General features: G+C 45.4%; 55 protein-coding genes, 1 tRNA gene and 2 pseudogenes (1 of these 58 running past the window's edge). 28 read left to right on the plus strand and 30 right to left on the minus strand.

What is annotated here, in order from left to right; all coding sequences use genetic code 11:
- Window positions 1-314: 314 nt before the first annotated feature.
- The 6 genes from RLO19_RS23580 to RLO19_RS23605 all read right to left on the minus strand — a co-directional run bounded on the left by RLO19_RS23580 (window position 315) and on the right by RLO19_RS23605 (window position 2,178).
- Window positions 315-437, minus strand: coding sequence for a hypothetical protein (locus RLO19_RS23580; protein ID WP_446359908.1), 123 nt, complete (start codon window positions 435-437; stop codon window positions 315-317).
- Between the two features lie 275 nt (window positions 438-712).
- Window positions 713-835 (minus strand): hypothetical protein, encoded by a 123-nt coding sequence (locus RLO19_RS23585; RefSeq protein WP_446359840.1) that lies wholly within the window; start codon window positions 833-835, stop codon window positions 713-715.
- On the minus strand, window positions 829-972 hold the full coding sequence (locus RLO19_RS23590) for a hypothetical protein (protein WP_446359841.1): 144 nt from the start codon (window positions 970-972) through the stop codon (window positions 829-831). The genes RLO19_RS23585 and RLO19_RS23590 overlap by 7 nt, the downstream gene beginning before the upstream one ends.
- A 3-nt stretch (window positions 973-975) precedes the next feature.
- Window positions 976-1,305 carry a DUF433 domain-containing protein gene (locus RLO19_RS23595; RefSeq protein ID WP_446359842.1) on the minus strand — a complete coding sequence of 110 codons (330 nt, stop codon included), beginning with the start codon at window positions 1,303-1,305 and terminating at the stop codon, window positions 976-978.
- A 69-nt stretch (window positions 1,306-1,374) separates the two neighbouring features.
- Window positions 1,375-1,509, minus strand: coding sequence for a hypothetical protein (locus RLO19_RS23600; protein ID WP_446359843.1), 135 nt, complete (start codon window positions 1,507-1,509; stop codon window positions 1,375-1,377).
- 90 nt (window positions 1,510-1,599) lie between these two features.
- A complete protein-coding gene (locus tag RLO19_RS23605) occupies window positions 1,600-2,178 on the minus strand; it encodes a Uma2 family endonuclease (RefSeq protein WP_446359844.1) in 579 nt (192 codons plus the stop codon).
- A 203-nt stretch (window positions 2,179-2,381) separates the two neighbouring features.
- Between RLO19_RS23605 and RLO19_RS23610 the strand changes: the two genes are divergently transcribed.
- The 4 genes from RLO19_RS23610 to RLO19_RS23625 all read left to right on the plus strand — a co-directional run bounded on the left by RLO19_RS23610 (window position 2,382) and on the right by RLO19_RS23625 (window position 7,686).
- A complete protein-coding gene (locus tag RLO19_RS23610) occupies window positions 2,382-2,642 on the plus strand; it encodes a DUF2281 domain-containing protein (protein ID WP_446359845.1) in 261 nt (86 codons plus the stop codon).
- A gap of 176 nt (window positions 2,643-2,818) precedes the next feature.
- Window positions 2,819-6,094 carry an efflux RND transporter permease subunit gene (locus RLO19_RS23615; RefSeq protein ID WP_446359846.1) on the plus strand — a complete coding sequence of 1,092 codons (3,276 nt, stop codon included), beginning with the start codon at window positions 2,819-2,821 and terminating at the stop codon, window positions 6,092-6,094.
- A 92-nt stretch (window positions 6,095-6,186) separates the two neighbouring features.
- Window positions 6,187-6,864 carry an alpha/beta fold hydrolase gene (locus RLO19_RS23620; RefSeq protein ID WP_446359903.1) on the plus strand — a complete coding sequence of 226 codons (678 nt, stop codon included), beginning with the start codon at window positions 6,187-6,189 and terminating at the stop codon, window positions 6,862-6,864.
- Between the two features lie 303 nt (window positions 6,865-7,167).
- Window positions 7,168-7,686: a ribbon-helix-helix domain-containing protein gene (locus RLO19_RS23625; protein WP_446359847.1), complete on the plus strand. Its 519-nt coding sequence runs from the start codon at window positions 7,168-7,170 to the stop codon at window positions 7,684-7,686.
- 66 nt (window positions 7,687-7,752) lie between these two features.
- Here the strand turns inward: RLO19_RS23625 and RLO19_RS23630 are convergent, their stop codons facing one another.
- Together RLO19_RS23630 and RLO19_RS23635 are read right to left on the minus strand one after the other, a co-directional pair.
- A complete protein-coding gene (locus tag RLO19_RS23630; RefSeq protein WP_446359848.1) occupies window positions 7,753-10,920 on the minus strand; it encodes a HEAT repeat domain-containing protein in 3,168 nt (1,055 codons plus the stop codon).
- A 49-nt stretch (window positions 10,921-10,969) separates the two neighbouring features.
- Window positions 10,970-11,866 carry a 5'-methylthioadenosine/S-adenosylhomocysteine nucleosidase family protein gene (locus tag RLO19_RS23635; RefSeq protein WP_446359849.1) on the minus strand — a complete coding sequence of 299 codons (897 nt, stop codon included), beginning with the start codon at window positions 11,864-11,866 and terminating at the stop codon, window positions 10,970-10,972.
- Window positions 11,867-11,985: 119 nt separating this feature from the next.
- Here RLO19_RS23635 and RLO19_RS23640 point away from each other — a divergent pair, with 119 nt between their 5' ends.
- Window positions 11,986-12,828, plus strand: a complete 843-nt coding sequence (locus RLO19_RS23640) for a DUF5919 domain-containing protein (protein ID WP_446359850.1) — start codon at window positions 11,986-11,988, stop codon at window positions 12,826-12,828.
- A gap of 137 nt (window positions 12,829-12,965) precedes the next feature.
- Here RLO19_RS23640 and RLO19_RS23645 read toward each other — a convergent pair whose 3' ends face one another.
- The 3 genes and pseudogenes from RLO19_RS23645 to RLO19_RS23655 all read right to left on the minus strand — a co-directional run.
- Entirely contained in the window at window positions 12,966-14,408 is a 1,443-nt protein-coding gene (locus RLO19_RS23645; protein ID WP_446359851.1) for a DUF4335 domain-containing protein, read from the minus strand.
- Between the two features lie 67 nt (window positions 14,409-14,475).
- Window positions 14,476-15,099, minus strand: coding sequence for a DUF3038 domain-containing protein (locus RLO19_RS23650; protein ID WP_446359852.1), 624 nt, complete (start codon window positions 15,097-15,099; stop codon window positions 14,476-14,478).
- A gap of 31 nt (window positions 15,100-15,130) precedes the next feature.
- Window positions 15,131-15,970 (minus strand): annotated as a pseudogene (locus tag RLO19_RS23655) (RNA-guided endonuclease InsQ/TnpB family protein); the annotation flags it as partial.
- Window positions 15,971-16,164: 194 nt separating this feature from the next.
- Here RLO19_RS23655 and RLO19_RS23660 point away from each other — a divergent pair.
- From RLO19_RS23660 to RLO19_RS23685, 6 genes are all read left to right on the plus strand, one after another.
- Window positions 16,165-16,683 (plus strand): adenine phosphoribosyltransferase, encoded by a 519-nt coding sequence (locus tag RLO19_RS23660; protein ID WP_446337360.1) that lies wholly within the window; start codon window positions 16,165-16,167, stop codon window positions 16,681-16,683.
- Between the two features lie 351 nt (window positions 16,684-17,034).
- Window positions 17,035-18,159, plus strand: a complete 1,125-nt coding sequence (locus tag RLO19_RS23665; RefSeq protein WP_446359853.1) for an RRXRR domain-containing protein — start codon at window positions 17,035-17,037, stop codon at window positions 18,157-18,159.
- 54 nt (window positions 18,160-18,213) lie between these two features.
- The gene (locus RLO19_RS23670; RefSeq protein ID WP_446359854.1) at window positions 18,214-19,278 is read left to right on the plus strand and encodes an ABC transporter permease; all 1,065 of its coding nucleotides are present in this window, start codon (window positions 18,214-18,216) and stop codon (window positions 19,276-19,278) included.
- A gap of 139 nt (window positions 19,279-19,417) precedes the next feature.
- A complete protein-coding gene (locus RLO19_RS23675; RefSeq protein ID WP_446337335.1) occupies window positions 19,418-19,714 on the plus strand; it encodes a hypothetical protein in 297 nt (98 codons plus the stop codon).
- A gap of 426 nt (window positions 19,715-20,140) precedes the next feature.
- Window positions 20,141-22,012, plus strand: coding sequence for an alpha/beta hydrolase (locus RLO19_RS23680; protein WP_446359855.1), 1,872 nt, complete (start codon window positions 20,141-20,143; stop codon window positions 22,010-22,012).
- A 279-nt stretch (window positions 22,013-22,291) separates the two neighbouring features.
- Window positions 22,292-22,364: transfer RNA gene (locus tag RLO19_RS23685), tRNA-Phe, on the plus strand.
- A gap of 140 nt (window positions 22,365-22,504) precedes the next feature.
- On the opposite strand, the gene RLO19_RS23690 is transcribed toward RLO19_RS23685, so the two are convergent.
- From RLO19_RS23690 to RLO19_RS23710, 5 genes and pseudogenes are all read right to left on the minus strand, one after another.
- Window positions 22,505-23,581: a tyrosine-type recombinase/integrase gene (locus RLO19_RS23690; RefSeq protein ID WP_446359856.1), complete on the minus strand. Its 1,077-nt coding sequence runs from the start codon at window positions 23,579-23,581 to the stop codon at window positions 22,505-22,507.
- The gene (locus tag RLO19_RS23695; RefSeq protein WP_446359904.1) at window positions 23,571-26,408 is read right to left on the minus strand and encodes an AAA family ATPase; all 2,838 of its coding nucleotides are present in this window, start codon (window positions 26,406-26,408) and stop codon (window positions 23,571-23,573) included. Before RLO19_RS23695 ends, RLO19_RS23690 begins: the two co-directional genes overlap by 11 nt.
- A pseudogene (locus RLO19_RS23700) lies at window positions 26,396-26,786 on the minus strand (DnaB-like helicase N-terminal domain-containing protein); the annotation flags it as partial. The gene RLO19_RS23695 and the pseudogene RLO19_RS23700, both read right to left, overlap by 13 nt.
- Before the next feature lie 51 nt (window positions 26,787-26,837).
- Entirely contained in the window at window positions 26,838-27,305 is a 468-nt protein-coding gene (locus RLO19_RS23705; protein ID WP_446359857.1) for a hypothetical protein, read from the minus strand.
- Window positions 27,292-27,597 carry a hypothetical protein gene (locus RLO19_RS23710; RefSeq protein ID WP_446359858.1) on the minus strand — a complete coding sequence of 102 codons (306 nt, stop codon included), beginning with the start codon at window positions 27,595-27,597 and terminating at the stop codon, window positions 27,292-27,294. Before RLO19_RS23710 ends, RLO19_RS23705 begins: the two co-directional genes overlap by 14 nt.
- Window positions 27,598-28,623: 1,026 nt before the next feature.
- Between RLO19_RS23710 and RLO19_RS23715 the strand changes: the two genes are divergently transcribed.
- From RLO19_RS23715 to RLO19_RS23730, 4 genes are read left to right on the plus strand one after another with little or no spacing between them, the layout of a single operon-like run.
- Window positions 28,624-28,875, plus strand: coding sequence for a hypothetical protein (locus RLO19_RS23715; protein ID WP_446359859.1), 252 nt, complete (start codon window positions 28,624-28,626; stop codon window positions 28,873-28,875).
- Window positions 28,865-29,266 carry a hypothetical protein gene (locus RLO19_RS23720; protein ID WP_446359860.1) on the plus strand — a complete coding sequence of 134 codons (402 nt, stop codon included), beginning with the start codon at window positions 28,865-28,867 and terminating at the stop codon, window positions 29,264-29,266. Before RLO19_RS23715 ends, RLO19_RS23720 begins: the two co-directional genes overlap by 11 nt.
- 13 nt (window positions 29,267-29,279) lie before the next feature.
- Window positions 29,280-29,903: an ArsR family transcriptional regulator gene (locus tag RLO19_RS23725; RefSeq protein WP_446359861.1), complete on the plus strand. Its 624-nt coding sequence runs from the start codon at window positions 29,280-29,282 to the stop codon at window positions 29,901-29,903.
- A gap of 18 nt (window positions 29,904-29,921) precedes the next feature.
- A complete protein-coding gene (locus RLO19_RS23730; RefSeq protein ID WP_446359862.1) occupies window positions 29,922-30,272 on the plus strand; it encodes an HNH endonuclease in 351 nt (116 codons plus the stop codon).
- Here the strand turns inward: RLO19_RS23730 and RLO19_RS23735 are convergent.
- On the minus strand, window positions 30,227-30,511 hold the full coding sequence (locus RLO19_RS23735; RefSeq protein ID WP_446359863.1) for a hypothetical protein: 285 nt from the start codon (window positions 30,509-30,511) through the stop codon (window positions 30,227-30,229). The two genes, RLO19_RS23730 and RLO19_RS23735, sit on opposite strands and share 46 nt — an antisense overlap.
- Before the next feature lie 98 nt (window positions 30,512-30,609).
- Here RLO19_RS23735 and RLO19_RS23740 point away from each other — a divergent pair, with 98 nt between their 5' ends.
- Complete coding sequence (locus tag RLO19_RS23740) at window positions 30,610-30,867, plus strand: hypothetical protein (RefSeq protein ID WP_446359864.1); 258 nt, start codon at window positions 30,610-30,612, stop codon at window positions 30,865-30,867.
- A gap of 362 nt (window positions 30,868-31,229) precedes the next feature.
- Here the strand turns inward: RLO19_RS23740 and RLO19_RS23745 are convergent, their stop codons facing one another.
- The 10 genes from RLO19_RS23745 to RLO19_RS23790 form a co-directional block, all read right to left on the minus strand.
- Window positions 31,230-31,505, minus strand: a complete 276-nt coding sequence (locus tag RLO19_RS23745) for a hypothetical protein (RefSeq protein WP_446359865.1) — start codon at window positions 31,503-31,505, stop codon at window positions 31,230-31,232.
- On the minus strand, window positions 31,506-31,886 hold the full coding sequence (locus tag RLO19_RS23750; RefSeq protein WP_446359866.1) for an FHA domain-containing protein: 381 nt from the start codon (window positions 31,884-31,886) through the stop codon (window positions 31,506-31,508).
- A gap of 3 nt (window positions 31,887-31,889) precedes the next feature.
- Window positions 31,890-32,621: a hypothetical protein gene (locus RLO19_RS23755; protein ID WP_446359867.1), complete on the minus strand. Its 732-nt coding sequence runs from the start codon at window positions 32,619-32,621 to the stop codon at window positions 31,890-31,892.
- Between the two features lie 5 nt (window positions 32,622-32,626).
- Complete coding sequence (locus tag RLO19_RS23760; protein WP_446359868.1) at window positions 32,627-33,151, minus strand: hypothetical protein; 525 nt, start codon at window positions 33,149-33,151, stop codon at window positions 32,627-32,629.
- Window positions 33,148-33,378, minus strand: coding sequence for a hypothetical protein (locus tag RLO19_RS23765; RefSeq protein ID WP_446359869.1), 231 nt, complete (start codon window positions 33,376-33,378; stop codon window positions 33,148-33,150). Before RLO19_RS23765 ends, RLO19_RS23760 begins: the two co-directional genes overlap by 4 nt.
- A complete protein-coding gene (locus RLO19_RS23770; RefSeq protein WP_446359870.1) occupies window positions 33,378-33,968 on the minus strand; it encodes a hypothetical protein in 591 nt (196 codons plus the stop codon). The genes RLO19_RS23765 and RLO19_RS23770 overlap by 1 nt, the downstream gene beginning before the upstream one ends.
- 98 nt (window positions 33,969-34,066) lie before the next feature.
- Window positions 34,067-34,891 (minus strand): hypothetical protein, encoded by an 825-nt coding sequence (locus RLO19_RS23775; RefSeq protein ID WP_446359871.1) that lies wholly within the window; start codon window positions 34,889-34,891, stop codon window positions 34,067-34,069.
- 3 nt (window positions 34,892-34,894) lie between these two features.
- A complete protein-coding gene (locus RLO19_RS23780) occupies window positions 34,895-36,478 on the minus strand; it encodes a hypothetical protein (RefSeq protein WP_446359872.1) in 1,584 nt (527 codons plus the stop codon).
- 2 nt (window positions 36,479-36,480) lie between these two features.
- Window positions 36,481-36,810 carry a hypothetical protein gene (locus tag RLO19_RS23785; RefSeq protein WP_446359873.1) on the minus strand — a complete coding sequence of 110 codons (330 nt, stop codon included), beginning with the start codon at window positions 36,808-36,810 and terminating at the stop codon, window positions 36,481-36,483.
- Window positions 36,811-36,815: 5 nt separating this feature from the next.
- Window positions 36,816-37,379 carry a hypothetical protein gene (locus RLO19_RS23790; protein WP_446359874.1) on the minus strand — a complete coding sequence of 188 codons (564 nt, stop codon included), beginning with the start codon at window positions 37,377-37,379 and terminating at the stop codon, window positions 36,816-36,818.
- Window positions 37,380-37,582: 203 nt separating this feature from the next.
- Here RLO19_RS23790 and RLO19_RS23795 point away from each other — a divergent pair, with 203 nt between their 5' ends.
- From RLO19_RS23795 to RLO19_RS23815, 5 genes are all read left to right on the plus strand, one after another.
- On the plus strand, window positions 37,583-37,948 hold the full coding sequence (locus tag RLO19_RS23795) for a hypothetical protein (RefSeq protein WP_446359875.1): 366 nt from the start codon (window positions 37,583-37,585) through the stop codon (window positions 37,946-37,948).
- A 97-nt stretch (window positions 37,949-38,045) separates the two neighbouring features.
- Window positions 38,046-38,321 carry an HNH endonuclease gene (locus RLO19_RS23800; RefSeq protein ID WP_446359905.1) on the plus strand — a complete coding sequence of 92 codons (276 nt, stop codon included), beginning with the start codon at window positions 38,046-38,048 and terminating at the stop codon, window positions 38,319-38,321.
- Window positions 38,322-38,400: 79 nt separating this feature from the next.
- Complete coding sequence (locus RLO19_RS23805; RefSeq protein ID WP_446359876.1) at window positions 38,401-38,754, plus strand: YtxH domain-containing protein; 354 nt, start codon at window positions 38,401-38,403, stop codon at window positions 38,752-38,754.
- An 11-nt stretch (window positions 38,755-38,765) separates the two neighbouring features.
- Window positions 38,766-39,317: a DUF948 domain-containing protein gene (locus RLO19_RS23810; RefSeq protein ID WP_446359877.1), complete on the plus strand. Its 552-nt coding sequence runs from the start codon at window positions 38,766-38,768 to the stop codon at window positions 39,315-39,317.
- Between the two features lie 177 nt (window positions 39,318-39,494).
- On the plus strand, window positions 39,495-40,295 hold the full coding sequence (locus RLO19_RS23815; RefSeq protein WP_446337340.1) for a TPM domain-containing protein: 801 nt from the start codon (window positions 39,495-39,497) through the stop codon (window positions 40,293-40,295).
- Between the two features lie 83 nt (window positions 40,296-40,378).
- Here the strand turns inward: RLO19_RS23815 and pgeF are convergent, their stop codons facing one another.
- Window positions 40,379-41,176 (minus strand): peptidoglycan editing factor PgeF, encoded by a 798-nt coding sequence (gene pgeF, locus RLO19_RS23820; protein WP_446359878.1) that lies wholly within the window; start codon window positions 41,174-41,176, stop codon window positions 40,379-40,381.
- Window positions 41,177-41,239: 63 nt separating this feature from the next.
- Here pgeF and RLO19_RS23825 point away from each other — a divergent pair, with 63 nt between their 5' ends.
- Both RLO19_RS23825 and RLO19_RS23830 read left to right on the plus strand, forming a co-directional pair.
- Entirely contained in the window at window positions 41,240-42,100 is an 861-nt protein-coding gene (locus tag RLO19_RS23825) for a biotin--[acetyl-CoA-carboxylase] ligase (RefSeq protein ID WP_446359879.1), read from the plus strand.
- Between the two features lie 182 nt (window positions 42,101-42,282).
- Window positions 42,283-43,785, plus strand: a complete 1,503-nt coding sequence (locus RLO19_RS23830; protein WP_446359880.1) for a M23 family metallopeptidase — start codon at window positions 42,283-42,285, stop codon at window positions 43,783-43,785.
- Window positions 43,786-43,860: 75 nt separating this feature from the next.
- On the opposite strand, the gene ilvN is transcribed toward RLO19_RS23830, so the two are convergent.
- The gene (gene ilvN / locus RLO19_RS23835; RefSeq protein ID WP_446359881.1) at window positions 43,861-44,379 is read right to left on the minus strand and encodes an acetolactate synthase small subunit; all 519 of its coding nucleotides are present in this window, start codon (window positions 44,377-44,379) and stop codon (window positions 43,861-43,863) included.
- A gap of 277 nt (window positions 44,380-44,656) precedes the next feature.
- Here ilvN and RLO19_RS23840 point away from each other — a divergent pair, with 277 nt between their 5' ends.
- Window positions 44,657-47,410 carry a valine--tRNA ligase gene (locus RLO19_RS23840; RefSeq protein ID WP_446359906.1) on the plus strand — a complete coding sequence of 918 codons (2,754 nt, stop codon included), beginning with the start codon at window positions 44,657-44,659 and terminating at the stop codon, window positions 47,408-47,410.
- A gap of 74 nt (window positions 47,411-47,484) precedes the next feature.
- Window positions 47,485-48,045 (plus strand): hypothetical protein, encoded by a 561-nt coding sequence (locus RLO19_RS23845; RefSeq protein ID WP_446359882.1) that lies wholly within the window; start codon window positions 47,485-47,487, stop codon window positions 48,043-48,045.
- A gap of 234 nt (window positions 48,046-48,279) precedes the next feature.
- On the opposite strand, the gene RLO19_RS23850 is transcribed toward RLO19_RS23845, so the two are convergent.
- Window positions 48,280-49,248 carry a cation diffusion facilitator family transporter gene (locus tag RLO19_RS23850; RefSeq protein ID WP_446359883.1) on the minus strand — a complete coding sequence of 323 codons (969 nt, stop codon included), beginning with the start codon at window positions 49,246-49,248 and terminating at the stop codon, window positions 48,280-48,282.
- A 208-nt stretch (window positions 49,249-49,456) separates the two neighbouring features.
- On the opposite strand from RLO19_RS23850, the gene RLO19_RS23855 reads away from it, so the two are divergent.
- The 3 genes from RLO19_RS23855 to RLO19_RS23865 all read left to right on the plus strand — a co-directional run.
- Window positions 49,457-49,786, plus strand: a complete 330-nt coding sequence (locus RLO19_RS23855) for a hypothetical protein (RefSeq protein ID WP_446359909.1) — start codon at window positions 49,457-49,459, stop codon at window positions 49,784-49,786.
- Between the two features lie 15 nt (window positions 49,787-49,801).
- On the plus strand, window positions 49,802-50,104 hold the full coding sequence (locus tag RLO19_RS23860; protein ID WP_446359884.1) for a response regulator: 303 nt from the start codon (window positions 49,802-49,804) through the stop codon (window positions 50,102-50,104).
- Window positions 50,105-50,259: 155 nt separating this feature from the next.
- Window positions 50,260-57,671 carry the 5' portion of a PAS domain S-box protein gene (locus tag RLO19_RS23865; protein WP_446359885.1) on the plus strand. The gene runs 190 nt beyond the window's last position, so 7,412 of the gene's 7,602 nt are visible here — the first part of the coding sequence; its start codon is at window positions 50,260-50,262; its stop codon lies beyond the right edge, outside the window.

Genomic DNA, 57,671 nt, shown 5'->3' on the forward strand with positions numbered 1-57,671 from the left:
CCAAGCTTTTACCTGAGTTAATCAGGAAGTTACCGGATGCCCTACGGTACTTATTAACTATTTAGTTTTTACAAAAAGTGCTATTCCGACTGAGAAAATCGGCATTGTACGAATTTTGGCTCGTTTGAAATCCTAGCAAGATCAATTACACCATTTTTGTATTTTTCAGAAGGTTTTTATATGTACAGAGTTATTACCTACAAACTCTGTTTTCTCATGTTATTATTATACCTATAATTAGCAATAAAAGCAACTAAAGTTGCTAGGCTAAACGCCTCGCTCGGTTTCATCCCTCGGATAAATCGCGAGGGCTTTCACCATTGCTTATCCTGTAAAATACCCTCACGCCCCACTTTTGCCACCGTTGCTTCTACATCTAATTCTGTGGGGATTCCTTCTCGCACTGGGCGACGCAAATAACGCCAGCATTGCTTCATCCACCCCCAACGGCAAACTATGTCGCTGCCGCAGGCTGTTAAAAATATCCAGCAGTGGTAATTGATTGGGGTTCATGGTTCAAGTTTCATGTTCAGAAAGGGAAAGTTCGTGTTCAGAAGGGGAAAATTTGTGTTCAGAAGGGGAAAGTTCGTGTTCAGAAAGGGAAGTTTTCTGTTCGGAAGGGAAAAGTTTGTGTTCAGAAGGGAAAAGTTTGTGTTCAGAAGGGAAAGTTCCGTATTCCAAGCTTCAGCCTTTATTGTTTAACGTTGAATTGTCAGCATTCAACCTCTTGGCTTAAATACCGTCGATGATCCTCCCATTTCTTCAGCAACACTTCTGGGAACGGCAATTTCCCCTCAAGCTGCTGCAATACCTCATCTTGGTTCAATTTCACCAAAGCTTACCAATTCCTGCACCATATTGGGAATAATTAAAGGTATATTCCGTCTGTTCAGCTTGCTCCCGATTGGCGATGACGTGATTGTTCGTCATCAATAAATCCGGTGCAATCATAAAACCTGTACCCGCACCCATTGGCTAGACAACCTCATTATTGGCGCGAATCGCTGTAGCAATTTCTTCGGGATGAGCATCTGCATACGCCCAAGCATTGACCAGATCAGCCGCACTGATGTGAGGATAGTCTTGTAGAAGTTGGGCTTCACTGATGCCAATCTGTTGGGCTTCAACTAATAACCAAACAGCAATTCGGGTTCCGGCAATACAGGCTTCTCCACCACAAATACCAGGAGTTTTACTGATTCCTTTTCCGCCCGTTCTCAGGGTTTTGGTCAGACTCTGAATGATGTCTGCTTTGTCAGCAGGGGATAGGCGAAGAAGCTGATGTTCCAGTTCCTGACGAGTCATAGAGTACAGGGATGATTAAAAATTATCTTTATTGTAGCGATCGCGCTCTGCTTCCAGTAATCCCAGCCATCACGCAACTTGGGGTAAACTTTCTAACGCCCCTGCAACTAAGCGTCTGCGATCGCGCACATTGGCAAAGTCAGGTAAATTCTGAACAATGCGGGTGAGTTGTAGGAAGTCTGGCTGAGATAGCTGAACTGTCACAGTTACTACTCATACGGCAAGAAGACTGTTCTATTCTGGCTTAGGGTAATATTTAGTTATTACAGCTAGCATAATCCATCAGGTGTGCGTTTATTCGTCTATTTCAAAGACGATACCTTCATAGAGCAATTCAATCGGAAATTCAAATTCAATGCTGGGTAGAGTGATAGTATCTCCCGCCTGATAAGGATAGTAAAGCCACATTCTTCCCTCTCCGCGAGAATAACGTTCGACAGAGATTGTTTCCGAGTCAATCAAGATATACTCTTGCAAACTGGGAATTGTTAGGTAGTAAGTGAATTTTTCCCCTCTATCCTTAGCACTTGTACCAGGAGAGAGAACTTCTACAATGAGTTTTGGCTTTTGAATAAACTTGCGAGCGTTAAGGTCTTGAGGGTCGCAACTGACGATAACATCAGGATAGTAGTAAATGCTCTTAGGACTCACTTGCACCTTCACATCTGAGACATTCACCCGACAACCTCTGGAACGCAGATGAGGATACAAGGCTCTGTAGAGATTCAGAGCAATATCGTTATGAGGAATCGTACCGCCTGTCATGGCAAAGACTTCACCCTTGACATATTCATAGCGAATCTCTTGCTGAGATTCCCATTCCAGATAGTCCTCAAAGCTCATTTTCGGCGGTTGTTGGGGAGTGGCTATCATAACCCAGATTGTTCAAGATTGCTTTGATTGTAGCAGTAGGGGCATAGGATGACCCTAGGCAACCTCTCGCCCATTTCCTTGAAATCCTGCCATAAGTCCTCCAATTCTGACCGACGGCTGCTGCTTGACGCCTCCAGAATAACGGTTGCTACTCCTATAATGGTCAAAGACTAGCACGGGGAAATTTTGGAGAGGGAATTCTGATGACGATTCGCGAAACCACCATTGCCAAATTGCAACAATTACCGGAGCCACTCTTACACCAAATCAGCGACTTTATCGACTTTTTGAGGTATAAGCAACAACACAGCACAGCTACAGATAAGCCTAACAGTGATGTGAAGAAAGCATGGCTACAATGGTTTGAGTCGGTCGTTCAGCTAGAGGTTTCTCCTCATCAACCAGCCAGTAACTATCAACAACTTTTTCTGACTAAGTATCGAAAACAGGGAGTCATAACTTAACCAGATACGATTAATAATAAATGAAAGAAAACCATCCTTTGAGTAAAATCCCGGTCAACACCCTCTCACCTTTCCACCCCCAACCTCTCAAATAAATCCGTGAAATCAGTGTCATTCCCCTCTCACCTCCCCACCCCAATCTCTCAAATAAATCCGTGAAATCAGTGTTTTGACAAATGACAAATGACAAACTCAGTATTAGTGCGATCGCGATTCGCCGCCATATCGGTACCCTCGTCTTAACCCTAGCCGTTATTGTACTAGGAATATTTTTCATTCTCCAGATTCAGGTCGATTTATTACCCTCGATTACCTATCCCCGTATTGGTGTCCGTTTAGGGGCGCCAGGTATCTCACCAGAGGTGGCGGTTGAGGAAATTACTAAACCCTTAGAAGAAGGATTAAGCGCGACTGAGGGCGTTGTCCAAGTCTTCTCCCAAACTCGCGAGGGACGAATTAGTTTAGACTTGTTTTTTCGACCAGGGGGTGATATTGACCAAGCACTGAATGATGCAACAGCAGCATATAACCGCGCTCAGTCTAATTTACCCGATATTATTGAGGAACCGCGTTTATTTAAATTTGACCCCTCTCAATTACCTGTTTATGAATTGGCGCTGAAATCTCCATCCCTAAAGGACGTAGATTTGCGCGTATTTGCGGATGAAGAACTCAGCCGTGAACTGAGTGTTGTTCCCGGAGTCGCCTCCGTGGATGTGTCTGGCGGGGTAACGGAAGAGGTTAGAGTTTTGATTGATCCGAATCGTTTACAGCGATTAGGATTAGGATTAACCAATGTCCTAGATGCCCTAGATGAGCGCAATCAAGATGTGGCGGGGGGACGGATACGGGGGGAAGAGTCAGAACCCTTGACGCGAACGATGGGACGTTTCCAAGATGCGGAAGAACTGCGGAATTTGTCCTTTGAAATAGAAGATACAGACGCAACAAATCATTCTCGTCGTGTCTATCTGCGCGATTTTGCTGAGGTTATTGATGGAACGGAAGACCAACGGGTATTTGTCTTTCTGAATGGAGAACCAGCGGTTAAACTTAGTATTCAGAAGCAACCGGACGCGAATACGATCGAAGTTGTGAATGGGGTAAAAAAACGCATTGAACAGCTACGGGAATCTGGTTTAATTAAAGAGGATATTGAATTATTAGCTACCTTGGATGAGTCAATTTTCATCCAGAATTCTATTGCCAATGTGGCGAGTTCGGGGTTAGTGGGAGCCACGTTAGCGGCGTTTGCGGTGCTGTTGTTTTTGGGTTCATTGCGGCAAACCTTAATTATTGTAATTGCGATTCCCCTAGCCACCCTAGCCGCTGTGATTTTAATGCAGTTATTTGGCTTATCCCTGAACGTGTTTAGTTTAGGGGGATTGGCGTTAGGAGTGGGGATTGTCGTGGATAACGCGATCGTTATGCTAGAAACGATCGCGGCTGGGGTGTCTGATAATCCAGGTGTAGGGGCGGGTTTGACCGATACCATGGTAGACAAAACCCATAACGGAACAAAACCCGCCCCGTCTCAATCCATCATTTCCCAAGCCGAACGGTGTTCCCAAGAGGTAGAATCAGCGCTGATTGCTTCCACCAGTACTAATTTAGTCGCTGTCCTACCCTTTTTGCTCATTGGTGGGTTTTTCTCCCTCCTGTTTAGTGAATTAATTTTAACCATTAGTTTTGCTGTCGCCGCCTCTTTGGTTGTCGCGCTGACAGTTGTACCAATGCTTTCGTCTCGCCTCTTGGCAATCTCTTGGTCAAGTGGCTTAAACCGATTTTGGCTATTGCAAGCCTTTAATCGTCGGTTTGAAGCTGCAACCCTGGGTTATCAAGGGTTCCTGGCGCGGGTGCTGCGGTATCGCCTTCTGGTAATCGCCCTAGCTGTTTTAATTCTAGGTGGGGGAAGTTTAGCCTTAGCTAGTCAAATTCCCCAAGAAATTCTGCCCCGAATTGATACCGGACAAGCCCGAATGTTTGCCCAATTTCCACCAGGAACTACCCTGAATCAGAATCGACAAGTGATGATGGCGGTGGATGATATTCTCTTGGCGCAGCCAGAAACCGACTATGCATTTACCACATCTGGCGGGTTTTTGTTTGGGGGAAATACATCAGAAAACCTGTTACGCGGGACGAGTACAATTGCGCTGAAATCTGATAGTAATGTCGAGACATTTATTGAACGAGTAAATCAGGAATTGCAGACGTTAAATTTAGTCCAAACTCGTCTGCGCCTGAGTCCCGGTGAAGTGCGGGGGATTATTTTAAGTAATTCGCCGGTTCGCGGGGCGGATTTAGATATTGGATTGCAAGGGACAAATACCCAGCAATTAGAAGCAGCAGGGCGTCAAGTGTTAAAGGCGTTAGATGAGCGCGTTACCTTAGCAGCGTTTCGCCCCGATGCAGATGATCGCCAACCTGAAATACAGATTCGTCCTGATTGGGAACGAGTCGCCCAATTGGGTTTAACTGCACAGGAAATTGGCGATACAATTCAAACCGCGATCGCAGGTTCGGTATCGACTCAGTTACAACGGGGCGATCGCTTGGTCGATGTGCGGGTACAGCTTGATCAAGCGGGAATTCAGCGCGTGTCTCAGATCAAAGAGTTACCCCTATTTACCAATAATAATCGCCAAATTTATCTAGGTGATGTAGCGGCTATTGATCAAGGACAAGCGCCGGGTGAAATTCAGCGGATAAATCAGCGCCAAGTGTTCTTAATAGCAGGGACATTAAATGAAGGTGCAACCTTGAGTGAGGCGATAGCGGAAACTGATGCGGTGTTAGCCGAATTAGATTTACCAGATGGGGTTTCTATCTTACCTAGTTCCGCCAGTGAAACCAATCAGCAACTCCAAAATTCTCTGAAAATGCTGGGAGGATTAGCCGCGTTTATGGTGTTTGTGGTGATGGCGGTGCAGTATAATTCCCTGATTGACCCCTTGGTGATTATGCTGACTGTACCCCTCGCCTTAGCCGGGGGAATTTTGGGACTCTATATCACCCAAACCGCCATGGGTGCAACGGTTCTAGTGGGGGCGGTACTCCTGGTAGGGATTGTGGTGAATAACGCGATCGTTATGGTAGAGTTTGCCAATCAAATTTATGAGCGAGAAAAGGTTGACCGCAAAACCGCGATTTTGCAAGCCGCGCCTCAACGTTTACGACCCATTTTAATGACCACAATTACCACCGTTTTAGGCTTGTTTCCCCTGGCGCTGGGGATTGGGCAAGGGTCAGAGTTTTTACAACCGTTAGGTGTGGTAGTATTTTCGGGATTGTCCCTAGCAACGGGATTGACGCTATTTATTATTCCCTGTTTCTATACACTGCTTCATGATAGTTTTGGGGATAATAATAGGAAAAAAAGAATGAAGGGAAGAACCGAGAAGAAGGTAGAGGTAACAGAGAACATAGGTAAGACTAGAGCATCAGTGTAGTAATAGCCGTTAGAAGTAGAGACGTTCCGCTGGAACATCTCCAATTGTCGGGAGTTGATTCTAGGATGACTTAAAGCTAAAGGAAAACAATGATGAGTACAATTAAGAATGTTGTATTGGTTCACGGTTTTTGGGCAGATGGATCTAGTTATCGTGAGATAATTTCGACGTTGTTGGCAGAAGGCTATAACGTTATTGCGGTTCAAAACCCCCTCACTTCCCTGGCTGATGATGTTGCTGCAACGAAGCGTGCTTTGGCTCGTATCGAAGGTCAATGTATTCTGGTTGGTCATTCCTGGGGTGGTATGGTTATTACCGAAGTTGGCAATGATGAACGAGTGTCTGGTTTGGTCTATATTGCCGCCCTTGCTCCTGATGCTGGCGAATCAATGATAGATTTGATGAGTAAATATGGATCTCCGTCGCCGCATTTTCAAGAGCAAGAGGGCTTTATTTGGATTTCCCAAGAAGGCGTACAAACAATTCTTGCGGGTGACCTTTCGGCAGAACAAACATCATTAATCTATGGGACTCAAACGGCTCCATCTGCATCGCTACCGGAAGAAAAGGCAGATGCGCCAGCATGGAAAAATAAACCAAGCTGGTATATTATTGCGAATAATGATCAGGCTGTTCCACCTGATTTGCAGCGTGATTTGTCTAAACGAATGCAGGCAACAACAGTTGCTTTAGAATCAAGCCATTTTGCCATAATTTCTCACGCAAAAGAAGTTTCGGAGGTGATCAGAGAAGCCGCAGTAAATAGCTAATTAGGTTAGTGGAAATAAACTATATTAACTTCTGTAAATAACCCCTTTTCTCCTTACCAATGACGTAGCTTGCTTCTCAAGGGAAGCGAGTATGACGATAGTGTAGTAATAGCCGTTAGACGTAGAGGCGTTCCGTTGGAACCTCTGCCAATTGTCGGTAGTTTTCTACTGTATTGTACATATAATAATAAATTTACATTGTGGTGGAACATAAACCGCCAAGATGAGTTATTGTCTAATCAAGGCGGTAATCGCAGATAAAGTGTCCCCATCTATCATGGGAAGTCAAATGGAGATCTTGAGGTGATGAATATAATCCTAACGCCAGAAGCAGAACAATTGATTAAAGAAAAGCTTAAAAGCGGTCAATATCAAACGGCTTATGAAGTAATTGTTGAAGCTTTACAATTATTAGAGAAGCGAGATCAACAGTATGAAGTGTGGTTAGAAGAAATTACTCGCAAAGTAGAAGTTAGTTTTAAACAGCTTGCGCTTGACGAAGAGACGGATAGGGCGGTTGTGATTGCTAGACTGCGGGAGCAAGTTACGAGTGAAGATTTAGATGCCCTAGTCATTGAGAAACTGAAGGGGCTAGCTCAAAAACACCAGCGCTCACTGCAAGCCGAGTTAACGCACATTATAGAAGCCGCCATTCAATCCCACATACTTAACCAAACTAATGCGAAAGCAACTCCTAAAACACCCGAAGAGTTGGGCTGGTCTCCTAGTTTTTTTGAGAGGACAGCAGGAAAGTGGCAAGGGGAACCACTGACACGAGGGGAACAAGGAGAATATGAGCAGCGGCTTTGGGAACTTTTGTGATTTAACTGACAAAGATTACAAGTTAGCTTCAAAAAACTAACTAACCGAAAACGCCTTGTCCCATAATTACTTTGGGGACTCTATTTTAGTCGGTTCTCCAATTTCACCACTACCAAAATTATCTATCATGAAATCTTTAAAAGATTCAGCACGATCAATGGTAGCGAAAGAAGCAACTTGTATAGATAGATTACCTGTTTCTTCCCTGGTCTTTTCCCGAGCATCTTGACAAAAACTTGAAGTGACCTTAGTCAAATTATTCTCGCTGTAATCAATGTAAACAGGATAAAAATTTACAGGATATACATTTGGATCTTTTGGCAAAGGATCACCACATACATCTTTTGGAAAAAATTCCTTATAAAATGGATTTTCTATTTGACCTGGATTCACTGGTAAATTTTCTGATGGTTTTCTTGAGTTATTTGGTTGCTCTGGAGAAGTTGGAGCTTGCACTATATCAGGCTCAGACAGATTTGACTTTATAGTCGTTGCTACAACTATTATCAAGATCAGTAAGCTTCCACCCCCTACGGCAAGTAACCAAGGAAGGATTTCTGCCCACCGTAAAGCAGATTTCAAAAGACTTGAAATAGTTTTTACTTCATTATCTGAAACATGACTCCACTTCCGAAGAACAAAAGTCATCATATCCCGACGTAATTGGTAATGCCAAAACGCTTTAGGCAATAGGTTGCTGATAGCTGGGCGATAGCGTTCTGCATTCTTTGTTGCCAACCATGGCACTAACTTGTTGAGATACAAACCAGATTTAGGTTGACTAACAATAACAGCATCAATTAAACTCTCTCTTGATTCCAATTCTTGCTTTGATTGTCGGTCTTGTATCTCCTTAATTTTTTTCTCTTCTTCTTGATCTATCACCTGATAAAATTCAATTTCCGCGTCTTCTGCAACTTGTTGAGCCACAGGTTTTGAATTATCCTTTAGCCAACGAAACATTGCCTCTTCTACAGCAGTTCGAGGACGCTGATTGAGATCCATCCAAATCGAGTAGCGATGACCGTTGATTTCAATCTCATCATCCCCATTTGAAAGGTTTTCACGCTGTTTTAGATAAGTTTCAGCTAGTATATAGACGATTTCTTTAAGCTCATTGGATTTAACCTCAGCAACTAAATCCTGTAACAGCTCTTCGATTTGCTCAAAGTATCGGATAGTTAGTAATTTAATGGCAATTAAAACAACTTGACGGACAAAAGAATATTGCTCGCGTTGAATGATATTTTCTAAGCGGTGAAACGCTTGGTCAGGGGTAAATGTACTAATTCCTTCGTCATACCGAATTTGCCCATAAGTTAATGCTACAGTTCCTAGCAAACAATTATATCGTGTAATTTTTATACCAGTAAAATTTATGGATCTACTTGTTGAGCATTCGCTGATCCACAACTCTAGCGTTCTCAGAACTTCTTCAGGATTTAGTTGGTAAGTGAATGCTAAACTCCTGCTAATTGCTGGAATTAAGTCTAGTTTCAGTGTAAGGTCATGAAGCATATCGCGCAATTGGACAAGATGTAACGATGCCACTCTAGGTAAAGTATGGGAACCAAAGCGATCGCGGACTAAATTATTTGGATCTTCTGATAGCTTTTTGAGTAAGTCATACAGTTTTGGGTGAAGTTGATTAGGGGGGTCGTATAGAGCCGCGTAACTAACTGTTAGAGCAATAGTAGCTCGAATATAGTCTTGTGGCTCCTTCGTTGTTTTCTCATCCTGATTAGTCAGGATACTTTTTAATTGGCTAATTAAACGTTGATCATTTTGCCAATTGTGAAGCGTTTCAAATAGTTCCTGTTCACGGTTATAGTTTGGGTCACGCCAGCGTGCCATTGCGTAGGCAGCTACTGCTTGAACTTCTAGTTCTTCATCTGCAGCTAAATGGCGTAAGGTGTCTTGTATAGCAGTAGGAGAAATCCAACCAATATCGCTTAGAGCTTCACCTAAGACAAGGCGAATTTGCTCACATCTTGCTGAGGTTCCATATAATTCCTGTTCAAAAGACCTATTAGCTACCGAATTCTGAACTAGAGTTTCTATTGTAGCTAGTGCAGCAAGAATTTGCCTGCGATGACTAGACCAGGCTAATTTAAACAACATTCGGCGTTGTTGGGGAAAGCAACCTTCAACTTTTGCTCGATCAGTCTCTGTGTTTATCGGATTTAAATTGAAAAAATTGCGGAGATTATCTAAATCGCAGTAATCAAGAGCGCGTAAGGATGGATCACGCTTCTGCCAAATGTTTTCTACAATTTCTTCTAGCGCGGCAAAGAACTGATCATCAAGCAAACCTGTAAAAAAGTTTAATCCCAAAGCTAGCAATTGTTCGCGAGAATCCAAGATTTGATAGAACCAATTATTTAATGCACTTTCGTTATTTTTAACTTCTTTGATCAATTCAATAACTTTTGTTTCCTGGGGCAATTTCTGGTTTTCATCAAACTCTTTAGCCAGAAGTTGTACAAAACGAGCGATTTTGTCTGGAGTCTGTAACTGTTGAGCAACTGTGTGGACTGTCAAATTTCCAATACGTTGATCTTCAGGTTCAATATTTTCATTCAGCAATACCTGCTTTAAAGATCCAGCCGTATTATTCAGCGCCTGAACAAGAGCCTTAACTAAATTGTTTTGATCATAGAGTTCTGCACCTGACAAGGTTTGCCAGAATTCAGTTGCCTCTGGAGATAGCTTCCAACTTTCAATAGGTGTATCTGTGGTTATTATGACATAATGCTGTCTCAAAACAGCCATCTTATGAATTCTGGATAAATCATAGCCAATATTTTGAGGTGAAACCTGGTTTAAAATAAAAATTGTGGTTTCTTCAGCTTTTTGGAGTTTCACATCAATACTTTGTGGAGCAGAACTGCGCTGCCACTCTAAGATAGGTATTTTTTCATATCCACTGTTGCTAATATGCCATGCAAAGTACCTCGCTAAACTAGGCTTGTCGATATCATTTCCCCCACCGAATACCACCAGTCGTTTTTCTTGAATAGCTCCGAAAAATTTTTGAATGATACCCTGACTAGGGCTAACAAAATTAGGAGACTCAAATTGTTCTAGGCTTGGCTCGAAAAAGTCGGGCTTTTGTAAATAAGTATTTTGAGTAGTATTCCCTATATTAAAAGTGCTGCTATGACTGTCAATGACTTCAACATTTCCGAAAGAAGCTCCTCTCTGTTCATATAAAAAGGTAGATTTATCACTCATGATTTTAGCTTCCTTAATTTAATTTGGGAGAGAGCTTGACTTTTCTTTCTCAATTTTGAGTAGTGTTTCCTATGCTGAAGGTGCTACCATGACTGTCAGTAACTTTCACATCTCTGAAAGATGCTCCTTTCTGAACCTTCTCACTAGCTGAGCAAATTTTCCTTTCCGACTCAGATGGTTGCCTTTCCTCTGTCAGCTTATTAATATCGAGCTTCGCTAAGATTTGGAAGGCAAAAGCACTAGCGTGTCGTGCAGCAATTTTTTGAAATCCAGCATCATCGGCATTGCTCTTATCCTCAATCAGATCTGAGATACCACGAATAATTAACGCATTGATTTCCGGGTTGGCGCGGAGAGCTTTAAGAACACCGTGGCTCTCCATCTCTACTGCTAGCGCATCACCATAATTTTGACGTAGCTGCTGGTAAACTTCAGAATGGGTTGAAGCCACTACTTTGTCACCTGCGGCTATAGCTCCAACCCAAGCTTCCGGTTCCAAGTCCGAACTAGAACCTTGAATCCTCTCTAACCATTCTTCCTTTCTAGCCTCAGCCTTAGCTCGCTGTTCCAAAGGATAGCTAACTTGGCTAACATTAGGTCTTGGCTGGAAAGTTTCGACAACTTTTCCCGACTCGTACCCATAAACTTTCGTTGCGGCTACCACATCACCAAGTTTGACATCCTTGAGTCCACCTGCTACCCCAACGAATAGGATAACGTTCGGCTGGAAATAATCGATGGCTCGTTTAGTTTCTACAGCCGCCTCAGCAATGCCTGCACCCATTTCCACAATTCCAACTTGCCATGAGCCACCATTGGATGAGAAGTTTCCTCGTTCGTAGATGGTTCCTTCCGGGTGCGTCTCTTCCTGGAGATCGCTCAAGTGAGCGCGAACTGCTTTATATTCGACAGGAATAGCCGTGAGAATAACAGCGCAAGGCATCATGACAATCTAACTGTGGAGAGGGTACTAATGAAATTGTCTATGAATCCCATGTTATCCCCAAGTTATCCCAAACGGGAACTGGTTTGTTTAACGAAATATTAAGCAGAGGCAGAAAAATCATGATTAGAACCTCCCAAGATGAGTTTAAAGCATCCCTAGAACGTATCCTGAAGCGATACCAGGGTGCGATCGCGATTATTCTCTTTATCATCGGTTTAGGGTTGCGTATACTTGCCATAGACAAAACTGATGCTTTCTGGAAAATCACCGGAGATTTAGGGACGTTCTTAGCGGCTGCTATAGCCATTCCCTTTATTTACGAAAGCTCGATCAGAGCAGTAGACCGTCAAATCTTCCTCAGTGATTTGGAAAATACTCTAGAAAAAAAGCTGACCACAACTCAAACTAGCTCACCTAGAGTTTATGAAATTGGGAGACTACCTTTGCAACAAAAGGTGGCGTTTCTCCAAGAAGCGAAACGAGAGGTGGTTCAAATCGGCGTCGCTTTAAGTAGTTTCTCTAGTTATTTTGAGCAGAGACCCGTCTCAGAGTTCAAACAGCCGGTAATGGAATTACTCCAAAGAGGCGTAAATTTTAAAATGTTAATTCTCGATCCTGACAGTGAAATAGCTAAAAACTATGCTAATGATAGAGGAGAGCCAAACTTAGTAGACAAAATACGTCAGTCTCTCATCACTTTAAGCCGCCTGAGAGATGAGTTTAGGGCAGCGAGTTTGCCCGGTAGTTTTGAACTTTATCTTTATTCCCACTTTCCCTATGGCAATGTAATTATGGTTGATCCAGAAGAGGAAGGTGGATGTGCATTTATATCTCATTATCTGCACGGAACCAAAAGAGCAGATACACCTGTTTTTGAAGTATACAAGTCATCCAACCCCATACTTTTTGAAAAATACTGCTATTTTTTGATAAAAATTTTGGGAGATAGTAGAAATTTATAATTGTTATAACCCGCGAAGGCGGGTTTGGTCTGTGTAGCTGCGGTTTAAACCGCCCAGCTTGATTCTGTAACTAATGACAATTTGGCAACACTCCCGCGATCGCACTTAAGGCTGGTGGGCATTGCCCACCCTACTCATCAGAATCCCCGTAAAGGACTAACTTCCAGCACACCATTCGGTTTAAACACCACCTGAAACTGAGCTAGGGGTTTGTCGGGAACAAATCCGGTTTCCTTACTGCCAATACCAGCCGCTTCTGGGTCAGCTAATTCTGCCAACGGTGTTTCTTCTACATAATCCCAAGCTGGTTGATTGGTCGGTTCGTAGTCCGCGATCGTGCCATCTTCAGTGACAGCCACTCGGTAATTTAAAGGTCTTCGTGATAGCGGTGTTCCTTCCCAACGTTCGTCTAACGTGCTGTAGAGTTGGTTATTTAATTGTCTCAGTAACCTCCGCTCCGTGATTTCGGGTCCTAAACCAGGTTCTTCCTGATAGCCTTGCCAAGGACTGACTTGCAACACACCGCCTGGGGTAAACACCACCCGGAACAGAGCAAAGGTTTCTCGGCTTGCTGTACCGCCTTCTGTGGGAATATAGCTCAACTCCGGTAAAGGAGTTTTGTCCGCACTATCAATAGGCGTATCATCAATGGGCTTATACCCTAGAATATCTCCGTCTCCGCCAACCGTAACCTGATACTCTAAATTCTGACTTAACCCTTCCCGGTTATCCCACTCTTGAGTGAGTTCTCTGTGCAGATAACGCTTCAAATAACTCAACTCCGTTGGATTCGTAATCTCTCGCGTTGAGGTTAATTCGTCCTCCAGTTCAGCCGCCGAAGGGGGACTTGAGGTGGGGGTTGGGGTGACTTGACCTGGGCTATCTGGGGTTGGAGACGTTGTTTCCGTAGCATTAGACTCAGAGGCTGGCTTGGGAGGACGCACTTCTGGGACAGGTACAAAGAATAAAGCCAACGCCGCTACAGCTAAACTCGTCACACCAATCGCAGCCGGTGCGCTTCGCTGGGCGACGGATTGGTCAGCTTTGCGATACCGTCGGGAAATCGGTTGTAAGGGTACAGCCAGATCAGGCAACGTGTGCTGATCCGCGAGGAACTGATCGATCGCCTCAACCAAATCAAATAGCTGTACCGTTGTCAAATCAAGCTGTACAGGATTTTTGCCATCTATCCCTCCCGCAGAAGTCCCTGATGCGCTATGGGAATCAGAAGTAACACCCGAAAGAACTTCTGCGGTTTGCCCCACCCTTAAATGGTGCAAGTTTTTATCCGGAAGTTGTTGTAAATGCACCAAAGGTGGTTTAGCGCCATCAAGTTGAGGGTGAGGGACGTGACTCAAAAATTCTTGAGCATACCGATTGACAGACTCAACCAAGCTCTCAAAAAAATCTCGTCCGCCGCTAATGGGCTGCGGCTGACCCATAAAACGGCATTCTGCATTAACCAGAATCGTCATCAGCGGGCGAGGATCAAGCTGGTCTCCCCCCCCTGCGGTTGTATCACTTAATCCCTCTAGAATCAGCGTACAGTTGGGCAAACTGTACTGGCGTCGAATTGTCATCGTTTTTTCCCTATGGAACCCACAATTATAGCTACGGACGCTCTCAACCTCTGGTTGGGATCATTCATCAAACTTCTCCATCAAACAAACTAATCCAAAATCGCTGCATACCAGAGGTTCCTGTACAAAACAGCAACTGAGCTAACAGCGACAATGCTAACTCATTTAACTTTTCATCGGTATTGTAGACAGAAACTTTTGCCCGTCGTGGGTTCATCCGGCTACGGAAATGTGCCCGGAACCGCTCTAGATAGGAGGACAAGCGAAAATGTTGTTCGATGGGAACCTGCTTTTGACTCAGTTGTTCGTAAGCCAGAAGCAGTTGTCGAATCACAACCGTCATGCGGCGAGCCAGATAACTGGCTATAATCACTAAAGCTTTAGCTTCTTCTAGATTCAGCGGACGGCGCGTGTGAGAGCGTCGCAAGGGATTGGTGCAGCGTAGACGCCAAAGAACCACACGATTATTGATAATGTCCTGAAGTTCTAGCTGTTTGGCGACTAGCAGCATCGCTTCAGAACCTCCCAGTTCCAACGCTTCAATGGCAAGTAAAATCAGGTCAATCTGCTGCCGACTTCGTGACGGGCATCCCCGATCTGAGATACCGGGATCGGGTAAATTATCTAAAATTACGGGATGGGATGGAGCAGCAGAAGTGTTTGTCGGCATTACGCTTACAGAAAGAATCATTCTAAGTAGCGATTGTAGGTGAACTCGTCTTCTATACAGAAAGAATTTCCAAGTGAACTACCCAGCACTGACCTGATCCTTTGTGATCCTTCGCTCTTCTCAGGACAGCAGGTGTAGTGTGGGCTTCTAGATTCAGCGGGGAATACCTCATGAGAGACTTACGTCCCCTCTTGGGTCTTACTTCCCCTCCACTAGCAGAGACGGCTGTTCCATCCGCCTGTAATATTCTGATACCTTCTGCTCTAATATAGGTCGAGGCGTTACTATCTCCATCATGATGAGTCCCACAGCTCGGACAAGTCCACTCCCTCATCTCCAGTGGCATCTCATCAACCTGGTCGTAGCAGTTAGAGCAACGTTTAGAGCGAGGAAACCATCTATCAATCTCAACTAACTTACCGCCCTTTTTCTCAAGCTTGTAAGATAGGCAGTTAACCAATATTCCCCAACCCACATCAGATATTGCCTTGGCTAGCTTGTGCTTACAAACCATGCCCTTGACATGCAGATCCTCTAGGACAACAACTTGGTTTTCGTTGATGAGCTTACGAGAAAGCTGATGTAGAAAATCCTGTCGTGAGTTACTAACTTGTTTATATACCCTAGCTACGACTTTTTTATATCTGTTCCGTGAATTACTCACCTTCTGTTTGTTCGCTAATTTCTGCTGTTTACACTTTAGGTTTTTCTCATCTTTGGCTAAATGTTTAGGATTTCCGTACTTTTAAACTTTAATCCCATCGCTAGTGATGGAAAAGTGCTTTAATCCTAAATCAACACCAATTATTCTGTCTTCAGTCGATGTTTTTGGATTTTATACCTCAATTTCAGTCAGAATAGATGCATAATACTTACCTGATGGATCTGGGCTGGACTTTGACGACTTTACGCAGCACTTAATATAACCTCCTTATTGTCTATGTTACCATTACCACTTAACTACAGTCGGTGTTAACACACTTACTGATTCGCCCTTTCCGATGCCATCATGGCACAAGGACTCATCATTGGTCGGCTTCCTTCCATTTAATTGTTAAACTGTTTAGTCAAGCCCCTTATCTACCTATGGATTTAAAGTCGCTGATTCGGGATATTCCAGATTTTCCTAAACCTGGAATCATGTTTCGGGATATCACCCCCCTGCTGCGCCACCCAGAGGGACTACGCTACACGATTGACATCCTGGCTCAAACCTGTAAAGAGGCAGGGCTCACGCCAGATTATGTCGTCGGGATGGAATCCCGTGGCTTTATTTTTGGTCCTCCCCTCGCCTATCAACTCGGCGCTGGGTTTATCCCTGTGCGTAAACCCGGTAAACTCCCATCCGCCGTGCATACCATTGAATATGAACTCGAATATGGTATGGATCGCTTAGAAGTTCATCAAGATGCCTTTGATTCCGGTTGTCGTATTCTGATTGCCGATGATTTAATCGCTACAGGAGGCACCGCCGCCGCTACCGCCAAGTTGGTGCAAAAAATTGGCTGTGAACTGGTGGGCTTTAGTTTTATCATCGAACTAAGGGATTTACAGGGGCGTCAGAAGCTGCCTGATGTGCCAGTTGTTACCTTGATTGAGTATTAAGGGCATGAGCAATGGGTGATGGGTTACATTCTTCAGTAAAGCAATTTCAATGACCCCAACTTACTTCGTTGAAGTTGGGGATTGCCGGACAAACGGTGATTTAAACCGTTGAATACCGCGTTGAGTATCGGTTTGGTACAGACTCTCGAATGCTTCCCTAGCTCGAGTTATCTCTAAGACTTTTTGTTAAGTCGCTAGTACAGACGTAGCATGCTACGTCTGTACAGGACATCTTAACCGAGATGGCGGGAAGGGACTACATTGAGCGAAGTCGAAATGTAAACACTTTCACTCGTGAGGATTATCTCCATGTTACGAGTACCAGTTCTATCAAAGTCGGGCAAGCCACTGATGCCCACCAAGCCTAGCCGTGCTAGACGTTGGCTTAAGGAAGGCAAAGCTAAAGTGGTACACAACGACTTAGAATGCTTTGCTATTCAGCTAACCTTTGACACACACAAAAATACCCAACCCATAGCAATAGGTATAGATCCGGGCAAGTGCTATTCAGGTATCGGAGTACAATCAAGCCGTTTTACCCTCTGGATGGGGCATCTGGTCTTGCCGTTCAAGACAGTCAAGGAACGGATGGAATTACGGCGGGTTATGCGTCGAACCAGACGAGGGAGACGGATTAACCGTAATCTTCCCTACTCTGAGCGATGCCACCGTCAAGCCCGATTTGATAACCGCAGACAAGACAAGCTCCCTCCCTCAATCCGAGCCAACAGACAACTGGAACTACGGGTAGTCAAAGAGCTATTCAAGCTGTTCCCTGTCAACGCCACTCACTATGAGTTAGTTATGGCTGATGTAGATAGAACTAGCGGACGTAAATCCGCTCGGTCTGGTGTCGGGTTCTCTCCGGTCATGGTAGGACAACGACAAATGCTGACTTGGTTGTCTGAATTAGCCCCTGTTATAACCCATAAGGGGTGGCAGAGGGACGGCAACGGAACTAGCCAACTAAGACAATGGCTAGGACTAGCTAAGGACAAGAAAAACAAGGCTAGTAAAACTCCAGCTACACAAGCGGTTGATGGTGTGACCTTGGCGGCGTTTGAGTTGATCCGATGGCGAGAATGGCACTCTGATAATGCCAAGCATGGCGAGTGGTATGGTGATGTGCAGATAACACCTGCACCTTTTGCGATAATTCGTAGACCACCAATCAGTCGCAGGCAGTTGCACTTGTGTGTCCCGCGTCAAGGTGGTTTACGGCGGAAATATGGCGGCACAGTTACCCGCCATGGCTTTAGAAAGGGAGACAAAGTTGTAGCCCAAAAAGCGGGAAAGACTTACACAGGTTGGTGTTCTGGAGACACCGACAGACAAGTGTCAGTTAGTGATATTAACTGGAAGCGGTTAGGACAGTTTAGTGCTAAAAAAGTCCAGTTGTTGCAGCGAAGCACGGGGTTAATTGTCGTGCCTTCAACTGGACTGTCAAATCTTCCCTTATTGAAAGGGTCGATTTGACCTCTATCACTCCCCGCATTGCTTCGCTGAATGCGGGGTCTCACGAGGTTTACGATGACTTTTTCAACACAGGATTCTTTAACTCGCCATGGCTTAAATGAGGCGTGGGCGGGGTTCATCCGGATTGTCACCAGTGAGACGTTTCTCTACATCGTCAAACGTCTCTTGCAAGCCTTACCGACCCTATTTCTGGCATCTGTACTCAGTTTTGCCATCATGCAATTGGCACCGGGAGATGTTTTGGATACTTATCGGCTTAATCCCCAGATTTCTCCAGACCGCATTGAGGAACTCAGACAACAATTTAGCTTGGATAAACCTGCTTATGAGAGGTACTGGCGCTGGCTGGTGCAAGTGGTGACACAAGGCAATTTTGGTTTGAGTAGTCTTTATTTTCGCTCTGTATCATCCCTACTCTGGGAACGCATCCCAGCTACCTTACTGCTCGCCATTTCCTCGATTATTATCACTTGGGCGATAGCGATTCCTTTGGGGATTATTGCCGCCGTCAAGCAAAGCCGCTTTGCCGATCGCGCCTTACAGGTGATTAGCTATACCGGTCAAGGCTTTCCTAGCTTTATTACTGCCCTGTTTCTGTTAATTATCGCCCAATACACCTCACCGCTGTTTCCGGTGGGTGGCATGACCAGTATTAATCATGCGGATTTGTCTCCCATTGGTAAAGTGCTAGATATTGGATGGCACATGATTTTACCAACCCTTGCCCTCTCAATCACCAGTTTTGCCGGACTGCAACGGATTACCCGAGGGGCAATGTTGGATGTTTTGCGGCAAGATTATATCCAAACAGCCCGTGCCAAGGGACTTCCAGAAAATCGGGTGATCTATGTCCATGCCTTACGGAATGCGGTTAATCCCCTGATTACCATCCTGGGTTTTGAATTTTCTAGTTTGTTAAGTGGTGCGTTTATTGCTGAATTTTTCTTCAATTGGCCCGGTTTAGGGCGGTTGACGTTACAAGCTGTCACTGCCCAAGATGAGTTTCTCGTGATGGCAGCCTTGATGATGGCGGCGGTGATGCTGATTGTCGGTAACTTACTCGCTGATTTGCTGCTCAAATTTGTTGATCCGCGCATTCGCCTAGAAAATCTCAAATAATTAATCGGAAGTCGAATGACAAATGAAAAATATAGGGAACTAACTTTCAGTGTAATCAGTGTGACTAACTCCTCACTCCCCTACCCTAATCTCTCCAATAAATCCGTGAAATCAGTGTTTTGACGAATGACCAATCAAAATGTTTAGCCAAATCTATTACTTAATTCTTTCTCGAGTTGACGGGCGCTATCTTGCTGCCAAACCTACCCCTAGGGATAGTGAGATGGGAGCAGGGTACTTATTGATGTTTCGCGAACAGTTTGAAGCCCTCAGCTATCTGAATACCCACGCGGCTGATCTGAGCGATCGCTTTGCCGTTGAGTCTGTTTCCGGAACTCAGTTAAAAGGATTGCTCCAACGCTGGGGATTTCATGGCGTGGGTATTGTTCAAGACCCCCTGATTCCCAAAATAGAGTTTCTATCTTATGAGGGGTAATATCGATTGCTTCGTTCTAAGGATAGATATTCTCAGCAGATTTTAAAAAAAATAATTCAACATGGCTCTAAATTCTATCTTTAGATTAGCTACAAGACTGATGCCATTAGTCCAAAATGAACGAATATATTATCGCTCAACCAATATCCTGACAATCATAATCTGAGATTGATGAGTGTAATGCCTGTAGCCGAATCTCGTACCTGCCTCACCACAACAAACAACCGTTGGGCGGTTGCGTTTTTGCATCAGATGGTGTAATACAGGAAACCGTAATACCGCTTGACGACGTGCTTTGTAGGGAAAGCAGATGTATTTTTTAGCGATAGCAGCAACAAGGCAACGGAAACTTATACATAAGGCGTTGGGTCGCTTTAATTGAAACTCTTTATCTTTCAACTTACACCCCAGTCAAATCAGTACATTATGACGTTTCAAGTCAATCGGTTTGATAGCCAAGACTCTCGGCGTACTCAACCTAGAAAAGGAGTGAAGTCCAGAGGGCTAATCCAAAAACTTAAACACTATATCTTTTTATTGGGCGTAGGAATTTCTTGGGGAATCGCCACCCCCCTGAATGCGGCTGAACGAATCACCTTGCAATTAGGACCGTTTCAGCAATCGGTGGCAATCGAGGATCTAGAAGCATGGGCGCAAACGGGTCAGTTACCGCCGACTCTCACACCCTACCGTTCCTTACTCACCCCCCAAGTCCAGCAGGTACTCAACAGACGCCTGCAACTCGACCCCAATCTGGCTGAGAAATTTATCAATGACTTGCTGCTTTCAGCAGATGGTGCCCGCTTACTGGATCAAATTGGTGGGGTACTTCCTGATAGCAGTCTCGATCAGTTAAAAGCCGCTCTATTTTTAGCTGCACGCCAAGGGAATGGATTGTCGGTGCTAAGTTTTTTAAGAGCTTACCCGGAGGAGACAGTCACGATCAATGCCTCATCTGCGATCGCGATTGTTTTGCAAATGAATAGACCTTACTTACAAAGTCAACTGGTCAATCCGATCCTGGAGGAGGAACTCACTGTTGCGGATACCCCAGAGTTTTCGGCGGACTTTGATCCGACGGTGACCGGTTATCAATATGTACGGGAACGAACCCTGAGGTTACGCGATCCCGATCGCGATCGTTCTATTCCTGTAGATATTTACTGGGTTGGTGATACTTCAGGACCTTTGGTCATTCTCTCCCACGGTTTTGGTTCTGACCGCAAATTTTTAACCTACCTAGCGCGTCATCTGGCGTCTAATGGTTTAACCGTTGCGGCTATAGAACATCCCGGCAGTAATTTTAGCTGGCTCAGTGGGGTTTCTCTAAGCAGTAACATTGGAGAGGTGCTACCCCCATCGGAGTTTATCGACCGTCCTAAGGATGTCAGCTTTGTCTTGGATCGTCTGGCGAGAATTAATCGAGGCTATGGAGCATTTCGGGGCAAATTGAATACGGAACAAGTTACTGTTATCGGTCACTCTCTAGGCGGCTACACGGCTTTAGCTTTAGCAGGAGGACAACTCAACCTAGAGGAATTACGACAATTTTGTCACCAGCGTACTCCTCTAGAACGCTCACCCGCTGACTGGTTTCAATGTTCCGCCACAGACTTACAGGAAGACTTGGTGGAGTTACGCGATCGGCGGGTGGTTCAGGTGATGGCTCTTAATGCCGTCACTGGACATTTATTTGGCAATACGGGTCTAGCTGAGGTAGAAATTCCTACTTTGATGTTAACGGGAACCGATGACGCGATCACTCCCTCTCTGGAACACCAACTTCGAGCCTTTGATCAGTTAAGCGGACCTAAGTATCTGCTGGTGGCGCTGGGGGGGACTCACTTAAGTGTGACAGATCGCGCCAGTCTCAATGAAGCGATAACTAACAGTACGTTGGTGAGGGAACTAACGGATAAAGAAGCAGAACCCCTGCGCCAGCTTTTTCGAGGTGTGAGTTTAGCCTTTATTAAACAGCTAACCCCTGAAGCCCAACTCTATAAACCCTTCTTGACACCAGCTTACGCTCAATCTCTTTCGAGTCCCAGCTTATCCCTACGCCTGAGTAGTCAACTCCCGCCAAGCTTAACTACTTGGTTCCAAGTGTTAACCGTGAGTAACCAGAAGATTGCCATCCGTTTCCCCACCCTAAATCACGGTGCGATCGGGACGCTTTTTTCACCCTTTGCCAACTCTCCCAAGGTTCTTACCCAGACAGATTGCTGCACAGGACAACTTAATCAGATTTTTACGAATTTCATGAATACCTATAATCGGCGTTTAACGGGTATTAGTTAACCGCTTCTATCCCTTGCCAGCTTAAACTACACCCTCTAGAGCGTCGATCGGGTAACCACTGTTAACCGGGGTAAGAAGTACCGGGACTAGCGCTCTAGGAGATTTCAGATGTGGACTCGATTGACTTAATTGTACCCTATTGATATATAATTGAAGATTGGCAATATTAAACGATCTAACCCCAGGGTAGGCTAAATCAAATTTATTTGTGATCGGACTTGCCAACACTTGGTTAAGTTTGCTACCTTAGTTAAGCGAGTTAAGCGCCAAGGATAACAAGCCGGGATAGCTCAGTCGGTAGAGCAGGGGACTGAAAATCCCCGTGTCGGCGGTTCAAGTCCGCCTCCTGGCATTCATGATAACACCTAAAAAGCGTTGTACGGCGAGAGTGCAACGCTTTTTAGTGTAAATGTACTACTTGGTAATTAATTGAGTTTTTGAAGACAATTTCATCGAAAATGATATGAGATTGATATGATTCTTCCTTGTGGGCTACGGCTCTGGAACTGCCACTGTGTCAATAATTCCCGCATAATGCTGCCAAATGGTCTTGGGGCTGTTTCCTACCCATTTTGATATCTGTGAAACGGGAACCCCTTTCTCTAGGCATAAAGTAATAAATGTATGGCGAGTTGAGTATTGAGGGCGGTAACGGATGCCCGCCTGCACCAAGATCGACCGCCAAGCCCGATTTAGGAAATTGTGTGGATCAATCGCCAGACCCTCTTTAGACCGAAAGACTAATTGATCTGGATTGATTGGGTCTGGACAGATATTAGACAAAAGCAGTTTGAGGGATTGGTTAAGAGGGAACCGCCTGGGCTTGTGAGTTTTGGTGTCTTTTACCTGTCTGTTGACCAACGCCTCACAAAAGATTATGTACTCAAGCCCTGGGTTTATGTGTTTCCACTTCAATGCGATCGCCTCACTGGTTCTGGCGCCAGTCCAGAACAAAAAGCGGACGTAATCAGTGTAATAGCTGTAGTAACGGCTCGATCTGAAACCGTTAATGATGGCATCCCGTTCTCTTCGAGTGAATGGGTCTGGTTCAGTTGCGCTTTGAATTTTTTTGGGGAGGCTCTCAAATGGGTTACCCTGAATCATTCCTTGATCAATAGCCCACTTACAAGCGGCTCTAAGTTGAAGTAATATTCGCCTTACGCTTCCCGGTTTGTAGTTTTTACTGAGCCAGTTTTTAAAAACTTGAGATTTGTCTAAGGTAACAGGACAGGCTACTAGTCGTTCCCGCACCCGCTTAAAGTCTGTATTGATGGTGGTGACGCTCAAGTCTATTCGGGTCTTGGCGTAAGCCTCCCAGATTTCAAGCAAAGGGGTTTTGTCGGCAGAAATTTGCAAGGGGTTCTTGTACTTGTCAAGCGTCGGGTCAAAGCGCTCAAATACTAGGTCGGCTTCAATTTGTGCAGCCTTATGTCCAGCGATTTTTCGGTTTCTAGCGTTATCCGCCAGTCCAAGCGTGAGGTATCGCGTTGGGCAATAAGCTGGGAGTCGAAGCCGTAAGCGTCCCTGAAAATTTTCCACTACTACCGAGCCTTTAGGGTTACGACTCATCGACCACCTCCAAATCCTGGGGTGCGATCGCGCTTTTTGGCGGTTCCCCATATTTCTTCCAAAGTCCCTGATTGGGGTATCCTTCCCAGTCCACGTACCATTTCCCATTTTTGAGGCGAGAAGATAGCCGCCCATACCAATGCTGAAGCTTTATCCTCAATCCCGGCTTGAGGGCTTTAATTTTAAAGTTCAATGCCTCTACCTCTGATGGCTTGAGCGTTCGGGTATCGCCATTTTTGCTGACTTGAATTTCTTTTGGCGACAAGGACTTTTTTGTGCAGGTCCACTCAGCTCCATTTCGCAAAAGTCGATCACCTACCTGTATTTTGTCAAATAGGTCGGATGGGGCAAATCGAAATTTAGCAAGATGATCTAGTGAGACAAGAAAACTGTCCTCGAATTTGTCGTATTGAATTCTAAACTGACCTAAATGTAGGTCGCTCGGCGCTTCAACGACAGTCCCGTAACGCCAAGGATCGTTATGGTCGTCCTCGAAAAACCTTACCAGTCGAACTCCAGGCTTCAAATCGCTGGGTTCAACGCCGGGAACTTCATTGTTGGTATCAGTAACCGGTTCAGTCTCCAGGGCTTCATCGGTAACAGGTTCAACGCCGGGAACTTCATCAACAGTTACCTCCCCCCTCTTCAGGGGAGGGAGACGGCGAAATAATTCCTCTCGCTGGCGATCGCTCAGGGATGAGTAAAAGGTTGGGATTTGGTTGCGGAGTTCGGGGTGCTTCTTGATTTGGCTGACGCATTTCTCAACGCATACCCACCGCTCATCATTTGGATCGTCTGCGCGATCGCACAACTCCACGTCTATCAATCGGTCTCTTAGCAGATCACTGGGTTTCCACAAACCCAATGCCCCAACCCCTGTAACCGTTTGCTTGAGTGGGCGGATATTTTCCAGCTTCCAGGCGTATCGACCAGGTTCCCAGCATCCATGCAGCAGTTCTTGATCTGGCTGTTCGTTGATGAAGCTTTCATCCATGAAAATACAGTCGGTCAGTTCGGCGACCGCCAGCACCCGACTAGTTGGGAATTCTGCCGGGTCGTCCTGCTCTCGGCAAATTCGGTTAAAAGAGTGCTTATCAATTTTCTGGGGGGCGTGAATCAGTATCAATCCCCGATAGTTGGTTTTCTGCCCGCGAGTCTCAAACCGTTTTTCGCCCCTGGCGATAAGGGTCGCAAACGGCTGCTGAATGGATAAGCCCCGACAGTTAGCTAACTGATCTTTAGTGATCACGTCAGGATCGGTAGTGGATCGGGGGGTGATCAATGGTGGATCTTTTGAATGATCACTTGTGTCTGATAGCTGTTCCTCTTGTTGTGCTTGGGTTTCAGGCTCCGTCTCTTCTTGTGCGATCGCACCTTCTGCATTTTCCTCAGTCACCTCACTTAATTGAAAATTTGGATTTTCAGTGATCACTGGATCTTTCGCTGTGCCTAAGTCGCTGTAATTCTCTGGTGGAGCGGGTTCTAGAAAAGATCCATTTGAGTGATCATCAAAAGATCCACTAGTGATCCGATCCTCAGGCGATGGATCACTTGGAGCATCGATGCCATCACCGTCCCAATCGCCGCCGCCATTATCATCACCTTCCCACTCCAGGAAATAAACCATCCTCCGATCTTGGAGGGACTTGCGGCACGAGCTGATTATCCCCGCTGCCGATAGCTGACCCGCCGCACGCCGTACTGAAGCCCGTGCCCCCCCGCAATATTCCATGAGTTCATCTATCTCATATCGGATATTCCGGTGAGCCGACAGAAAACTGACGATCCGATCTTTCAGGCTAGAAGATTCGTCCTGCTTCTTGTGTTCGCCGTGGCAGATGAATCGCCGATTTTCAGCGAAAAACTCCAACGAGTAACGAGCGAGGCAGCGCCCTCTGAATTTTTCTATGGTTAGTATTCTCCATGGGCTATCTGGTCCAGGATGATCGGGGTCAGGTGCCAGTCCCATGACGGCGGTCGCGCTGGCTGTAATGGCTCCCGTTCCGCGAAGTCCTCCCTCGGAATTGCTGTGGTGGATTAAGATGACGTGCTTTTTGCGATCTTCGGCGATTTTGTTGATAACCAACAATGGTCGGGCATATTCTGCGTCATTTTCGGTTACAAGTGACCCAGCGCTGACGGAAAATAGAGAGTCGATCAAGACCACGTCCGGGTCAAATTCCTTCAGGTATCGATCAAAAGCTGCGCTGTTCTGAATGTTCCATTTGTCTACAAACCTCACTTCTAGTTCATCGCTATACCCCCTAGCGATGAGAGTTGGAATCATGTCAGATTTGTTCTCGTCAGTCTGGATGATCAAAACTCTCCGACAGGGGGCGGTTACTGGGAATCCTTCCCAGGGAACGCCTCGCAACAAAGAGTAAAGCCAATCGTAGGCAATGGTGGTTTTCCCGCCGCCTCCTTTGGCATGTAATACGGTCAGTCCAACAGATCTGATTAACCCTTGGATTAGCCACTTCGTGTAATCATCGGTTTCGGCGATGACCTGCTGAAAGGTTTTTAACTCCCCCGTACCATCTCTGTGGACAAGATACTTGATCCATATCTCGTCTATCTCTTTAACTGAAAGCTTGAAATTCCTAGCACATTCTTTTAATTTAAGGTACTTTAGGCTAGGATCTTCCTCTGTTAGCTCGATCTGCTCGATCGCCGCAATTAACCGCTTGTGACATGCCCCTATCCTGTCTTCTTTCTTTAGTGGGATAGCGAATGTTTCTTCTAGTCGATTTCGTGCTTTTTCTATGCACTCATCTACCGTGTAATATGGGTCTGACCCAATGGTCGCAATGAAATTGCCAGACTCAATGAGCTTGCGGCAGAAAAACTTGTTCATTACCAACGCTGCGTAGCGGTCAATATTGATGGCTGACACTGTGCGTTCAATTAGCTGCGCTATCTTGCCCTGACCCCCTACTTTATCTAACTTTTTATGGTCATACAGCCAGGAAGTGACACTCATGAAATCCGTTGGCTTTTCCTCTTTATGTAGAGTCAATGCCGCTCGGTATATTTCTTGGTGAGCGTCAACAAGGAATGCTTCTGGAGACAGAATATCTACTACTCGAATCATAGCCCCAGGGTCAAGCATGATGCCTCCCAATATGTCTTCTTCCGCATCTATATTCGACGGTGGAAGTGTGCTAAGATAAGAGTTAAGTTGAAGATTTAAGATGCTTTCAGTCATGCTCTTATAAGGAGTCGGTTCTTAACCGACTCCTTCCTTTATTGTTGGGTACTAAGATTCAAAAGGGATATCGTCGTCTTCGACCTCCCCAGTAATGTAAACTGATTCTTTTTCTATTCGAGGAGATGGACTCAAAAGCCGAAGATAGTCTGGAATTGGCGGCATTGTAGAGATGCCCTGGGCATTAAAAAAGTCTCGCAACTGATTATATTGACTAGATAATTCGTGAAGCTTATTCTCTGCCACCTTGACGGCGTTCTCGATCCTGTATTTCTCGTTGTACAGAGCCTCGGCGGGTTTCCCGATCGCCAATTTTGCTTTTTCTCTCAAGGCAGCTACAATCTCATTGATGGATTCTTGCCACTCTTCCTCTGCCGCCAGTAATCCCAGATCTAAATCATCAAAGTCAGGTTCTACCTCGAATCCGACCCGCTCATTACAGTAGTTTCCGGTGGAGATTAGAAATTCTGCGGTTATTTTTGTAATGCGTTTTATTCTGATCATTTCATTCTTTTCCATAATCTTTTAGACTGGCTAGTCTTTCTGCCCGCGCAAAGAGTGCGGGGTAGTCTGTGCCGTGTAAATCGCGATCGAATCCAGCTGATCCGATTAATTCGGCAAAAAGGACACAAACATTAAAATTCGATTCAGAGCAAAAGTTCCAGGCGGAATCGCAATAGGTACTAGCTTTAGCGGTTAAGGCGTCAACTCCCCAAGCCGTTAGATCACTCTCCTTATTTTTGAATTTTTCGGCAGATGCACTGCCTAAAAGTGCATCTATAATGAACTGCTTAAAACTGTCTCGATCCATTGGCTTTCTCTATTTGCTCATTATCAAGAATTGATTGTAAGTCCGCTTCGCGAATCACCCTCCAGTTAGTTTTCCCAATAGTTTGAAAGAGCTGATAGTAATAGCCTTTTCCCTCCCAGCAAGGCTCGAACCAAGCAGTTTGTACTTTGCTTAGGTCAAAGTGAGCGCAGACGGTTTCCAAGAGATAAGGAAAGTCATCGCAAACCGTGAAGAAGCTGTCGGGTAAGTCGTCGGCTATTACTACAGCCTTGTCCGCCCTTAAGTAGTAAATTTTGAGCAGACATTTTGATGCTTGTGGCGTGTTTCGTCGCCAATAAAAAAGTTGTCGGTGAGCAATAGTGTCGTTGAGCTGGGTGTCTTATTGTCCGTACTCGCGTTGGTCTTTCTCGAAAAACTCTTCTGATGCCCCCATTGGTTTTACTCCTAAAAATAGGGAGGAGGCGTCCTCCTCCCATCTCCAATGTCTAAATCTTGTTCGGTTTTTTTAGGTTTGGTTCGCCGGCTATCGGGCGATCGCGTGATTCGTATAGGCAGAATTTGTCAGTTTAGGTCAGGGTATTGTTGCTAAGGAGTAGAGAAAATACGCTTGTGATATGGGACGTACTAGTCGCCGGCTATCGGGCGATTACCGAAATTGGCTCATAGGCAAAAAGTTAAATGCGATCGCGCTCACGCAGAGTGCGGTATCCTATAGGGCGCAAGAGAGGAGTCCCCGTACCACCGAGCCCCTTTCTTGCGCTTGTGGTCTTTTGTTAAAACCAGAAAACTTTTCTGGTTTCTATGTAAAATGGTAGATGATTCATCTCGATATAGCAACCCTCCTGAAAAAACTTTGACTGAGCTACTAAAGCGACTAGGTTGGAAGCAGTCTCAATTGGCTGCATTCATAGGAATCACAGATCGGACGTTCAACAACTACAAGCGAGGACGGCACGAGTTAAAATTGTCGCTTTGGCAGGTCAAGCGGTTAATTCAGGCTATGGAGCTGGCTGGGATGAGCTATGACGACCTACCAGACCCACCAACATGAACCACGCATATTTACGATTTCTCAAACTCTCAGCGCAAACCATTAACTTAGACCGCATTGACTGGATCGACTGGATCTACCCCGACGACGGTAAGCCATGCATTCAGATTGTCTTTGGATTTGAATCCCTATTCCTTTCACCAGATGGCGAAGACGCGGCAATCCTTCGCGACTACTCTCAATTGATATCGATAGAACACAAGGTGCCTCAGCGATCAGAAGGGGTACGGGGGCAAGATGAAGCTTAAATTCCTGCCAGTCCGCTTAGTCGCCAAAAGTTCACCGCGTCCGTTTTGGCTGCAATCGCGGCTAACAACCCAATCAACAAGCAAAACGTGTTCTTACTTCTACTGGGCAATGCAAGACAGAATAAAGCCAAGCCTACCTAAAAGACCACGCAATAATCTTGAAGGGCTTCGTATGGCAGGGGTCGCCTGTGAAATCGATCGCTTCCTATCTGGGCGCACCAACGATTTGTTGAAACTGAAGTGCCTTTTGAGGGACTACAACAAGAATTCAGTGGTGGATTGGATAACAAGCCGGGTTATTCCAAGTTTTCAAACTTGGGAGCCAATCAAGGACAACCGCGACATCGATTTACTATTAATGCTGGAGCGTTATCCCATGCCAGTCATTTAATGGAGTGAGTTTGATGTTGAGTGACAACAAACCAAAAGTTAAAAACATAGTTGACGATTTATCGCCAACGCAGAAAAAAGTCTACTTGCTCCTAAATGCCTACGGTTCCTTGGCTGTAGGCGATATAGCTAAGCGGTTGAAATTGTCGCGTAGCACTGCAAGCAGGACATTGAATTGTCTCTTTGGTCATGCGATTCTAAATCGCGCAGTAAGCGGACGGCTAATAATTTATTCAATTAACCACGAAGAAGTTAAGTTTTTAGAGTCTAAGATAGAGACGGGTTTAAAAAATAAAATTCAGGATTTTCTTGAATCTGAATTGCTAAACACAGTTTTTGTTTGGGAAAAGCAATCAGATCCATGTGATGATACTACTGCTGAATCAGTGGTTTCACTTGTTCCTTCAGAGGAAGGTTATAATTCATGGGTGGAAACTCATCAAATTTTTATAAATGATGCCACCTTGTTCGAGGAAGACAAAGATAGCATTTTAGTAAAAGTTGATCTCACGACTTTTTACTCAGAAGGCAATGCAGATGATGAAGGTGATGTTCCAGAAGAAGAATGGGAATCAAATTCCTCTACTTATTACGTAAGAGTCCAAGGAGAAAACATGGAGATTGAGGCGATGGAGTGAAATAGTTTTCCCATGCCAATGAAACGTGAGCTTTATCCTAAAAATTGGGACGCGATCGCACTGGCGGTTAAGTCCGCCGCCGAATGGCAGTGTCAATTTTGTAGCAGAATTTGTCGGCGACCAGGGCAGACTTGGGAAACTTTCATTCAGGAAAATCACCTGGAGCAGTTGAACGCGATCGGCTTAGTTTTTAAAAAGCAGCGCTACATTTTAACTACAGCCCACCTCAACCATCAGCCCCAGGACTGCCGCCTTGAAAACCTCGCCGCACTGTGCAGTGGGTGTCATTTACGGTACGACAATCGCCACCGACAGCGGGTTAGTTATGCCCTGCGATCGCGCTCTAAATCTGCGATCGCTTTTTCCTGACACCATCGCGTATTTTTCTTGGGATTACCGCGGGCTACAGCTATCACCAACCGTCGCGCCGTCTCCTTACTTCCCGCCAGTAATTCCAGCCGCCGCTGTAATTGCGGATCTAGCTTGCGTCCCTTTTTTACCGCTGGCGGTTTCCACCCAGGTTTCCGTTGTTCACTGGCGGTCACTATCAACCAAACTATCAACGCTCCAGATACCAGTAGACACAAGCTGACAAACGCTACAATCATGGTAGTACACTGATTTAGGTCATACTTCAGTTGTACTGCGATCGCTGAACTCCCGTCACTTCCAAATTATAGTGAGCAGAGTTTAGCGATTGTTTAATATGTGGCTAATTACTTGTCTAGTCGTCGCTGCAATTTTGGCAGTAACTTACCTAAGAAAACGACACAAACAGCCCACGCCATTTCAAAAATTAGCATTACCCCGCCAAGAACCCAGCCCACAGTTAAAAGCTAAATTGATCAATGCCGTTGGCGCAGAGAAGGCAGAGGAGCTAGTCGCCAGAGCCAGATTTGGTGACCCAGGCAAAACTGAAGCATACTACTGGTGGAAAGCAGTAAAACTCAATCGCCGCGAATAATTCCGATTGGAATGGAACTACTTATATTTTCAAATATTCGGTACGTTTTGAAGCCAAAAACAAGCCTATAAAATCTATCGCGAACCCATATATGTCCAATGCCGGGGAAAATCAACTCATATTTTTTTTCTAAAAATGTGGGTGATGGCAATTGAGTAATTGAATTGAGTTTGAGAACATCTTTTTTGAGACTCCGTAGCTCCAATGAATTTTGCAAGTGGTTCGTGCAGGAAGGAACTTCAAATCTTGGGAACTGCCTATACCATTTTTTCATTAGCCTGATAGAAGCTTCGTTTCGCCAAACGACGGTGTCGTTCTTATTGTAAATTATTCCTGCTGGTCTTGAAAGTTGAGATAAAAATTCAAAGATCGTCAAAATCTGCGTCAGATTCAAATTGGTTCGCATTTTTGTGTGTAATAGAAATATTAATATTTTTGTCTTGCTGATTGTCTATCGCGTGAGTAGCCGCTTCAACTCGCCGCGCAAGAGATTCAATTTCATCGCATCGCCTATCTAGCGATGACTTTAGCTGATCCATTTCGCCCCGCAACTCAACAAATCGTTTGTCAATTGTGGTTTTGGAGACGTAAAGTCCAACAGCTACTGCTACTATTATTTCTATAATTGCTGAATCCACTTATAAAGTTGCGTCCCGCTCGCTTGTGATCTTGGAAACTAAAAACTTGACTGTATGATTTGCAATGTTTACAAAATCACCATGGAAAACGGGACATCCTTTGTCGGTCTCTTGTATTGCAGAGCCATCTAGTGATCGTAACCCGTTCACTATAGTTTTGTTTTTAGACCCAACTTGTCCGTCTCCATCCCAAACCCAAAAGTGGGGATTTGTTTCCTTGCAAACTAAAACGGTGCAATGGGTAGCAGAGATGGCTCTGTCATTGATAAGAAACTTAACCTCTTTCTTTTCGGTGAGGATTCTACCAATTTTAAATGACTTGACTTTGGATACATCTATTGGTGGACTTTGGTCAATCTGAATATAAAATTCATTCTCCATTGTTCATGTTTTAAAAATAAAATTAATAGGGAAACTTGTGGCTCCAAACCAATATTTAATTTCCCCCGACGTTTCAATGCTTAATTTAGGTGGATTTGATTCTATACCCCCGTAGTAAATTATTTGCTCTGGCGGTCTATAACCGCTTGGCAGAACAATTACATTTCCTTGGTATCCCGGTGTTCCTGGGTGGCTTACTTGTCCAACAATTTCCACGTAGTCCCCATATTTTCGCAGATACGGGGAGTCGCCGGTAAACGTCCAACCTCCTTGTAAGACCAAAGGAATTGGCTCTTCTATAGTAGGAGCTTGCTCAGTTGGAGTGATCAAGACTCCCTCTTCTCTGACAAATCCTAAAAATGTAATTACATCTCCCTCAATTAAATTGTCAGGAGTATGAAGCTGAATCCCAAGTCTAAATCCTTCAGAGATCTTGAAAATACCCGTTGCGCTAATAATCGGAAGCAAATCCTTTGGCGGAGTACTTCTTGTAAGAGATATTTTGTTAGTTAACAAAGTTTCCTCTCCTTCCCAATCAAGCCAAATACTAAACTGATGGTTATTCCGAACTACACCAATTACCTGGAGCTGGTCAATAAAACCGGAGTATTTGTAATCCGTGAAAACCTCGGCACTATCAATAGTAGCTGGGCTATAAAGCTCACGACTCCACACAGGAACCGCACTATTGAACCTCAAAGCAAAACTTAAAGAGCGATAATGTTGTGTAGACATGACGTTTACAATTTATCATTAATAACATTAATCTTTGCTTCCATAGTTGTCAATTGCGCCCTAGTCGCTTCTATCATTTCTTCTGTAGTGTCAAAAGTAGTGCCTAGGAATTCATAGATTCCCATGGAAAATTCAGGTATCCAAGGACGCGGATTAAATCCTAGTCGCAGCTCAGATCCAACTGGCTCCATGAAAAATATCTCTAGAGACTGGTTGAGCCGAACGTTTTTCCTGCTAATAATAATTGGTTCAGATTCGCCGTATCCTTCCCCCCAAGCATCCGGATCATTTATCGTAGCTCCAATTGCCAACTGAATCAACTGCCCAGCGTTGTACCAGGTTGTAGGTGCATTCAGGTATCTAGTGGCTACCGCAATTACATGACTTTCAAAAATTATGGGGATATCAAATGGATCAATAAGCCGCTTATAGCGACTGTTGAATTTTTTCCGATCTTCTGAGGCTTGCTTGGCTACCGTGTAAGTAAGGTTCCATTTCCCACTTCCGGTAACATCAATTTGCAAAGTCACAGAAAAGTCCCCCCGTTATCCCAAATATCATAAAAATCCATTGGATCAAATCCCTGCTCTGCCAAAAGGCACAAGTAGTCATCAAAAGAAATCTCCTGTCGGAGGAACGATTGAGCGGCTCGTGATCGCTCAATCATATTTCCGATTTCCTGCACTTGCATATCTGGAACAGGTACCCAAATAGCAGGAACACTAATTAATCTATGAACTGAATCCACCTCAATCATTACACAATCCGATTAGTGGCCTCCTCAAATTCCAGGTAAATACTTCCATTTGAGCCAATATCAGACGCTACAGCCGTGGCTATAGCTCGAGCTGCGGACTCTATGGCTGCAACGGTTACTGCTCCAGTTTTAACGCTAATAGGTGCAGTATATGAAGCCCTTGCATTTCCTTCGCCAGATTTTGTGTATCGGATATATCGCGTTCCCCACGCAGTCTTAATTGGTGTTGGGGTTCCGCCAAGCTTGGAAATAATTTTGCTGACATCAAACTTAGTGACCTCCAAAAAATCAGACAAATCTCCGTAGGTTAAGCCAAGCTTTGTATGAGAAGCCCCCAAAGTCCCAGTTGTTCCCAACCCCTCGTACCACTTGCATGCAGATTCCGAGGTTTTAATTGCCACCATTGCCGGTGCTGGAGTGGCCCCAACAAGCTGCAATAAACTCCGATAACCCACTTGGACAGTTGGACGAGGCTCAACATTACTGTTAAAAGTTTCGTCTTGCTTATTCTTGTTTGTCAAATATTGCTCACGAGCTCGAGTCTGTTCCAAACGCCGCTCAAGCATCCAGCTTGGTAGTCTTGTTGCCATAATCCTCTAATGATTTCGTTATTTCCCTAGACTACCACCGAAATCTATCGGTTTTTGTGGTCGGTTTACTATAGCAAACCGATTAAATTTACCCCCAGTCAAACAACTGGACGAGAGCGGGTTCCAGTTAAATCGACAAGTGTAATAGTTGCAACCAACGGAATGCTAAGTAAGGCGTAGCGAAAATAAACATCAACCTCTGGACGCCGCACAGGTTTTTTCCTGGGCTTCGACAAGACTGTTTTTGTCCCCGTGCTTTCTGGAAATGTTTCCCTAGGATTCTCGACCTCAGTAAACCTCAAATAACTTTTCCAGTCAGGGATATCGTTCCTTAGATCAAGAACGTCTGCAATTATGCGTTTGGCTTCTGTGACATTCCTCGCCAACAATCTAAAATCATACCCTTTTTGCTTGTCATAGTAATAGTAGTAAGTTTTACCCTTGTTCCATCTGTAGGTAGGATTAGTAAATTTTAGCTTAATTTTATTTGCCAAATTCTCTATTTTTGCCGACGTGATTGACTCCTCAGTTTCTTCAGTCCACCTAAATGTGATCTCCCCTTCTTTGAAATGCATCCTAGGCTCAACATCTATTGACTTTTGGCAAAAGTAAAGTGTTACATGTGGGACATAAGCAACCTCTCCGTCTAGCTTGTCTTTGGGGATTCCAAAAATATATTGATAGCTAAGAACCGAGCCGTTTTTAATATCACTGAACAATTCAATTCGTAACTGAGTCATGGCTGTCGTATCATTTTCTAAATGAGTGCAGCCAACTCTATACTGTGCCCGGGTGGAGCTAAGATTAGGTTCCCAATCTTCTCCCCCAAGGTCTTTAAAGTGCTCTCTAACTTTTCTGTTCCAGACTTTTCGGATTAAATCCTGCAACTGCTCCGAAGGAGAAAAATTATTAGGTAATGCCACTTTCTACAATAGATCTCCTGCCTCTGTGTTGGCTTCTCCAATATTAAGCGGCGCCGTTTTCGATGCCATCTTAGCGCTATCAACTGCTTGTTCGACTGGTTGGTTGTCTGGTCGCAAACGCGGGGTTTCTTCCTCTATCGCTCGTTCAAACTCTTCATTAGCTTTTCTAAGTTCCAGCCATTGTTCTCCTATGTCAAGTGGTGCTTGAAAGATTTGCTGAATTGTACTAGCCGCCTCTTCTAAGTTTTCAATCCTTTCAAATAGTATAGTGCCGCGCGTCACTTGCTCTGGCATCCAAGGATAATCGGTCTCAGCTACAACTCTAGCTCTCTTCAACGAATTACCAATTTTTCCTGTGTTCTCGCCAATAAGTTCCAGAAAGTTTAAAGATTCATTGCTGAGATTTGTTACAATCCCCGCCACATTAGCCCCAGCTTGATAAATTCGGTTGGCTGCTTTCCATTTGAGAATGGTATTGTTCCAAACTTGCTCTCCCAAGATAGATTTCATAAAATTACTAGCTTGCGTCCCCAAAACTTCCTGAATATTAATAGGGCTACCATTTTCATCCTTAATCCCAATCACTGCAAGTCCAGTTGAAACAGTATCAAGTAAAGTATTAGCTAAATTTTGACTAAGCATTGCTCCATTGTGCAACACGGTAATTAAAGTCAATGCATTCAAAACTTCCGGTAGTCGTAGTCGCTTAGAAAGCTTATCAAAACGTTCTTGTGTCTTCTTGAATCCTTCGTCTATTTTAGTTTTTACTTGCTGAAGCAAATTTTTATTGGTTCTTGTATTAGACTCAATTCGCTGTAATTGAGCTCGCATTGCTGGGTCCACTTTTGCATCCTTTCCTGGTTTACCATCTACACCTGGTTTACCGGCTGGACCTGGCTCCCCTTTAACCCCTGGTTTGCCGGCTGGACCTGGCTCCCCTTTAACCCCTGGTTTACCGGCTGGACCTGGCTCCCCTTTAACCCCTGGTTTACCGGCTGGACCTGGCTCCCCTTTAACCCCTGGTTTGCCGGCTGGACCTGGTTCCCCTTTTGGTCCAGGAATCATGGCGCGAGACAAGGCTTGTTGTGCCAAAGCTAAGGCTCGATCTGCCTTGCTTTTTATGGGGGTAATCTGTGAGTAAAGCCGAGATAATTCTGATCCTAATCGATTTAACCCGCGCTCAACGGCATCGATCCTACTACCAAGAACTTTAAGAGCCGCAATACTTGCTAAAATACCCGCGATCGCAGCAGCGGCGGAGGCAGCAATAGACATGGCTTTGGCGGCTAAACTAGCTGCACCCGCAGCAGCAGAAGCTGCTGATTGAGCAGTATTTTGAGCGACCGAAGCCGTTCCCCAGGCTTGCTGAGCTTTACCTAAGGCGGTGGTAGCAGTCGCCTGCACGGGACTAACCTGAGATGCAATCATTCCACCCACAAGTGGAAGCGTCATGGCTTTCCCTAGGTGGCCCCCCTCTCTAACAATGGAGCCGCGATCGCTCTTAGGAATAAATTTTCCTTCTAACGCTGCCAATTTCTTTTCCAGAGTCCTTAATTCGGCTTTGGTTGCCAGGGATTCACAAATCATAATTAAATTGAAATATCATCTGGATCGGAGATCGCCACAAGCTGCGAATCAATATCTCTATATAAAGAAACTAAGTACTGCTGCTCAGATTGTTGGCGACTTCCCCGGGTTGTTAACCCAGATAATGGTTCTCCAACCGAGCAGCCAACAGTTGGATCACTAGCTAATGCATCAGTCATCAAAGAGCGTCTTTTTAACACCAACGCTCCAAGTATTTGAGAAGTTGTCGGAGACGCAGAGTCAATTCCCACCTGACTCAAAACAATAGTTAAAACGCCACTAGATATAGTTGCGCCTGCGCCACACTGCTCAATTAGCGTCAAATCTGCCATGTATATCACACTAAGAAGGTTTTTACTATTCTACCATCGGGACTGAAACAACAGATTCTATTACCGTGGCGACACTCACAAGTTTCTGGTGGGCAAGATTGTTTCTTGATTTGCCACTCTGGGCAAGTCTCCTCTTTTTTGTTAAAGATTTCTTTGCTACCGTCAAATATTACAAATTCACATCCAGGCATCAAACAATTATTGGGGCAAGATCCATGACTAGAATAGCCCGGAGTCCTCACAATCGATTCAACTATCGTCAAATTGTGCTCCTGTGGGACATAAAACCAACCTGCATTTGGATATCGGATTCCGTCAGCAAAAAGACCGATACGTGTATCTCCACGATGTGTCAAAGGCCCGCCAACATTTGTATGAGTTGCATTCTCGGCACAAAAAAAAATTTCAAAACGACTTGAATAGTCTCCGCCCAAGCCACTTGATCGCCAACATTTTCGATTTCCTGGAACAAGTGCTGATCGGTTCAAGGCAGAGATTTCAATCCCGTAAGCAAAAAACACTTGCCAAGTGTCCTCCTGATACTTGTACCACACTTCTGTTTTTCTCAAGGTTATTTTATGCTTGTTGCAACAATAAATTTATTTTAAAATTAAAAGGTCTAGAATAGAAAAGGATATTACAAGGACTGAAAATCCCCGTGTCGGCGGTTCAAGTCCGCCTCCTGGCATTCCTAAAGGCTTATTCTATATAGATTTAGGTAGGGCGGTAAGGGTTAGTATCCTAGAATTAATGGTGCATCTGTTTGATATAGATGCGACAGTTCACTGCCCAATCCCTAAACATGCTAATTGTTGTTGTAATTTTCAATCTGCTGATCTCGCTATTTGGTTTTTATCTGGCGTGGCGGATTTGGAAGTTACGACGGGTGCTAGCAGCAGCGGCTGATATTGTCGCCTTGGCTGAACGAAGTACCTATAGGGTCTTGCATGGCGCTCCCCAAGCCATCTCTAGAGGGCAGATCGGTGTCCATGGATTAAAAAAGCGCTATCAGCATTTAGAGTTTCAGTTACAACGAGTGGAGCAGGTCTTGATGGTGTTGGGCTTGATCCAAAAGACCTATCGGTCTAGGCGACGCCGTCGTGGGAAGCGATCGCCTGCCAAAAGTTCAAAACTCTGAACCTTACAGATAAGCGATGGTGAAAGCCCTCACGATTTATCCGAGGGATGAAACCAAGCAAGGCGTTTAGCCTAGCAACTAAAGTTGCAACCCAATCATCAGAGGATGGGCAAATTACTTCAGAGTGGCTGTCTCATCCGAGACATTTAAAGCTCTAGACCATTGGATGTTCTTAAGGGAAAGACAAAAACACAAATGCCCAATATGCGGTGAATCCCTATACAATGGGGAAGAACTGCATAAACATCACATCGTACCCAAAAGTCAAGGTGGAAAAGACACCTACGACAATCTACGATGGGTTCACTATATTTGTCACCAGCAAATACACGGGAATAATAGCCTAGGGAATGGCTTGAGCCGTGTGAAGTGAAAGCTTCACGCACAGGGATTTCTCATCAAATTCCCTGAGCAAATCTGCCTAAAATTGGTGTAAGGATAGAGAGCAAACGATGTCAAAAAAGAGTGCTGGAGCATTTATTGGGGGTTTAGTCGTGGGGGGTGTCATTGGCACCCTAACCGGATTGCTAATTGCCCCGCGTCCAGGTCGGGATACACGACGGTTGTTGAAAAAGTCCACAGATGCCCTACCTGATTTGGCTGAAGATCTATCAACAACTGTACAATTACAAGCCGATCGCCTTTCAGAATCTGCCCTACGCAACTGGGATGGAACTCTGACACGACTGCGAGACGCGATCGCAGCCGGACGAGAGGCTTCCGCCCGGACACGAGACGAACTCAACTCGTCTCCATCTGACGTGGCGACTGAATCCCCCATGTCCGCTTCTGACCATCAAGTGTAGGCAACCTGTCGGTGATTGATCCTCTATTTTGGCTTGGACTATCCATTTTATTAGTAGCGGTGAGCTTAACGGCTGTTTTAGTGGCAGCATTACCGGCGCTGCAAGAGTTAGCACGAGCAGCCCGTAGTGTGGAAAAGTTAGCGGATACGCTGCGGCGGGAATTACCGCCAACTTTAGAGTCGATTCGCCTGACGGGTTTAGAAATTAGTGATTTGAGCAATGATATGAATGAGGGCGTTAAAAGCGCCGGTCAAGTGGTACAACAAGTTGATCAAAGCATCCAGGGTGCAAAAAATCAGGCGAAAAAAGCGCAAATCGGCACTCGTAGTGTTGTCGCCGGTGTCAAGGCGGCTTGGAAAACCTGGAGGAACCCTGCTACTAGTCGTCGCTCCCTTGATCGCTTACCTCCCTCTGAACGCAAGGCTGTTGATCTGCAAGAACAAGATGCTGAACTGGATAGGGTTGAACCGCAGTATGAGCGTTCCTACGAGGAAATTCAGGATAATGCTCCTGTTCCTCGGCAATATGAAGGTATCAAATCTTCTGAGGAACCCTTGGAGTAAGAGTTCTCAGGAGAGCGGAGGGGCTTCAGGAACACCGGAGCAAATAAAGGACGAATGACGAATGACAAATCCCAAATATTAGAGTAAAGTAAACAAGTGTAAAGAAATCTTTACCTTAACCTGACCTTATCTCCCGTTTAAGATATCCCGTCCCTGTCCATTGTTTTGTGTATCGCAATGCTGGATCTTTTAAAACGATTTTTGGTAATCTTGGCAGCATTTTGTATTGCTGGCTCTGTTTGGGCGATCGCACCATCCGCCCAGGCTTATAACAACCCCGACCTACTCCCGAAAACCCAGACTCCCATTATTGATTTGGCGAATCTGCTGCCTCAGCTTCAGGAAGAAGCCCTAATTCAAGACATAGAAACGTTTGAGGCACAAACAGGTTGGAAGCTGCGGGTATTAACCCAATATGACCGTACACCCGGTTTAGCCGTTCGCGATTACTGGGGACTCAATGATAAAAGCGTTTTACTGATTGCTGACCCACGAGGCGGTAATCTGTTGGGCTTTAATGTGGGCGACGATTTATATCAATTTCTACCCCGTACCTTTTGGGTAGAACTACAGACACGCTTTGGTAACCTCTACTTTGTGCGCGAGAATGGGGAAAACCAGGCAATTGTCAATGCATTAGATACGGTTAAAACTTGCCTAAATAAAGGTGGATGTCAGGTTGTTCCAGGCTTGCCTCAAGAACAGTGGATTCTCACCCTGATTACCTCCTTGGTAGGTGGTGTGGTTTTAGGATTTGCGGCGATTCCTCGCAAAGATGGACAACTTGTGGCTTGGCAATGGGCGTTAATCTTTTCTCCCTTGTGGGGTATTCTCTTCATTGCTTTCGGAATCGGTCCAGTTGTCACTCGAACGGCTGAATGGTTGCCCTTATTCCGAAATGTCCTGGCTTTTGCACTAGGGGCGTTAGTGGCTTACCTGTCACCATTCATTGGTCAAACGACAGCGTCGGAAATGTAATTATAAGTTGGCTGAATCAGTAATAACTTGGTTGGGGCGCATGTCTATGCGCCCTGATCATGTCTGCTTGCTGCTCTGGAGCCTTATTTGCTGACAATTCCTGACCACTGCACATTTTTTTGCTGAGTGCGACGATAGGAGAAGAAATACTCGGGTTGCTGATAGGTACAGTGAGACGCGATCGCAACTTGCTCGTGATCTAAGCCGAGTTGTTCGAGTTGTATCGCGTTCACCCGTCGCACATCTAAGCGGACTCGTCCCGGATGGGGATCATCGAAAATGGGAGAATGGGGCAGCTGCTGTAATTCATCCAAAATCGATTCAGGGGTATTTGTTTTATCCTTAGGGATAATAGTAGAACCCACTTCTATGGCAACGGTTTCCGAGACTTGATACACTTCTGGCGCGATCGCAGGTCCCATGGCAACCCGGAGATTTTCTAGGCGGCTACCTACCTCCAGGAATCGCGCGATCGTATTTGGCACAATTCGAGTCGCGGTTCCTCGCCATCCCGCATGAATAGCCGCGACTCGTCCCGTTTTTTCATCTCCAATCAGCACAGGCGTACAGTCAGCCGTGCAAACCCATACAGCTTGCTGGGGCTTTTCAGTGAAGATACCATCAGCCGCAGGTTTTTCAGGTGTCTGATTCTCCCCTTGACCAACTACACCAATCATGATACAATCCGACGGCGTTAAGACTGTATTGCCATGAACTTGGTGCACCCGATAAACCGTCGCTTCGGGTTGCAGGGCTTCAACGATTTGGTCAGGGGGACGGGGTGAAAAAGCGGAGGTGAAAAAGCCATGATGCCAAGGTTCTAGAAGGCTACAGGTTAGATAAGGTAAGTTGTCCCAAGTTTGCCAGTGCCACGTATGCATTGTTCAGGATAAAAGGTTAGAAGAGCAGTACAATAAGCTAGCTTAGCTAACCTTTAAGCTGTAGTGGTACTTAATCAACAAGCTCTGGAAATAGCCATCCAAACCGTCACGCAACAGCTATGCCACTCTGGACTCCCAGGACTTCAAGAAATCCGAGGGCTTCCCGTCTATTTATTTGATAGCCTATCCTCTACAAATCAAACCCTTTGGGAATTGCTGGATAGAGGAACAACACCGCCCACCGTGGTTATCGCCGCTCAACAGACCGCAGGACGAGGACAGTGGGGACGGCAATGGCAATCCGCTCCGGGTGGGTTATACTTATCCTTGGCTTTAACCACTAATTTGGCAGCATCCAATAGCGCCCAGCTCACAATGTGCAGCGCTTGGGGCGTTGCTACCGCTTTGAGAAGCTATGGTATTCCCGTCCTGATTAAGTGGCACAATGACCTGCTGTTGCTGGGCTATAAGTTAGGTGGAATTCTTACCGAAACCCGCCTATCTCAGGGGCAAATAACCAAAGCTGTTATCGGTATAGGCATTAACTGGAGCAATCCTGTGCCAGAAACAGGGATTAATTTACAATCCTTTTTTGAGACTCAACCAACGAGTCCAGCCGTAACCTCAATAGAAATGTTAGCGGCAATCGTGATACAGGGATTGCGATCGGGGTATCACTACGGGTTAGAATCAGGCATTGACAATTTACGGTTGTCCTATCAAGGGTTACTGTTTCATCAGGGAGCCTCGATTCAGGTCAACGGAAATCCTGGCATCGTCAAAGGAGTCACGTCAAGGGGTGATCTAAGGGTTGGGTTGACCTCAGCTGATGCAACGGATGCAAATGCTGACGCCGCAATCAGTCCAGAAATTCACCTCCAGCCCGGTACAATTAGTCTGGGTTATCCTCAAGACGTGCCTTGAATGTCCTTGTCTGTCAAACGTCAACAAATCAGCTTGGAGTCGCCAATGTTACTGGGTTAAGACGCTTCAGTTTATGGTTTTGATTAATGAATCGGTGTTCTAGTCCAAATTAAATCCCTTTAAATTGACTGAAAATTTTTACTCGCTATTGATAGACAGTGAGGATGAGGAGTGAGTCGCAAATGAATAAAAAAACCGTCGCCAATTCCACCCCAACGGGCGTATTTTACCGATATCCCTGGCTTAAGCAAGGAATCAGTTGGATGGGAGGGCTGGGTGTACTCAGTAGTGGTCTAGTCGTTGCTCAAACCGATGCACCAATAGATACAGGTATAGCCCCAGCTGCACCGCCTGCTCCCCCAGCGATTAAATTTACCCCGCCGCCCCCAGCACCTCCAGCCCAACCTAAACCCGTAGCGCCAGCAGTCGTTGTCGCCCCCCCAGCACCTGCACCTAAACCCGCGTACCAGCCGCCTGCTCCTCCTGCCCCTAAACCCCCAGCCCCCGCACCGGTGAGTGTTAGCAAGCCTCCAGCACCTGCTCCGGCTCCCGCCGCACCTACACCAACAGTGGCGACACCCCCGGCTGCCAAACCGAGACTTGACGCGCCTAATCTATCCATTCCAGCTCCCGCCACCCTAGCCAAACCTCCGAAAGTTATTATTAATCCTTCCTCCACTCAGGAAGCTGCTCAAACCCCAGCTACACCGAATAATAGCTATATTGACCGGACAAACTACAGCCTGGGCGCAACCCAAAGTCCTGCCAAACCAGCCGTGATTCTTACCGAGCGGTCAACGGGTTGTCAAACGGTGTCGCGCAATGGACAACTGGTGAGTGGGAGCTGTGGGGGTCAAGCTGCGCCAAGACAACAAACACAAACGGTTCAGGCGGGGGTTCAGAGGGGAGTTCAGAGGGGAGTTCAGACGGGGGTTCAGGCGGGACGCATTCAACGTCAACCCCATCAACTCCAAGGAGGAACTGGAACCCAAATAACTCGACTCCCTGCACCTCCGGTTACCCTCGGCGCCAGTGTGAGTCAGCCAGTCAGGTCAGTTCAACGGGTTACAGCGTCTGTGAATCCTCGGATCAGACAGTTTACTCGCCCTCCTGGTGTCTCCTCTATGCCCACAACGGCATCACCCAAAACCACTCCCACGGGTCTAACTTACTATAATTTCTCTAATCGACCTCTAGGGCGTCCTCTAGTCGGCAATGCCAGCTTTATCTTCCCCTTAACCATTCCGGCGGCAATTAGCTCAGTATTCGGTTGGCGGATGCATCCAATTGCTGGAACTTATCGTTTCCATTCCGGGACAGATATAGCCGCCCCGACAGGTACACCTGTTTTGGCTGTTGCTCCTGGTGAGGTGGCGACGGCTGATTTCTTGGGAGGCTACGGACTGACGGTGATCTTGCGCCATGAGGAAGGCACTCAAGAAAGCCGCTATGCTCACCTGTCGGAAATTTTTGTTCAACCCGGTGAATCGGTGGATCAAGGCAGTGTTATCGGGCTTGTCGGTAGTACTGGTTTTTCTACTGGTCCCCATCTCCACTTTGAGTGGCGTCACCAAACCACCGATGGTTGGGTGGCGGTTGATGCTGGCGCTCATTTAGAATATGCTATGGCTCAACTGATTGAGGCGCTGAAGGTGGCGCAGGCGCTCCAGCAACCGGACTCCTGAATATACAGGTAATGTAGAGACGTTGTATGCAACGTCTCTACATTCACAAGGGGCAGGTTCTGTACAAAGGTTTAGCTAGACTTTGGCTTCCAGAGACTTGAGATATTCGGTATTGACACCGGATTCGCGGATTAGGGCGATTTTTCCAGTCCGGGCTATTTCCCGAAGTCCGAACTTGCTCAAAATCTGGATAATCGCGACCATTTTTCCAGGGTCTCCCACAACTTCAATTGTCAGGGAATCCTCGGCAATATCTACCACCCGCGCCCGGAACACTTGGGCAAGTTCAATGATCTCTGATCGCGTGGAACTGCTGCCGTTGACTTTGATCAGCATCAATTCCCGTTCAACACAAGGGGTGGTGGTAATGTCTTGAACTTTGATCACGTTGATCAGTTTGTAGAGTTGCTTGGTTAGTTGCTCAATCGATCGCTCATCCCCAGGCACTACCATCGTAATCCGGGAAATCCCAACTTTTTCAGCAGGACCAACGGCGAGACTTTCAATATTGAAGCCGCGACGGGCAAATAAACCAGCAATGCGAGTTAAGACACCGGCTTCATCTTCGACTAAAACTGAAAGGGTGTGTTTCATCAGTTAACACCAAAATGGCACAAAGGCGTTTGCCTCTTCCTTTTGTATAATCGGGTTTTGGTATGAGGCTTTTATATCTTACCGTGGTCTGAAAAAATGACAAGAGTTAATTGATTGATGGTTTGACTTGGGTCAGGGCGAAGCATTCGCGATGAACACTTAGCTGCACAACCACCAAATCAAGGCGCAAATGCTTCTCCCCTACAGGGTTAATCTCGGTGAAACCTAAACCCTGTCGTCGGGTATGGCAAAATTAAACGTAAAACCCACGATTTCCATGACAGCAATCACTTCCTCCCTACCCACTCAATACGATCCCACGACCACTGAAGCCAAGTGGCAACAGTTTTGGGAAGAACAGGGCGTCTTCCAAGCCCACCCTGAACAAGGGGGTGAACCCTATTCCATGGTGATTCCACCGCCCAACGTCACGGGTAGCCTGCACATGGGTCACGCCTTGGGACAAACGATTATGGATATCCTGGTTCGCTACAACCGGATGAAGGGGTTTAATACGCTGTGGGTTCCGGGGACTGACCATGCGAGTATTGCGGTGTCCACGATTTTAGACCGACAACTGAAAGCCGAAGGCAAAACTCGTCAAGAGGTGGGACGGGAAGATTATCTGAATCGCGCTTGGCGATGGAAGGAAGAATCAGGGGGTTGGATTGTTAACCAATTGCGTCGCTTAGGGGTGTCGGTGGATTGGTCGCGGGAACGGTTCACTATGGACGAAGGTTTGTCTAATGCTGTGGTGGAAGCCTTTGTCCAACTCTACGACGCCGGACTGATTTACCGGGGTGAGTATATGGTGAATTGGTGTCCCCAGTCTCAGTCGGCGGTTTCGGATTTGGAGGTGGAAAATAAGGAGGTTAATGGACATCTGTGGCATTTTCGTTATCCCCTGAGTGAGGGAAATGGGTCAGTGGAAGTGGCGACGACTCGACCCGAAACGATGCTGGGTGATACGGCGGTGGCGGTTAATCCCCAAGATGAACGCTATCAGCATTTAATTGGCAAAACGCTAACCTTGCCGATTATGGGGCGAGAGATTCCGATTATTGGGGATGAGTTGGTTGACCCTAGCTTCGGTACGGGGTGCGTGAAAGTGACTCCGGCTCATGATCCCAATGACTTTGAGATGGGCAAACGCCATGATTTGCCGTTTATTAATATCCTGAATAAAGATGGTACGCTTAATGAAAATGCTGGGTCTTTTCAAGGACAAGACCGATTTGTGGCTCGGAAAAATGTGGTGCAGCGACTAGAGGCGGATGGATTCCTGGTCAAGATAGAAGATTACCACCATACTGTTCCCTATAGCGATCGCGGCAAAGTCCCCGTTGAACCTCTATTATCTACCCAATGGTTCGTTAAGATTCGTCCCCTGGCTGATCAAGCGCTCGAATGGCTGGATCAGCATAACTCCCCCGACTTTGTTCCTGAACGCTGGAAAAAAGTTTACCGAGACTGGTTAGTAAAATTAGAAGACTGGTGCATCTCTCGCCAACTCTGGTGGGGACACCAAATTCCGGCTTGGTATGCGGTGAGTGAAACCGGGGGAGAAATTACGGATACGACACCGTTTATCGTGGCTCACAATGAAGCCGATGCTCAAGAAAAAGCAATATCACAATTTGGCGAAGATGTCAAGCTCATCCAAGATCCCGATGTGCTCGACACTTGGTTTTCATCCGGCTTGTGGCCCTTCTCAACTATGGGTTGGCCCCAACAAACGCCGGACTTAGAAACCTACTACCCCACCACCGTATTAGTTACAGGCTTTGATATCATATTCTTCTGGGTTGCCCGGATGACGATGATGGGGGGTTATTTTACGGGTCAAATGCCATTCAAAACCGTTTACATCCACGGCTTAGTCCGGGATGAAAATAACAAAAAGATGTCCAAGTCGGCAAATAATGGTATTGATCCGCTGATCCTGATCGAGAAATATGGTACAGATGCACTCCGTTATACCTTAGTCCGAGAAGTCGCTGGTGCGGGTCAAGATATTCGTTTAGAGTATAATCGCCAGACCGATGAATCGGCGTCAGTGGAAGCCTCGCGCAACTTTGCCAATAAACTGTGGAATGCGGCGCGGTTTGTGATGATGAATCTAGATGGCAAACCTCCCCAAGGGTTGGGTTCGCCACTGGAGAAGGAAAGGGATAAATTAGAATTAAGCGATCGCTGGATTCTCTCCCGCTTTTATCAAGTTGTCACTCAAACCCGTCAAGATCTAGAGGATTACGCTTTAGGAGAAGCCGCCAAAAAACTCTATGACTTTATCTGGGGTGACTTTTGTGACTGGTATATTGAACTGGTTAAACAACGGTTGCGCCAAAAGGGAACTCAATCGCGGCAAATTGCCCAGCAAACCCTGGCATACATCCTCGATGGTATCCTGAAACTCCTGCATCCCTTTATGCCCCATATTACCGAAGAAATCTGGCATACCTTAACCCAAAAAACGGATGAATGTTTGGCGCTGCAACCTTATCCCGCCCTGCCCGACTCGGAAGCAGAATCAGGCGCATTCCCTATTGATCAAGAATTGGAAAACCAGTTCGAGTTACTAATTGGCACAATCCGCACCATCCGTAACCTGCGTGCAGAAGCTGGGATTAAACCTGGGGCAAAAGCACCCGTGATTTTGCAAAGTGAAAATCCGGATGAACGTGAGATTTTAGACAAAGGTGAATCTTACCTGCAAGATTTAGGCAAAGTCGATACCTTAACCATTGTGCCAGCCTTAGAGGAAGAACTCAAAACCACAATGGCGGGTGTGATTGGCACCATTCAAGTGATTATTCCGCTAGCGGGTTTAGTCGATGTCGAGACACTTCGCGCTAAGTTAGAAAAAGACCTCAGCAAAATCGATGCCGAAGTCAAATCTCTATCTAGTCGGTTGGGGAATCAAAACTTTGTCAACAAAGCCCCCGCCCCTGTTGTGCAGGGTGCTAAGGATGCATTGAGTGAGTCTGTGCATCAAGCCGAAATTTTGCGCGATCGCCTAAAAAGACTCTAACTCTAAAGCGATGATAAATTATTACTTCTTGACGATCAATTCCTTACTGATTAACGACTAACAACTAACAGGCTATGCTACATCTGGGTGAAGTGCAAAACAACGACAATGGCGGCGGCATTGAACTCCAATTGCTAGCCCGTCAAGAATCTGATGACTCCTGGGCACTCATTAATCCACCAAAAAGCCTTTCGTTCTCATCAAATGAGGCGAACTCCTTTAATCAAGGCTTGTTAGTGTTGGTAGATATTTCTGACAATCAAGACGTTCTGAGTATTTACTCGGCGAAAGAGTGGGTGTTAAACTTCATCCAACGATATCTAACTATCGGGATTACGCCCATCTTCTTACAGGAAGAATTGACTCGCACTGAACAATGGCGACAGGATTTGACCCTACAAAGTCAAGATTTAACCCGCCAGCGTGCCGAAATGGAAGCCCGTCGTGAAAACATTCAAGCCTTGGAAATTGAATTAAAACTCAAAGAGCAACATATTGAAGAACGGGAGGCTAAGTTACAGGAGCAATTAAAAAAGTATAACATCACTCTTCCGGATGAAGACGCAGGGGAAGCAGGGGAAGCAGGGGGAGCAGGGGAAGCAGGGGGAGCAGGGGGAGCAGGGGAAGATGGGTGAAGCTGAGAGAGAAGAGACATTCCAATGAAACATCTTTTGTAGGGGCGAGTTTTACCACTAACATTTATTTAGTTTTCACCCTGATGTGACTAAATGTAATCAGTGCCACTAACCTCTCACTTCCCTACCCCCCTCTCTCCAATAAATCTGTGAAATCAGTGTCACTAACCTTTCACTTCCCTACATCCCTCTCTCCAATAAATCCGTGAAATCAGTGTTTTGACATAAGACGAATCACCAATCGCCGAACTCAGGATTATTTGAATCATCACGATTAGGATCAGATATAAACCTTGAGCGATAACGATTGGCGGCAATCGCAAAGTCATCCTCAATATAAAATGTCACCTGCACCGGACCATATTGTTCCTCAATCATGCCCTTAATTCGTTCCACCAGTAAAGAGGTTACTCCGGCAAATTCAGGATGTATGATCAGGTGCATTTGAATATAAACATAACGCCCCACAATTCCCCGTGAGCGAATGTGATAACAGTGAGTGATTCCGCCAACTTGGTGAGCGATTTGCGCGAGAATTTCCGGCGCGATCGCAGTTGGCTCAACCAGTAGGGGAAACTGCCAATTCACAACCTGCCAGCCATTCCTCACCGCCACCAGAACCAGTACAATGGCTAACACCACATCCAGCCAAACTAACCCCGCCCCGACTCCCACAAGCCCCAGGAGTACGATGAGAGTTAGGCAGACATCGAGCAAGAGTTGTCGGGCATTAAACTGCACAGCCGCACTTCTGAGTAGTTTAGCTTGATACAGTCCCACTAATGCCAACCCTAAACTGGTAATCACTACGACGCCGAGTAATTGAATCAGGGGTAAACTTACCCGAACCGGCAACGTCAGCAAGTCGCCTGAGGCTTGGTTGAACAACTGTTGACTCGATATCCCCCAGACATTCAATCCGGTAAACCCGAAAAAGCCAATCAGTAAGAATAGGATCAGGGTTTCCCACTTACCATGACCATAAACCGATCGCCGTATGGGATGCTCATTCGCGATCAGCTTATATAAACTCAGCAGGGTACTGAAGCTAACCAGTAACGTCTGCATCGATTCTGCCATAAGACTTAGCGATCGCGTCGCCCAAGCCGCAGAAACTTTTACCGATAAAATAAATAAAGTTAGCCAGAGCGTCGTGAATAGTATCAGACGAGTTGTCTGAATGCGATGTGATCCTTCACTCATCTGTCAGAAGGTAGTGAACCCAACGGGGGAAACTACCCAATAGTAAGCCCAATCTGTGCCTTCTTTCGCCAAGATTGCGAGGGATAGGGGAGCCGGGGTTGTAGAGACGTGCCATGGCACGTCTCTACGCTGGGGGAGATGTCATCAGTGTCACTAACATTTCGCTTCCCAACCCCACTCTTTCCAATAAATCCGTGAAATCAGTTTTTTGTCCAAGATTGAAGCCAATAAACTCCAACTCTATCCCCAGGATTTTTATCTCCCTTCATTACTAATTGGCTTAACCGCTATCTTTCGTCTCAAAGCTGAACAAAAAGATATTATGTTTACCTATCAGGCTTCTCCCTCTCTACCGGAATTTATTTATGCCGATGAAAAGCGACTGCGCCAAATTTTAATGGATTTGCTATCTAATGCAATAAAATTTACTGATACAGGTGGCGTTACCTTTAGCGTAAATAGAATTGAACAAGGACAAACCTGTTGGGTAACGCTATCGCTCTACCCAACCTACTTGAGCGTTTTGTGCTCTCCCTGACATGCTCCCAAACCAATGATGATAAAATCGAGAGAGACGATTATTGGTTATACTGGGGAACAACGCAAAATTCTGATTGTTGATGATCGGTGGGAAAATCGTGCCGTTCTTGCTAATATACTGGAACCGATTGGCTTTAATGTTGTAGAAGCTACAAATGGAAAAGAGGGACTAGACAAAGCCCACCCGTTTCAACCTGATTTAATCGTAGTGAGTATTGTGATGCCTGTAATGGATGGTCATCAAATGACGCAACAATTGCGCCAATTTCCTGGGTTTCAGGATACGCCTTGCCATTCACGCCATGAAATTGGCTGAAGATTTTAATTATAAATAAATTCTCAAGTCAAGTTAATTGACCAAAATTGTTTTTTTCATAACTCTTAAAGTCCTGAGATATACTTTATTATTGTCTCTATACAAAATCATATTTTCTGTTCCATATTCTCGGTTTCCCATTCCTTGTCGTCTTTATGTTCAACCCTATTAAATCTCTCAACAGTATTCTAACTAACGTGGCGGTAAACCTGCCTCTGCGAACGGTTTTGATTGTACCTTTTGTGCTGCAAATTGTGGGAACGGTGGGATTGGTGGGGTATCTTTCCTATAAAAATGGTCAAAGGGCAGTTGAAAACATAGCCTATCAGTTAATCGATGAAGTGGATAAGCGCGTCGAGCAAAATGTGTACCATTATCTGGAAATTCCTCACCAGGTTACTCAAAACCTTGCCGCTGCTATTCGTACTGGGGTTGTAGATTGGAAAAATTTTTCCGGTTTAGAACGCTACTTCGCCCAGCAACTCCAAATCTATACCACGGTGAGTACTGTGGCAATCGCTACTGAGGAACGAGAATTTCTGGCTGTAGCAAAATCATTGGCAAGTGATTCTTTAATTATCCGGGTTTTAGATCAATCGACAAACTACGCCTTTCACTACTATACTGCCAATCTTCAGGGTCAGCGAATTAAACGCACCCAAGTTAGATATGACTTTGATCCCCACAATGATCCACCCCAAGGTGAGGCTTGGTATCCAGCGACAAAGCAAGCAGGTAAAGGAATTTGGCGTCCGGTTGTTAATCTATCCCAGGGCGTTGATAAACCCCTATTAATGATCGCTAATTTTTTGCAGTTTAATGACTCAGAGGGAAATTTTCAAGGGGTTTTGGCAGCAACCTTTTTTGTGCCTGAGTTGGCTGAGTTTCTAGAGGGTGTGGAGGTGGGAAAAACGGGTCAAGTTTTCATCATTAATCAAAAAGGAGAATTTGTTGCTAGTTCTACGGGTGAAATCCCCTTTAAGCCAGATTTAAAGGCAGATTATCGGAAAAACTTAAATCCTCAAGACTGGCGGCTACCTATTCAACAGAGTAAGAATCCTCTGACTAAAGCTTCTGTAAGCTTTCTATTGAATCAGGTGAAGCAGTGGTCTACAATCAAGCAGGCTCAAAATTTTAAGTTTACATTTAAGCACAATCGCTATTTCCTGCAAGTTAATCCGATTCAGGATCAATCTGGGTTGAACTGGTTAATTGTCACCGTTGTTCCTGAATCTGACTTTATGGCAGAGATTCATGCTAATACTCGCACCACAATAGGATTGTGTGTTGCAGCATTAATCCTGTCTATTATTATGGGAATTCGTACCGCTCGCTGGGTGACGAAACCGATTCTACAATTAAATAAAGCCGCTGACGCGATCGCACGGGGAGAATGGCAGCAATCAATCGCCATTAACCGGGGGGATGAAGTCGGTCAACTGGCAGCATCATTCCAGACTATGGCAGCGCAACTACAACAGTATTTTACTCAACTTAAATCCTCTAATCAAGCCTTAACTCAAAGTGAAAGCCGATTGACTCAAATTCTGGAAGCGATACCGGTGGGCATATCAGTTCATGATATTAACGGACAATTAACTTATGCCAACGAAAAGTCAAAAGAGTTACTAGGAATTGAGACATTACCCGACGCCAAAATTGAGGAATTAGCCGCAACTTATCAGGTTTATCAGAGCGAGAGTAATCAATTGTATCCGGTGGGAAATCTGCCCGTAGTTCGCGCTCTGAACGGACAAAAAACGATAGTGGAAGACATGGAAATTCATCAACCGGATCATATTGTTCCCTTGGAAGTTTATGGAACACCGCTATTAGATCAAACCGGGACAATTATCGGCGCGATCGCAGCCTTCGCTGATATCACAGAACGCAAGCGAGCCGAGACTCTCCGACGGAATTACAATCGTACCCTAGAAGCCAACGTCGCTCAACGAACTGCCGAATTAGTTGAAGCAAATGAACGATTACAACAAGAAATGGCTGGGCGTCAGTTACTCGAAGGCAAACTTCATAGTTCTGAGCAACAAATCCGGACAATTTTTGAAGCGATTAACGATATTGTCCTGATCATTGATCATCAAAAAAGCGTTCAAGTTGCACCGACGAAGCGAACGTACTTGTCCCCGGAAGACAGTAACCTGCTTAATGTAATTATCGAGCAATTTTTTGAGGATGCACAGGATCGTTGGTTTGCCCAAGTTCAACAGGTATTAGAAACCGGGCAGACAATCTATTTTGACTATAATTTAACCTGGGATAATCGCCAGATTTGGTTCACTATCTCCATTGCTCCCTTGTCTGATCAGTCGGTGATTTGGGTAGCGCGGGATATTAGCGATCGCAAACTTGCCGAAGACGCTCTGCGTACCAGCGAGTACCTGTATCGCGCCATGGCTAGGAACTTCCCCAATGGGGCAATTTTCCTGTTTGACCCTAACCTACGCTATTTAGTAGCAGATGGTCAGGCGTTAGCACAAGCGGGATATAGCTGGGAAGCGTTGCACGGGAAAACCCTGTGGGAGGTTTTATCCCCAGCAACTTGTGTCATGGTTGAGCCACTCTATCATGCTGCTTTGGCGGGAATTGAGCAGACTCAAGAAATTAGCATCGGAGGTTTAACATATTTGTGTCAGAGTACGGCGGTGAGAAATGATGCGGGTAACGTAATCGCGGGTATGGTCGTTACTCAGGATATCACCGAGCGTAAGCAATTTGAACAAGCTTTAATCAGGAGCGAGAACCGCTTCCAAGAAATTGCCAGCACCGTGAGTCAATTCTTCTTTGTCCGCTCTGCCAGTTCCGGTAAGTTTCTTTACGTCAGTCCAGCTTACGAAACGATATGGGGACGCTCCTGTGAGAGTCTATATCAAAACCCCGAATCCTGGATAGAGGCGGTACATCCAGAGGATCGTGCGTCGGTTCTCGATTCCCTTAGCCAACAGTTTCAAGGACATCCGGTGCAGCGAGACTATCGGATAATTCGAGCCGATGGTGAACAACGCTGGATTACCGGTGATATTTCTGTAGTACGAGATGAGGCGGGAGAAGCGGTGCGGTTTGTCGGCTTGGTAGAAGATATTACTGAACGTAAACAGGCGGAGATAGAACTCCAATCTACCAAAGAACGCTTACAATATCTGCTCACCGCGAGTCCAGCGGTTATTTTTAGTTGTCAAGCCACAGGCGATTTCTCCGCCACCTTTATGAGTGAAAATGTTAGCACGATTCTCGGCTATGATGCGGAGAACTTTATCCACAATGCCCCGTTTTGGTGGGTGCGGGTTCACCCGGAGGATAAGATGGCGACTACTGAGAGTTTACCGCAACTGTTTGCTCAGGGATATTGTACCTACGAGTACCGCTTTCACCATAGCGATGGCACCTATCACTGGTTCGCCACTCAACTGACGTTAGTTCGGGATGAAATGGGGACACCCCTGGAATGTGTCGGGTATTTAGTTGATATTACTGAACGTAAACAAGCCGAGGAATCCCTCAGAGAAAGGGAAACATTTTTACGCAGTATTTACGAAGGCATTGAAGCGGCTGTCTTTATCGTTGATGTTTTGGAAACGGGTGAATTTCGCTATGTTAGTATTAATCCCGCCCATGAACGGATGTCCGGTCTTTGTAGCTCAGAAATACAGGGGAAAACGCCACAAGAAATATTAGCGCCAGACATTGCCGAGGCGGTGTGTCAACGGTATCATCGCTGTCTGACGGCGGGAGAACGGATAACCTATGAACATTCACTACAAATTAACGGAAAAGACTCTTGGTGGATTAGTAATCTAACGCCCCTAAAAGACAGAAATTCCCGCATTTATCGACTAATTGGCACGAGCTTGAATATTAGCGATCGCAAACAGGTTGAACTCCAATTTAAGGAAAATCAACGGTTTATCGAAAAAATCATCAATACTTCGCCACAACTGCTTTACCTATTTGAACCAACAGCGGGAACCGATCTGTATATTAATCAACAATCCCTCGATATATTAGGTTACACCCCCGAAGAAATTATCTGCCGGGGGATGGAGTTTTTCCTGGATGTCCTCCATCCCGATGACTTGCCTTTGATTGAGCGGAATTTAAACTTTTGGCAAACGGCATCAGATAGCGATATTTTATCCACCGAGAGTCGATTTCGCCACAAAGATGGCTCGTGGCGCTGGTTACTTTCACGGGAAGTGGTGTTTGAGCGGGATGAAACGAATCGGGTGATTAAAATTCTGGGAACCTCTCAGGATATCACCGAACTCAAAGAAGCCGAGGATGCTTTGCGACGCTATGAACGGATTGTTTCATCGACAACCGATGCCATTTCTTTGCTGGATATGAATTACACTTATCAGATTGTCAATCAAGCCTATTTAGATTGGAATCAAAAAGGATATGACGAAATTGTCGGACATTCGGTGAGTGACTTGCTGGGAGAGGAGGTATTTGAACAAGTAATTAAACCGAATTTAGATCGATGTCTGGCGGGTGAAACGGTAACCTATCAAGAGTGGTTTGACTATCCGGGGGAAAAACACGAATTTATCAGCGTCACCTATATCCCTTACCTGGATGGCAATCAGCAGATTTCCGGAGTTATCGTCAATTGTCGCAATCTCACTGAATTGAAACAGGTGGAAACCCAATTGCGGCAAACTAATCAGGAAATGCAAGCGATTTTTGATGCGTTTCCCGATATCCTTTTTCGTCTGGCGGCAGATGGTACGATTCTAGATTTTCGCACCAAAAACTCTGAGTTTTCTACCTCAGCAGAATTATGTCTGAATCATAACATTCAAGAGGTATTACCGACTTCAGCAGGCGCAAAACTCTATGGGGCGATTCAGCAAGTTTTGGCAACGGGATCTCTTGTCAGTGTAGAGTATTCTTTACCCTTTAATCAGGGTGAACAATACTTCGAGGCGCGAATGGTTCCCCTGAATCACAATGAGGTAATTGCCCTGACTCGCAATATTAGCGATCGCAAACAGGCTGAATTTGCTCTAGCCGCCTCTCAATCTCGATTTGCGGGTATTCTGGAAATTGCTAATGATGCGATTATTTCCGTAGACGCCCAGCAACGAATTACCTTATTTAATCAGGGTGCGGAAAAAATGTTTGGCTACAAAGCCGAGCATGTATTAGGTCAACCTCTGGATTTATTATTACCTCCTTGCGCCGCTACAATTCACCGTCAACACGTCACTAATTTTGCTGAATCTGTCGGTACAGCACGACAAATGGGAGAACGCAATGAACTTTTTGGTCGCCGCTACGATGGCACAGAGTTTCCCACAGAAGCCTCAATTTCTAAGTTGGAGATCAACGGCGAAATCTTATGTACAGCCATATTACGAGACATTAGCGATCGCAAAGCGGCTGAATTGCAATTGAGCCAGCAAAAAGAAATTCTCCAGACCATTTTTGATTATCTTCCCATCATGTTGTGCTTCTATAAAGATGGGATAGATGTGCATTTTGTCAACCCAGCTTTTGAGCAGACATTGGGTTGGTCACTAGAAGAACTGCGAGATAGGGATATTATGGCAGAGGCTTATCCTGACCCAGACTATCGCGCCTCTGTGTTAGAGTTTATGCAAAAAGCCGATGGCAACTGGCAAGACTTTCAGGTTACCACTCGTACTGGTGAAATTCTAGAAACCACTTGGGCAAATATTCGCTTACCCGATGGTTCTACTGTGGGAATCGGTCAAGATATTACCGAACGCAAACAGGCAGAATTAGCCTTACAAGAGCGCGAATATAGGCTGCGTACCTTGGCAGATAATTTGCCTAATGGTTTAATTTATCAACTCGTTAGAGAACCCAATGGCAAGTTTCACTTCTCCTATATCACCGCCGGAATTGAACGATTAGTCGGAATTAAACCAGAGGAAATTATCCAGGATGCTAGTGTTTTGTTTAATCTAATTGTTGACGAAGATCGCCAGCTTAATTACCAACGAAATGAAGAATCATGGCGTAATCTTTCGCTTTATGAGATGCAGATGCGAAAGCGAACAATTAGGGGTGATATTCGATGGTCTTATGTACGTTCTGCCCCCCGTCGTTTAGCGGATGGACGCACTGTTTGGGATGGCATTGAAATTGATATTACTGACCTGAAGAAAACCGAGATAGAATTAGCCAAAGCCAAAGACGCTGCTGAAGCCGCTAATCGTGCTAAAAGTGCGTTTTTGGCGTCAATGAGTCATGAACTTCGCACGCCCTTGAATGGGATTTTAGGCTATGCTCAAATTCTCAAACCCCATTCAAATTTAACCCAAAAACAAAAGGACGGAATTGAGATTATCTACCAGTGCGGTCAACATCTGCTCACCCTAATTAATGATATTTTAGACCTGTCAAAAGTGGAAGCTGGCAAACTGGAACTCTATCCCGAAGAGTTTCATTTTCCCTCCTTTATTGTCGGACTCTGTGAAATATTCCGCCTCAAAGCTACTCAAAAAGACATTACCTTTATCTATCACGCTCCCACACCAATGCCCCAAGTGATTTATGGGGATGAAAAGCGACTGCGCCAAGTCTTAATGAACCTGCTTTCTAATGCGGTTAAATTCACGGATAAAGGGAGTGTGACTTTTACAGTCATTCTTGAAATCATCACCACTCAAGACTATGGAATTGAGCCAAAATTCACTCAGGGCGGGTTGAGTCACATCCGGGCGAGTCAAGAAACGATAGAAGTGACACCCACGCCGACAGACTCAACAATGGCGGGTTTTGAACAAAGGTTATCATCAACAGATCCACAAGATAGGCTAAACCCGCCCCGACACACTCAAAAATTACAAAAGATTCGCTTCCAAATTGAAGATACGGGAATTGGCATGAGTTCCGAAGACTTAGAGAAAATCTTCTTACCCTTTGAGCAAATTAAGGATAGTTCTCGCCGCCATGAAGGAACCGGATTAGGGTTAGCGATTACTCACAAACTCGTCGCCCTAATGGGGAGTAAAATTGAGGTTGAGAGCACTCTGGGCGTGGGTAGTAAATTCTGGTTCGAGGTTGATTTACCCGCAGTTCCTGCTTCAGCGGAATTCATCCCCGCCAAACCGATGGATATGATTGTGGGTTATTCTGGTGCTAAACGCAAAATCTTGATTGTTGATGATCGGTGGGAAAATTGTGCCGTTCTTAAGAGTATTTTAGAACCCCTTCGCTTTGAGGTTCAAGACGCCACAAATGGACGAGAAGGATTAGAAAAAGCCTTGGAATGGCAACCCGATTTGATTCTGGTTGATATTGTGATGCCGGTTATGGATGGACACCAAATGACGCAACAGCTACGCCAACTATCTGAGTTTATAAATACGCCAATTATTGCGATTTCTGCTAATGCGTTTGCCAATAACCGCGTTGAAAGTTTGGATGCAGGCTGTACGGATTTCCTCACTAAGCCGATTGCGACAACAGATTTGCTCCAGAAAATTCAGGTGTATTTAAATGTGTCATGGGTTTATCAGGCGAAAGCAGAACAATCAAAACCATCGTGTGAATCTGGCAATATGGTAATTCCCTCTCA

The sequence above is a fragment of the Coleofasciculus sp. G2-EDA-02 genome (genome assembly GCF_040226375.1).
Lineage (GTDB): Bacteria > Cyanobacteriota > Cyanobacteriia > Cyanobacteriales > Coleofasciculaceae > Coleofasciculus.

Excerpts from the sequence above, each read along its gene's own strand:
- RLO19_RS23605 (WP_446359844.1), bottom strand. The coding sequence starts at position 2,178 with ATGATAGCCACTCCCCAACAACCGCCGAAAATGAGCTTTGAGGACTAT.
- RLO19_RS23845 (WP_446359882.1), top strand. The coding sequence starts at position 47,485 with ATGCTACATCTGGGTGAAGTGCAAAACAACGACAATGGCGGCGGCATT.
- RLO19_RS23715 (WP_446359859.1), top strand. The coding sequence starts at position 28,624 with ATGAACCACGCATATTTACGATTTCTCAAACTCTCAGCGCAAACCATT.
- RLO19_RS23610 (WP_446359845.1), top strand. The coding sequence starts at position 2,382 with ATGACGATTCGCGAAACCACCATTGCCAAATTGCAACAATTACCGGAG.
- RLO19_RS23780 (WP_446359872.1), bottom strand. The coding sequence starts at position 36,478 with ATGATTTGTGAATCCCTGGCAACCAAAGCCGAATTAAGGACTCTGGAA.
- RLO19_RS23640 (WP_446359850.1), top strand. The coding sequence starts at position 11,986 with ATGATTAGAACCTCCCAAGATGAGTTTAAAGCATCCCTAGAACGTATC.
- RLO19_RS23635 (WP_446359849.1), bottom strand. The coding sequence starts at position 11,866 with ATGATGCCTTGCGCTGTTATTCTCACGGCTATTCCTGTCGAATATAAA.
- RLO19_RS23595 (WP_446359842.1), bottom strand. The coding sequence starts at position 1,305 with ATGACTCGTCAGGAACTGGAACATCAGCTTCTTCGCCTATCCCCTGCT.
- ilvN (WP_446359881.1), bottom strand. The coding sequence starts at position 44,379 with ATGAAACACACCCTTTCAGTTTTAGTCGAAGATGAAGCCGGTGTCTTA.
- RLO19_RS23665 (WP_446359853.1), top strand. The coding sequence starts at position 17,035 with ATGCCCACCAAGCCTAGCCGTGCTAGACGTTGGCTTAAGGAAGGCAAA.
- RLO19_RS23690 (WP_446359856.1), bottom strand. The coding sequence starts at position 23,581 with ATGAGTCGTAACCCTAAAGGCTCGGTAGTAGTGGAAAATTTTCAGGGA.
- RLO19_RS23670 (WP_446359854.1), top strand. The coding sequence starts at position 18,214 with ATGACTTTTTCAACACAGGATTCTTTAACTCGCCATGGCTTAAATGAG.
- RLO19_RS23750 (WP_446359866.1), bottom strand. The coding sequence starts at position 31,886 with ATGGAGAATGAATTTTATATTCAGATTGACCAAAGTCCACCAATAGAT.
- RLO19_RS23590 (WP_446359841.1), bottom strand. The coding sequence starts at position 972 with ATGGGTGCGGGTACAGGTTTTATGATTGCACCGGATTTATTGATGACG.
- RLO19_RS23580 (WP_446359908.1), bottom strand. The coding sequence starts at position 437 with ATGAAGCAATGCTGGCGTTATTTGCGTCGCCCAGTGCGAGAAGGAATC.
- RLO19_RS23630 (WP_446359848.1), bottom strand. The coding sequence starts at position 10,920 with ATGAGTGATAAATCTACCTTTTTATATGAACAGAGAGGAGCTTCTTTC.
- RLO19_RS23860 (WP_446359884.1), top strand. The coding sequence starts at position 49,802 with ATGATGATAAAATCGAGAGAGACGATTATTGGTTATACTGGGGAACAA.
- RLO19_RS23680 (WP_446359855.1), top strand. The coding sequence starts at position 20,141 with ATGACGTTTCAAGTCAATCGGTTTGATAGCCAAGACTCTCGGCGTACT.
- RLO19_RS23645 (WP_446359851.1), bottom strand. The coding sequence starts at position 14,408 with ATGACAATTCGACGCCAGTACAGTTTGCCCAACTGTACGCTGATTCTA.
- RLO19_RS23795 (WP_446359875.1), top strand. The coding sequence starts at position 37,583 with ATGCGACAGTTCACTGCCCAATCCCTAAACATGCTAATTGTTGTTGTA.
- pgeF (WP_446359878.1), bottom strand. The coding sequence starts at position 41,176 with ATGCATACGTGGCACTGGCAAACTTGGGACAACTTACCTTATCTAACC.
- RLO19_RS23785 (WP_446359873.1), bottom strand. The coding sequence starts at position 36,810 with ATGGCAGATTTGACGCTAATTGAGCAGTGTGGCGCAGGCGCAACTATA.
- RLO19_RS23840 (WP_446359906.1), top strand. The coding sequence starts at position 44,657 with ATGACAGCAATCACTTCCTCCCTACCCACTCAATACGATCCCACGACC.
- RLO19_RS23710 (WP_446359858.1), bottom strand. The coding sequence starts at position 27,597 with ATGGATCGAGACAGTTTTAAGCAGTTCATTATAGATGCACTTTTAGGC.
- RLO19_RS23615 (WP_446359846.1), top strand. The coding sequence starts at position 2,819 with ATGACAAATGACAAACTCAGTATTAGTGCGATCGCGATTCGCCGCCAT.
- RLO19_RS23765 (WP_446359869.1), bottom strand. The coding sequence starts at position 33,378 with ATGATTGAGGTGGATTCAGTTCATAGATTAATTAGTGTTCCTGCTATT.
- RLO19_RS23705 (WP_446359857.1), bottom strand. The coding sequence starts at position 27,305 with ATGGAAAAGAATGAAATGATCAGAATAAAACGCATTACAAAAATAACC.
- RLO19_RS23730 (WP_446359862.1), top strand. The coding sequence starts at position 29,922 with ATGAAACGTGAGCTTTATCCTAAAAATTGGGACGCGATCGCACTGGCG.
- RLO19_RS23755 (WP_446359867.1), bottom strand. The coding sequence starts at position 32,621 with ATGTCTACACAACATTATCGCTCTTTAAGTTTTGCTTTGAGGTTCAAT.
- RLO19_RS23720 (WP_446359860.1), top strand. The coding sequence starts at position 28,865 with ATGAAGCTTAAATTCCTGCCAGTCCGCTTAGTCGCCAAAAGTTCACCG.
- RLO19_RS23725 (WP_446359861.1), top strand. The coding sequence starts at position 29,280 with ATGTTGAGTGACAACAAACCAAAAGTTAAAAACATAGTTGACGATTTA.
- RLO19_RS23650 (WP_446359852.1), bottom strand. The coding sequence starts at position 15,099 with ATGATTCTTTCTGTAAGCGTAATGCCGACAAACACTTCTGCTGCTCCA.
- RLO19_RS23740 (WP_446359864.1), top strand. The coding sequence starts at position 30,610 with ATGTGGCTAATTACTTGTCTAGTCGTCGCTGCAATTTTGGCAGTAACT.
- RLO19_RS23735 (WP_446359863.1), bottom strand. The coding sequence starts at position 30,511 with ATGATTGTAGCGTTTGTCAGCTTGTGTCTACTGGTATCTGGAGCGTTG.
- RLO19_RS23850 (WP_446359883.1), bottom strand. The coding sequence starts at position 49,248 with ATGAGTGAAGGATCACATCGCATTCAGACAACTCGTCTGATACTATTC.
- RLO19_RS23815 (WP_446337340.1), top strand. The coding sequence starts at position 39,495 with ATGCTGGATCTTTTAAAACGATTTTTGGTAATCTTGGCAGCATTTTGT.
- RLO19_RS23770 (WP_446359870.1), bottom strand. The coding sequence starts at position 33,968 with ATGGCAACAAGACTACCAAGCTGGATGCTTGAGCGGCGTTTGGAACAG.
- RLO19_RS23830 (WP_446359880.1), top strand. The coding sequence starts at position 42,283 with ATGAATAAAAAAACCGTCGCCAATTCCACCCCAACGGGCGTATTTTAC.
- RLO19_RS23675 (WP_446337335.1), top strand. The coding sequence starts at position 19,418 with ATGTTTAGCCAAATCTATTACTTAATTCTTTCTCGAGTTGACGGGCGC.
- RLO19_RS23660 (WP_446337360.1), top strand. The coding sequence starts at position 16,165 with ATGGATTTAAAGTCGCTGATTCGGGATATTCCAGATTTTCCTAAACCT.
- RLO19_RS23620 (WP_446359903.1), top strand. The coding sequence starts at position 6,187 with ATGAGTACAATTAAGAATGTTGTATTGGTTCACGGTTTTTGGGCAGAT.
- RLO19_RS23805 (WP_446359876.1), top strand. The coding sequence starts at position 38,401 with ATGTCAAAAAAGAGTGCTGGAGCATTTATTGGGGGTTTAGTCGTGGGG.